Origin of the sequence: Mucilaginibacter pineti (assembly GCF_900101875.1) — a bacterium.
Taxonomy (GTDB): Bacteria; Bacteroidota; Bacteroidia; order Sphingobacteriales; family Sphingobacteriaceae; genus Mucilaginibacter; species Mucilaginibacter pineti.
This window is the reverse complement of sequence record NZ_FNAI01000007.1, coordinates 230,687-288,357: the sequence shown is the minus strand read 5'-3', so window position 1 is coordinate 288,357 and position 57,671 is coordinate 230,687. Positions and strand designations below refer to the sequence as shown.

Genomic DNA, 57,671 nt, shown 5'->3' with positions numbered 1-57,671 from the left:
GTTTTGGCGCACTTGGCTTTAGTAACAAAGACCGGAGCACCGAAACAACCGAGGCAGATTGGACAGACCCGAATGAAAAAGGCCTATCACCTTACGAAAAATCAAAAGTACTGGCAGAACGCGCCGCCTGGGATTTTATTAAGAAAAGCGAGGGTAATTTAGAATTAACGGTAATTAACCCCGTTGCCATTTTCGGCCCGGTTTTAGGCCCAGGCAAATCACCCAGCTTTGGCCTGTTAAAATTGATATTAAGTGGCTCCTGGAAAGCCGTTCCAAATATCCCTTTAAATGTGGTTGATATCCGCGATGTGGCCGATCTGCATATCCGTGCCATGACTAATCCGGATGCCAATGGGCAACGCTTTATCGCATCGGCAGATGGTGAAATATCCATGCCCCAAATTGCTGCATTGCTTAAAAATAAAATGCCCGGTGCGGCAAAAAAAGTTAATACTAAAACGCTGCCCAACTGGGTGCTTTTTATAACTGCGTTATTTAACCCGCAGGCAAAACAGGCTGTTTTATTTTTAAAGATAAACCGCAATGTGAGCAATGCAAAAGCTAAGAGAATATTTGGTTGGATACCGATAGCAAATAATGAAGAAGCTATTTTGGCGTCAATGGAAAGTATGCTTAAATTCGGCATTATAAAATGAGTGCAGCCGAAATAAAACCATGCTTTACTGAGCCTAAAATTTCCCCGGAGCAATTTATTCCAGATCATGTCTTTTTGTATGTAACCAAAGGATCGGTAACCGGTTACGACGGAAATAAAAGTTATACCTTAACAACAGGCGAATACTGCCTTGTGCGGAAAAACCGTTTAGCCAAATACAATAATGATAATGGCGATGCAGAATTTGAAAGGATTATTTTCTGCTACGAAGAAGAGTTTCTGCGACACTTTCAGGAAAAGAATAAACTAAAAATTGTGAAATTCGATTCGGCAGATACATTCGTAAAAATTACCCCGACGGAATTGATCCCCGATTTTATTCGTTCATTAAAGCCCTATACCAATAATTCAGGAAAAATTGACCAGGCTTTTGAAGATGTGAAATATGAAGAATTACTCATCATACTGCTAAAAAATCAACCGGAACTTGCAGGACTTTTTTTTAACTATGGCATGCCCGAAAAAATAAACCTGGAAGAGTTTATGAACCGCAATTTTAAATTCAACGTGCGCATTGATCGGTTTGCCTATTTAACGGGACGAAGTTTATCGGCTTTCAAGCGGGATTTTAAAACGATATTTAACGCCACGCCCAATCACTGGCTGGTTCAAAAGCGTTTGCAGGAGGCACATTTCCTTATAGCAAAAAAGAATAAAAAAGCTTCCGAAATTTATCTTGACCTGGGTTTTGAAGACCTCTCCCACTTTTCATTCGCTTTCAAAAAACTATTCGGAATGAGGCCAACCGAGCTGGCGCAGCAAAAGAAATATGCGAGCCGTTAACCTTTGTCAAGCATATAAAACTGTAACTGCAGAATAGTGTCTACTTTCTGAAAAAGCCTGTAATTTTTTGTTGAAGCGTTTTTTGTTGGCAATGTTCGTCAATTCGTTTCTGGGCATATTTTGCGCCTAATTCTTTTGCTTTATTCCAATCTTCACAAGCTCCTTTATTATCTTTTTTATTAAGCTTTGAATTTCCTCTATTAAAATAGGCCATTTCATTTTGCGAGTCCAATTCTATTACCATCGTATAATCCTGTATGGCTTCCTCATATTCGCCAGCTTCATCTTTATTTGCCGCCCTGTTAATTATTGCATCAACAAAATTTGGGGCCAATTCTATTGCTTTATCATAGTCACGCCGTGCCGCCTTCCAGGTATGTAACTCATCTTTCATGATGGCTCTTGAATACCATGAATTAGGATCTTCAGGATTTATTTTTATTGCCGTAGAGAAATGAATTATTGCCATTCCTAAATTCCTTTTATTATAGGCTTCCATAGCAAGTTCGAAATAATGGTCATCATTATTGATCTCCATGTCCGGAAACTTTTGATTTTTAGGATCGCCCATTGCACCATAACCATCAAGCTTACAATCAAACTCATAACCTTTACAATACAGATCAAGCGCCCAATACATTAAATTATTTTCATCAACCGGAAACTCCGTTGCATCGCCAGTTAATTCCCAATAATCATTTTGCTTTTTTATCGTATTCAGTTTATAACCATAATTGGCATTTAGGAAATTCCCTAATCTTGTAAGTTTATCTTGTTCATCTGAAATAAAAACAAAATCATAAGTGGCCAATGCATAGTCATCTATATCGCTTTTTTTTCTCTGTTCATAAACTGATGCTGCGGATGCCATCTCCTTACCGAAATTGGCGTTAAATTGAGCTTTAAGGAAAAATGTATTTTTCATTTAAATGACTTAGTTACTAATTATCATAATTACGCATATCTGTTAATAAGTGCAAATCTTCTATTAAATAGTCGTGATTGCCCAGTATGTCTACCTTGTGTCAAAGCCTCTATATTTCAGGCTATTCTTTTTTCTCAATTTCTCCACCTTGCTACATAATAAACGAACTTTGAATAGCAGCATCGTTTTATGCTACCCATCCTAAAAACAATATTTATAATGAATGACATTAAACTGAATGAAGTAATAGAAAGATCAAAAAAGATAAGGGAACTTTATCATCAGTTGGAATTAACACACCACGGCAGCGAATGGACAGTTGAGGAAGACGCTTTGGCATTTTAACGGATGCCGGCTTAGTGGGCCGGTTAACTATGTCGCAGCAAGGCCGCTGGCCAAAGGGAGGCGATACAAAGGATGAACTGGAACACAAATTAGGAGAATGTATCTGGTGGCTAACCATTCTTGCCAACCGCATGGATCTGAATATTAACGACGCCCTGGAAAAGTTTTTAACCAAAACAGAAAAGCTTTTAAGCAAATAAATATTGCCGTCGTTAAAGTTCATGCGTGTTTCGAATACCTATTAAACACAAAGCCTCAAATCTTTCGATTTGAGGCTTTGTCAATTTATAACTGATAATTATTATTTCACACGCTCAACATATTCGCCGGTGCGGGTATCTACTTTTACTTTGTCGCCCTGGTTTATAAAAAGAGGCACTTTTATTTCAACGCCATTTTCTGTTGTGGCATATTTAAGGGCACCAGAAGATGTGTCGCCTTTAACGGCTGGCTCGGCGTAAGTAACCTCCAACTCAACAAAGTTGGGTGCCTGCGCCATAATTGGCTCTTCACTTTCAAAGGAAACTATAACGTCCATCCCTTCTTTCAGGAACCTTGCCGACTGGCCAAATAACGTTTTTGGAATATTAAACTGCTCAAAAGAAACGTTATCCATTATTACCATGAAATCGCCATCTTCATAAAGATATTGGTAATCATTAGTTTCTACGCGGCAAATTTCCACCTGCTCGTCGGTAGCTAAACGGGCCTCTACAATTTTCCCTGTTTTAATATTACGAAACTTATCTAAATAGAACGCTCCGCCTTTACCCGGTGTACGATGTAAAACTTCTGTAACAGTTACAAGCTCACCATTGTAACGTAATATGTTCCCTACTTTAATTTCAGATGCCTTTGCCATGAAAATACTATTGTAAATTTTGATGCCAAAGATATATTAAGTTGTGGAAACCTTCGTCTAAAAAAACATAGCATCGTTATTTTGTGTGTAATTTATTTTTATAAACGCGTCGGTTACAAACAAAAACGCCTTCAACTTTCGTTGAAGGCGTTTTTGTTTGGGTGATACCCTTCTCTTTTAAGCTTGAATAAAAGCCAAAAGATCTTTATTGATGGTAGCCGCTTCTGTAGCCGGCATTCCGTGAGGGAAGCCAGGGTAGGAAATCAATTTGCCATTTTTCAATAACTTAATTGCTTTTGCTCCCGAAATAGGGAATGGTACAATCTGGTCATCTTCGCCATGCAGGACCAGCACGGGAATATCCACGCTTTTAAGATCTTCTGTAAAATCTGTTTCTGAGAAAGCTTTGATACCATCATGATGCGCTTTAACGCTGCCCATCATACCCTGGCGCCACCAATTATCCCTGATCCCCTGCGATATTTTAGCGCCTTCGCGGTTATAGCCATAAAACGGAATGGTAAAATCCTCAAAGTATTGCGCCCGGTTAAATGCGGTACCCTGGCGTATTTCATCAAATATGGCCATTGGAACACCATCCGGATTGTTTTCAGTTTGAACCATTAATGGTGTAACCGCGCTTATGAGCACCACTTTGGCTACGCGGCTTTTTCCAAAATTAGCTGCATAATGAATGGCCTCGCCACCACCTGTAGAGTGACCTATATGTATGGCATCTTTTAAATCAAGCGCCTCGGTTAGTGCTGCTACATCGGCTGCATAGGTATCCATGTCATGTCCGCCAGAAACCTGGCTCGATCTTCCGTGGCCGCGGCGATCATGGGCAATTACCCGGTATCCCTTTTCAAGGAAGAACATCATTTGCGCATCCCAGTCATCGCCTGATAATGGCCAGCCATGGTGAAAAACCAATGGTTGTCCGGTTCCCCAGTCTTTGTAATAAATTTCGGTTCCGTCTTTTGTGGTGATCGTGCTCATTGTTTTTTTAATTTAAAGGTGATAAATTTTGAACAGTGTGTTTGTTTGTTTTGTTGATACAAATCTGTTGTTTATTTCTGCCGCTTAACTTGATGTATATTAAGAAATGAATACCGCTATAAAAAAACTTTCTTCCCCACTTCTGAATAGGTAGAAAGCAAATCCTTTTTGCAAGATAACGATAGGCATGTTAACAGAACTTTATGTTTCGCCTGTTTATATTTCTTAATCCAGGTCATGTTTATCTACCTGATACCGGGTTAAATTTGTTGGAGTTAGCAAAGCAATTCATCAACTTTAAAAAACACCACATGAAAGCCATTATCAATCGCCAGACAACACTTCTGAAAAAAATCAAACTATACTTATATAGTGTGTTTATACTTTTTGCGATGTGCAGCATGCCTGCTGTAGCATTTGCGCAAACTAAAGCGGTTTTACCAGCAGTTGGAACGCACATTATTTTAGGTAATATGGATGGGATTGGCATTGCGGTTACGGTACAAAGCCCATCAGCCGAAAAAACACCCTTACAAATTGCTTGTGTTTTTGAATATACCGAAAATGATATTTTTACACCACCTGCGCTGCCGCTGGAAGCAAACGGCATGGCTCACCTGGACAAAGGTTTAAATGGCATGATCACCGAATTAAGGAAAAGCGGCCAATTTGCGGGTCACGCTTTTGAAACCTTATTAATTGATATACCCAACGGAACAATTGTCCCACAAAAACTTTTACTTATAGGACTTGGCGACAGAAAGAAATTCGATCCTGAAATGATGAAAACCGTAGGTGCCATTGGCATGCGGGAAGCCCTTCGGTTAGGTGTAACCAGCTATGCCCACGCCAGCGATCTGAAAGACGGAGGCGTTGATTCACCCACGGCGCTGATTGCAGAAAATGTGCTTAAAGGTGCAATGGGAGCATACCACACCCAAATATATCTGAAAGGTAAAGGAATGTCTGCTTTTAAGCCGATGAAAAAAATAACCCTGTTGGCAGGTCCGCCATTTTACCAAATCACCGGCGACGCACTGAAAAAAGTGATCGATCCTAATGTTCATTAAGGCGTTTATAAAGATCCGGCGGAGTCATCGGGAACCTTATCTTTCTTAACAGGAAATCAAAGTTTAATTTTTACAAGAAATGGTTGACTTGTTTAATTAAACGACTGCCGGAATTCCAGCGGGGAAAGATTGGTTTTTGTTTTGAATAATTTACTGAACGATTGCGGGTGCTCGAACCCTAACTCGTACGCTATTTCACTTATTGACAGACCGGTGGTTGATAATTTTTCCTTTGCTTTATCAATGAGCTTTTGATGGATGTGCTGCTGCGTATTAAGGCCGGTAAGTGACTTTAGCAATCCGCTTAAATAACCGGGCGATACATTTAATTCCTGCGCGAGATAGGTAACGGTAGGCAACCCGTGTTTTGTAATTTCCTCGCCGTTAAAATAAGCAGTAAGCAGATCCTCCAACCGCGACAGTATCTGGTGATTACTTATTTTACGGGTGATGAACTGGCGGTCATAAAATCTTTCGGCATGCTTAAACAATAGCTCCAACTGGGCTATCATCACATCCTGGGTAAATTTATCAATCCGGGATTGGTATTCCTGCTCAACGCTATGCATCATGTCGATAATCGTTGCCTCCTCCTTTTCTGAAAGGAACAAGGCTTCGTTTACCGAATAATCAAAAAATTCGTAGTGCTTTATATTTTTAGCCAAAGAGGTATTCCAAAGAAAATCGGGGTGGATGAGCAACATCCATCCCGATCTTTTTAATACAGTGCCCGATTTAACCTCAATGCTAAAAACCTGGCCGGGCGAAATAAAGAACATAATGCCTTCATCAAAATCATAAGCCTGCTGCCCGTATTTGATCTTGGCACCAAAATCCCTTTTCAATGAAACGGAATAAAAATCAAAGATCAAATTTGTTGGCTCCTCGCCAAACATATGCGTAATGGTTTCCATATTTATCACACTGATCAACGGGTGCTCCGGTTTGGGGAGGCCCATAACGCGGTGATACTCGGTAATGGTTTTAATACGGTGAAGCTGTGCGTTTGGCATATTACAAGTTCATCATTTTTGATTAAATATCGCGGCAAATTCTTTTGCAAATTCTTCCAGCTTAACTTTTCCCAATTTGGGCTTGTGCAGGTCATAATCTTCATGCAATAAACCGGTATGGCAGGCGCCATACATTTCAACCAGGTTGGCGGCAACCGATGCTGATAAACCGTTTGCTTCCATACCGCTTTGCATTTGCTCGTTGCTGATGGTTACCCATTTTAAATCGGGTTTACCTATAGCCTGGCCTAAAACGCGGGCAATTTCATTGCAGGTACGTTCGTCGCTTGCTACGTATCTTACTTTCAGGCCTGTGGTTTTAGCTTCTATCTCTTCTACTGCGGCGGCGGCAATATCTATGGGCGATACCAATATCGTCAGGTCGTCATCACCATAATTTGCGGCAATGTAACCCAGTTTTTTTATCATACCTACGTAAGCGTATACATTATAGTAAATGTAAGTAGCGCGCAGATGTGTAAGCGATTCCAATTGCAACGCCTCCAAAGCATTTTCCATATGGTGGTGACCAACAATCAGCCCTGTACCTTTTTCCAAGTGGGCACCGTAACTGCTTACATAAACCACCCGTTTTACACCCGAAGCACTGATAGCTTGCACGAGAATTTCGCTTATTTTTTGATGCCGTGCAATTGGATCTGGCACACCAATATTGGGTGGTACCATGGCATGTATAACATCGGCACCGGTAAAGGTGGCCGTTAAAAAATCAACGTCCTCTACCGAGCCTATAGCTGCGCTTGCGCCCAGGGCTTCAATCTCTTTCTGCTTTTCGGGATTACTGCTGATAACCGTAACCGAATGTCCTTTTTGCACTAACGCCTGCGTTAATGGCTTGCCAATGTGTCCTAATGAACCTGTTACTATGATTTTCATTTTGATGTTTTTTAATAACACAAAATTCCGCAACAAAACAGGAGCACACTTAACCTAATCCACTATTGTTGTAGCCAAAATGAATACACCGGCATCCATTTTTAGCCATTGCTATTGTTTAACCAAATCAATTTTAACCGGCCCTAATAAGCCCGATTGTTCCAAACCGCCCCTTGGGTCGGGACCAAGCACTACGGTTGTTTTCCGTTGATCTGCCGGCAACAGTGCATCACCCAGTAAACGGTTGGCCCAGGTATTTACCACCCTTATTTCGAGTTTATTTGAGCCCGGTTTAAGGGCTTTGGTAATATCAACCTGGTATGGTGGTGTCCAGCATCCGCCCAGCTCAATCCCGTTAAGCGTTACTTTGGCAATATCCTTTACCAGGCCCAGGTCAATCACATAGTTTACGCCTTTATCTACTTTCTTTACCGGGAAGCTATTACGATACAAAGCCGCACCCGAATAATATTTTATACTATCATTTGCATTGAGCGACCAATCTGTAAGCGTATTAAATACTACTGGTTTCGCTGGTCCGCGCCTTTTGTTGTCAAAAGTTACTGTCCATGGTGTGGTGATGGCAATGCTTTTCTCAACCGCCGGGTAGTTGGCTTTTGTGGTATCGCCCTTTGTACCGTTGTTCCTGAAAACAATAAATGTGCTTCCGTTAGCGGCAAGCTTAATGGGCAGCGTGGTTGTGGTATCGGTTTGTGTAAATGATGGCAACGTACGAGTGATACCCGTTACCGCATCCCACAACTCGGGTTGCTTTCCAGCTACGCGGAAGGTAGCCGTAATATTAACCGCTTCGTTTTTTTGGTTGGAAATAAAATATACCGATCCCTCTTTTAACTGCCTGTGGATAAAAAGGGGTGCATCGCCGGTGGCTATTTTAAAATCGGGCATTACCCTAACCAGGTTCAGCGCCTGCTGCATATCCATGCCGTTTAATACTAAACCTTTGCCGTAATGATTTACCTTATTGGTAACCCCATCTGCATTACCCCATAATTCATCGGCAACAGATTTCACCTGTTTATCTGCCTGCGGATACCCCTGCAAGCTTGGCGAAAACTCGGGTTTCGGCCCTAATATCACCGCGCCGTTTTGCACCAGTTCCTTTATTTTCAGCAGCAACTCCGGCCGCATGGTTTTTTGCTTAGGTAAAACAAGGATACTGTAGCTGATACCGTTTGGTAAAACAAGTTTACCGTTTTTTACGGTCAGTGTACCTTTAATTATATCTGCGTTGATATAATCGAAGGAGTAACCTTTAGGTAGTTCAGGGTCGGTAATACCCATTATTTTAGGGGCATCTTCCCCAATAAAATATGCGGCATCGGCAACATATTGCCCTTGTTGCAGCATCAGGTTACAGCGTTTAAGATACTTTACAAAAATATCCATATCAAAAAACCAGGTATTCCCACGGTTAAATTCGGTGCCAAACCATGCACTTACGCCCGGCTTAGGCTCATCATCTGGCTGGTGGATGAAAACGTGCAGCAGGGTATTATTTATCCCGTCCGTAAAAAAACGGTCGCCACGGGCCTTTAAGTTTGCCGGGGTTGCACGCCAGGCAACACCCGCCGAAGTGAACGACTCGGCAGATACCTTAACCTTACCATAAATATGTGCCGCCGAAGAGGCAGCCTTGTTCTCTAATGTACCCAATCTACCGTCGAACCAAAACTCACCGGCTACCTCGTCAGATTGGCCCCCGTATTGTAAAAACTCCGCCGGGAACCCAAAATAACCGTAGGGCTCCAGCCATGTGGTAAGCCCGTGTTTATGGCTTACCTCGCGCAGTCCGCCCACATAATTAAACGCAGCATCATCAGCAATTAAGCGGCGCAGATCCCACAGAAAACGATCTGACGACTGTGCGCTGCCAACCACCTTGCCTTGTAAAACCGGGATAAATGGCGTAGGATCATAGTTATATTTCTCTTTAAATTCCGGGATCAGCAGGTCGGTCCAGTTTTGGCTGCCTGTTTCATAACTGTCTGCCACTACCACGGTAAATGTTTTACGATCTTCTGCAGGGATGCGCTTCAATACCTGCCCCAGGTAGTTTTCAAAATGCTCAGCGATGTGCGCCTTGCTCATTTTGTCGGTTTCAAAACCGGTGGCTTCGGGTGTTGCGGGAGCGTTATGCACGTTGGTTGGCGTCATACCGGTACGTTCAATGATCCAGTTCCCTGCGGGGATCTTCCAGTTCAGCGTACCATCGGCAGCCATGTATTTAGAAACATCTACCACTTTTGCAGGGTCAATCACATAGCTGGATGCTTCATTGGGTTGTGCATCCCATAGGTAGGCGTTCCAGATCAGGTCTTCGGTTTGCCACGCTTTGGCCAGTGTTTTTTCCATAATGTTTTCAACCATGGCGGTAGATGATAGCTTCAGTTCGCTTATCCCCGAATTGGACGATACGTTTGTAAGCAAGATCCTGAAGCTTGCCGATGTGGTAGCAGGGATAGCAATAACTGATTTGGCCCAGGACAAAAAACCAAAATTACCCGCCGGGCTCCGGCGGTCAATTACAAAGTGCTTAACTGTTACGTAAGCATTATTAATTTTTGCCTGTATATCCCCCTCCATATACACCGCCTGATGCAGGGTTGATACCGTTACACTGCGCACCGTATACGGCTTTTGCGTATTTATATCCAGCGAAAATTTTTGACCTTGTTTAAGGTGAATGCCCGTCGCCAGGTTATTATCCATTAAATTGCTCAATGAATCTATAACCGGTTCTGAAGAAAAGCTGGGTTTTAGCAGGCTGATATCGGCATCATAATCGGCAGGCACGGGGTATGCCAGCACTTTTACATCCTGAAAATTGGCCTGCGGCTTTGCCAGCTGTTTATTATATAATAATGGCCCCTTTACCATTACCTGCGACGAGGTAAGGTAACGCATAGTTTGCTCCGGCTTAACCCAAGGCCCACCCGACTGGCTCCACCCCGGACCATTAAACATTCCTATTTTGATATTTAAACGGGTAGCTGTTTTAAGCGCGGTATGCAAAATATCCCACCATTCATCCGAAAGGAATTTCACCTTACCATAGGGCACATCATTTAAACCGATATCGCCTATGAACGCCCGGTTGATGCCCACCTTTTTCATGGCTTCCAGGTCTTTTATAACCCCTTCTTTTGAAACATTACCCGATAACCAATACCAGTAAACACTGGTTTGTATGGTGTCGGCACCTGTTATAAAACCGGTTTCAAGCGCCTTGAGATCTGTCGGGATCTGCGTGCGGTCGGCAGTGCTGTTTTGGGCTTTTACACCGTTTATTACAAAACAAAATAAAAGCAGGTATAAACAGGTGTTTCTTAACAGCGACATAGTGATTTAGTTGATAGGCACCGGCATAAACCTGGTGAGTTTATGTTGATGCGCAGGTTATGTAATTGGTTTTATGCCGCAATATAAAGCCACACCACATTACCGGCAACCTTTACCGTCCTGCTTTTAATCGGCAGCCTCGTCTTTACTTGTTTTGTAGAATAATTGAATGTAATTTTAAGGGCATTACAATGCGTAATTAATTTATTCCCTATGAAATACTTTCTCCTTGTTATCTCATTTTTATGTGTTCAATCTGCTTTTGGGCAATCAAAACTGCCGGTTATTAAGGCTACCGCCCAAAAAGCTTCTATTAATGATGGAGGTAACTTTGAGAAAAACAGCTGGACGCTTGAACCCCAAACCAAATTGGATGTTTTTACTGCCGATAGGACCAGGGAAACCAAATGGGTTACTTTTTATACCGATATAGATTCGATAAGGGTTAAAGTGAAACCGGGAACAAAATTCAACTTTGTGGTATTGCTAAACGGTAAGGACTCCTGCTACACGCAAATTGCCAGCGCTATCCCTCCCGAAAGCAAATTAAAAAGCAGCAGCGTTAAGGCAGATACCATTCCCTTTACCCTTACCGCATATAACGCCATTAAAATAGTAGCTGTAATTAATAATACCGACACGCTAAACCTTCACTTTGATGTCAGCTCCTTCGATTTTCATTTAACGCGGGATGCAGTATTAAAGAAGACAAAACTATTGGCCAATCAACCCGATGCTTTGGCCGGTAAAGTAAAACCGAATTTTAGGAATTTGAGCAAGGTATTTAAGCTGCAAATTGGTAACCTGATATTTGATAACCCCGAAATTTTAACCAGTAACATAACAGCGCATGAAATGGACGGCCGCATTGGCTTTAACGTATTTGAAGGCAAACAGGTTGAAATTAATTACGACAGCAATCTTTTAATTATTCACTCAAAAATGCCAGGCAAATTAAATGGCTATGTTAAATCAAAAATGGAATTTACCCATTCTTTTGCCTTTGTTAAGGGCAGTTTTGAAATAGCCAACAAAATATACACCGGCAATTTTTCAATGGATACCGGATCTGAGCAGGCCCTTATTTTAGATAGCGGCTGGGTAGCAAAACAAGCCTTTCCTACCAATCTAAAACTGATCAAATCATTAATAATTCATGACCCAACGGGCGCAAAATATGAAATCAGAAGTGTGCTATCACCACTTTTCAAGATCAATGGTTTCGACCTTCCCAATGTCCCTACACTTCTTTTAAGCGGCAAAAACCCAATGGGTTTTGAAATGAATTACCTGGGCAATGATCTTTTAAAGCGGTTTAATATGATCCTCGATTTTAAAAACGATTACCTATACCTGAAACCAAATAAGCTAACCAACGTAAAATACCGGGAGAACTCTTAAAGGCCGGAATTTTGTATTTATTTATTGCCGTCAATTTCCTGATCAGCCAGTGCCTTGCTCCATATTTGCAGGCCGCGTATTTTGCCATGGAAACCGCCAACTTTATTTAGCGGAAAAACCAGGGTTTCTACCTTACGGGTTTTTGTTTTTTCCTTATCCGTAAACTGGATCCAATTGTCGTACAGTTTCTTTTGCAGTTTGCCATTTACATACAGGCTTGTTCCCTTGCTGGTACCAGAAATTACAATATGCGTCCATATATTTTCTGGAATGGTGTAGTCAAAATCCAGATCATAACCATCCCTGGAGAAACCTAATTTACCGGTACTCGCCTGTTTTAGTTTCACAACTGCGTTGGATGATTTGAAGATGGCTGCATCTGCCGCGTTATCTGCTGCAGCATTTATCCAAAAAGAAACAGTATAATCATAACCTATCTCCTTATAAGGCAAGGTTGCAAAACTACCCTTCCCAGAAAATGACAAGGATGCACCCTCACCCGTAGTATAATGAGCGTTATGCAATTGTACACGCTTATCCGCTTTATTAAGGTTAAACGATATCGTCGCATTTGTATCCCTGCTGATCTTACCCCGGATGTTTACCGATGGCCCCTCGCCTGTTTGCTTACTTGCAGTATTGAAATCCTCAAATGATGTGATGGACTGCCTGCCGGCCCACATTTTTTGTGATAACACCTGCATAGCAGGGAATACGCGATCATGTACATCTTTTTCGCTTATGCCGTTGCCAACCACATCATTCCATTCGGCAAAGGAACCGCCGATAATGGTTGGGTCACCGGGCTGAAAGTTTACATCGCCAATAATAGATGGCGTCCAGTTGTCATATAGATTTTTGAGGTCGAGGTAATCGTAATAATAACCGGCAGCAGGTACAATGTACAGCCAGCCATCGGGCGTGCTTATTTGGTTGTAGCCCAGTTTTTTCATTTCGATGGGATTTGCATAGCCATTGTACCAGGTATTCAGGGTTACATTTTTAACTGCTACCGGAGTTTTACCCGCCGCGTGGGTTAACGCGCCCCAAGCCCTTACATTTTTGCCAAAACCCTGCACATATTTAATAAAATGATCGGTAAAAGCGCGGAAAGCTTCCGCCTCCGGTTTGGCATATTCATCGGTGCCTATGTGTACCTCGTTGCCTGTAAATACAGGGTGCTTGCCACCCAGATACTCTTTAAATACATTTTCAATTACTTTATAAGTTAACGGATTGTGCAGATCGAGGTGATCCATACCGTATTGCTTGCTACCAATTTCCGGGACCACCTTTGTAAACGCCAGCGCATGAGCAGGCACATCAATCTCGGGGATAACACGTACGGCATAATCCGTTGCCAATTGCTGCAGCGCAATAAATTCTTGTTTGGTATACGAGCCATCTTTAGCGGTAAGACCCGGATAGGTGGAACTTTGCAACCTAAAGGCCGAATAGGTACTATCCCATTTATTACCGAAGTATTTCCTGAATCCGTTATCATTCAGGTGGATTTGAAAATCATTCATCTTATAGTACGACATGAATTTCACATAATCCCTCAAAAACGCCAGACTAAAAAACTTACGGCCATCATCCAGCACAAATCCGCGTACTTTAAATTCGGGATAATCACGGGCTATGCCTTTGGGGATGGTGGTTTTGTTCTCCAGCAATTGCAGCAAGGTACGCGTACCCCAAAACAATCCCTGGTATTTAATGGCACTGATGCTGATATAGTCATCGGCCTTAAAATAGTAACCCTCTTCGCCAATACTTTTATCTGCCTCGTTTAGCGTTAAAAAAACATCTCCTTTTTTAGGCCTGCCGACTGCTACAGCTAAATCAAAGCCTGTTTGTTCTTTTATCTCCCGTTTTAAAATGGCTGCTATTTTTTGCAGGGCCACTTTGTTGGCTTTGCCGATAACGATGCGGGCACCCGGCTTCAATATATAATTACCTGTATTGCCATGCCATTCGCGCAATGCGGGGATAACAAAGGGCTGCGCATTATCGCCTTTATCCGCAAACTTTCCCGGGATAAGTACTTGTTTTGAAACATCGTACTTAACCGTATCTACCACGTTACTAACCAGCTGAAAATACAGGTTTACTTTTTGCGCCACCAGGGGATTTACAATATGCCCGCTGCTATCAACAACGGGTAAATGGTCGCTGCCATTAAACAGCAAATGGTAACCATCGGGGCTTGCCGGGAAAACGATCTGTTTATCGCCTGGCTGCACCGCCTTAATATCGGGCACCGACTGTACAATGGCGTTATTGCCCTGCGCAAAGGCGAAATTAGAGCATGCTGCTATCGCGATGGTAAGCGATACTATTCTTCGCCCTTGCGATAAAGAAACGCGGCGAATATGACGGGTAATAAAACTGGTTAGGTCCATACAGTAAATATATTACCCAAGGCTATTACTTACAGCCTTGAACATTACACAAACGTTTGCTTATGCTCAATATAGCTATAAAACACAAAACCCTCCCTTGCCAATAAAGCAGGGAGGGTTTTACACACATTTAAAGCAGGACCTTTATTTTTTCAATTTGGTTTCCAGCATTTTTATAAAATAACCGCCTACAACGCTGCGGGCCGTAAAGTTCATACGGCGGGCATTGGTTGTACGGTGCCAGTCGGTTAACGGCGACCTGTCTGGCGTTTCAACGGCAAACTTGTACATTGGGTCGGTAAGGGCTTTGAAATCCTTCTGATTATCGGCCAGAGTTGCGGTCCACATTACCCAGTCAGATTTTGTGTACGTTTCCCTGCTATCCAAAGGAAGCCCGTATTCGTTTTGTTTGGTAAGGTAAAAGTTGATCTCCTTTTTGTAAACTTCCTTAGGGAACAGGTTTAAATCGAGCACTTTGTCCCAAACCATATTATATTTTTGGCTCCAGGTGTTTTTGTTGTTGAAGGTAAGCGCATAATGATCGCCTGCATCGGCAATTTTCATCCAGCGTTTTGCCATATCCTTTGAGGTAGACAGGTACTTTTTAGCAACGGCTTTTTCGCCCAGCATATCGGCCAGCATTCCGTAGCTGCCCAGGGCCTCAATGGCTTTTACAGATAAGTTTGAATTCCTGGCTAAGTGCCCCGCAAAATCGTCAGACGATAATTGATTGGCAGGGTCGAAACCATCCTTCGCCAAATACTCTACCCAGGTTGTAAGGGTTTGCCAGTGTGCTTTTGCATAGCTGGCATTGCCTTCGGCTTTGGCTATCGCGGCAGCTAAAATGATCATATTGCCCGATTCCTCTACCGGCATATCTTCACCGTAGGTTTGTCCGTTGGCAATAGGGTAAGTTCCCAAATCATGGGCCGAGTAAGGTTTGGTCCATTTACCGCTTTCGCTGTAGTAAAAAATACTGTTCATCATCCCCTTTAACAGATCGGGGTTATAAATAAGGAACAGCGGTGCCGATGGATAGATCAGATCGACCGTATTGATAGATCCATTACTAAAGTTTTCTTTAGACATGAACAGCATTTTGCCCTCAGGACTTTTCAACAGCTTGTGGGCCGAGATAGCCTGGCGATAAGCAATTATGCAAAGTTTAGCATAGTTGTCGCCGCCGCTTTTAACACCATCGTCATATAATTTTTTGTCGAAAGCCTCGCATTTCTGCATCACGTCGGCGTATTGCTGTGAGGCAAGGGACAATTGATTTTCAATAGTTTCGGTGCCATTAGTGTTCCACCATGGGCGCAGGTTATCATGAAAGTACTGAACCGAAAACAGATCATCGTACCCTATCATCACATATTGCTCAACTACGTTTTTACCTACCGTACCAACCGGAATAACGGTATTCAGCATCAGCTTTCTGCCGTATAGCTCAGTTTGCCCGGCGGCATTACCATCAACCAGTGATTTAAGCGCGTTTAATTCGGTGCTCACATTTTGGATAGCCTTTGTTTGTTGCGGAACGGCCACATACATATAACCCCAGTCTATCCTTACGTTATCGCCAGATCTTTTCAGAATGGGCTGCTCCATGGTTCCGGCCTTTACAATTTCAAGACCGTTACGTGTGTAGGCAACTCCTTTTACCGGCTGGTAAGTATTATGCACCGCAATATTGGTTGAAGCGCCAAAGTATAGTTTTACCTGATGATCTGCCCCGTCATTGGAGTTGATCTTAGCCGAAATATAAGATACCGGCCTTGCTAAAAGATCAAGGTTATCCAGCAGCAAAGGCGACGTAAATGTTAGCTTAAGATCCGTTGCGCCGCAGGTAAACTCATATATGGTTTGGGTGGCGTTAAATTGAAGGCTTTTTTGTTTTGCCGCCTGTATGTTGGCAATGTCTTTATTATCGGGTTCTTCTACCAAACCAACATCAAGCCATTGGCCGCCGGTTACGTTAACGATGTGTACGGCCAGCGTATTTTCGCCCTGTTGTAAAAGCGACTTGCTGATGGGTACATAGATAAAATTATCCGTCCAGCCCACTTTGCTGTAGGCCAATTTGCCGTTAAGGTAAACCTCAACGTTTTCATCGTGGTTTATCTTCAGGTATAAATTATTTGAGCTCAGCTTTTCTATGTTAAAAGCTCTGCGGGCCCAAAGCTCTTTGCTTTTCCAGGTTGTTTTGGTATCGCCTTTATCAAAGCCAAATGGGGCTTCGCCTGTTTTCCAGGTGTTGTCATTAAACCTGGCAGCTTCCCAGCCATCGGCCGGTTTGTCTTGCGTGTATTTGGCGGTGTAGTTGCTTTCGTCTGATGCGGGCAAAACAGTGTTGTACACCTTTTCTGTTTTTCCTAAAAAGCTGTACAGCTTGCCATCTACGCTGATGATGCCGTTTAATGATTGGCTGGCACCCGTCCAATGTTTGGTTGTGGAGGCGTTAAGCGTATCATTATCAGACCAGATACTAAAATACGGATCATGTGTAACAAGCGGGTATGCAGGCGCTTGCCGGTTTTGCGCGCTTACAACAGATGTGTAAAGCAGCGCAGCAATAAGGAGTATTCTTCTCATAAAGAATTGGTAATTGATTTTGTTTACACCGTAAAACTATAATTTTATTTGTCACCATGACAATTCTTTATGCTAATTCAATGGAATGAAATGCCAATATCCTAAATAAAAAGAATCCCAAACACTATGCGCTATTAGTGTTCAGGATTCTCCTTTTAGTATACTTTAGCCAACGAATAATTAAACCAATACAGTTCCGCCATCAATCATAATATTTTGGCCGGTGCCAAATTGCTGTTTCATGAGGTACACAAATGCAAGCGCTACATCCTCGGCCTGGCCTATGCGTTTAAGCAGCAGGGCATCTTCCATAGTTTTATAAAAATTATTCCTGTCGATATCATTCATGCTATCCCAAAGGCCGGTTTGGATAACGCCCGGTACTACGCTGTTCACCCTGATGGGCGCAAGTTCAACGGCCATAGCCCTAACTAAACCTTCAATAGCACCACATATACTGCTGGCCAAAGCCCAGCCGCTGCCGGGGCGCGTACCCGCCGTACCGCTGGTTAATGAAATGGAGCCCCCGGCACTAATTAATGGCGACGCGTATTTAATGGCAGTAAGCGCACCCCAGTAACGCAGGTTGAAAAATTTAAGTGCCTGCTCAATATCGGTTTCGGCAATAATGTTGAGTGTGAGATTTTCGCCGGCGGTGTATACGAGGTGATCAAATGTGCCCAGTGTGCTAAAAAAGTTTTTGATATTATCCTCGCTGCTTAAATTTATGGCGTAACCTTCGCTGTTAGCCGGCAATTCGGTGAGTGCATTATCAATTTTTTGTTGATTACCCGATACAATAACTACCTGCGCACCCTCGGCGGCGGCGGCCTGTGCGGTGGCCAAACCAATTCCGGCGCTTGCACCCAATAGTACAACGCGTTTATTTTTTAATGAATAAGATGCCTTTACTTTATTTTCCATGATGTTTGTTTTTATTATACCACAAAGGTCATGGGTTTAAGGCCCCATCCACTTAACAAATGGTAAAAACGAAAATGAGGGTGTGGATTATTTGATCATTCGGCATAAATAAATTTTACTTTTATTCTGTAAGGTTAGCACCGCACCACCGACTAATTCCGTATATCCTTTAAAAAACACTACCATGGTTAAATTAGCATTACTGGCAACCTTAGAGGCCAAACCGGGAAAAGAGCAGGAATTAGCAGATTTCCTTAAAAGCGCATTGCCTTTGGCCCTGGCCGAAGAACAGACAATCAGCTGGTACGCGCTGCAGTTCGGCCCATCGTCGTTTGGTATTTTTGATACGTTTGAGGCAGAGAGCGGTCGTGCCGCGCACCTGAGCGGACCAATAGCCAATGCCCTTATGGCAAAGGCACCGGAATTATTATCGGCAGATCCGGTGATAAAAATGGTAGACCTTATAGCCGTAAAATAAATTTTATTAAACATAACTTTCATCCTGTGCTGCATCCATATAGCATGGGATGGTTTTGTATTGCCTTTTTCGTAGAAGCTGTCTAAATTTGATTTAAACTATTTGAGTATGCTATAAAATTCATTGCCGTTGACTTTAGTCAACGGAATAATGAGTAGAAAACGAGGGCTTTAGCCCAAATGTCGCTTGGATAATTGGGCTAAAGCCCGTAATAATGCCTTTTATTACCGTTGACTAAAGTCAACGGCAATGAATAACTTTCGTTTTTAGACCCGTTTCTTAGTAATCAAAACAATGGAAACAGGCCAAGTATTCAGGAAGAATTAAATACTATCGGCTATTAGTTTGCCCAGCGTTTTAATACCCTCCTCTATCACGCTATCATAAGTAATACCAAAACTGATGCGGATAAAATTGCTGAACCGGGCATCGGTACTAAAAATTTGCCCGGGTGCTATGCTGATGTTTTGTGCCATAGCCGACTGGTAAAGCTCAAAAGCATTAATTTTTTCATGAAGCTGTATCCATAAAGCATAACCACCCTGGGGCTGACTTATTTTAGTACCCGGCGGAAAGTAGGTGGCAATTGCCTGGCTATACCGCAGACATTGGGTAAATAGCGCTTTACGCAGTTTGCGCATATGCAGGTCGTACCGGCCGGTTTCAAAAAAATGGGCTATTGCCGCTTGCGTTGGCGTGGCCGAACTGATGGTATGCATCATTTTAATATTGATAACCTGCGCCTTAAAGCGCCCCGGAATGCACCACCCCACCCTATACCCCGGCGCCAGCGATTTGGAAACCGATGCGCATAGCATCACCCAACCTTCGGTATCAAAACTCTGGCAGGTGCGTGGCCGGCTTTTTCCAAAATAAATTTCGCCGTAAATATCATCTTCTATCAGGGGGATCTGTTTACCGGCAAGCAGGGTAACCAGCTGCTGTTTTCGTGCGTCGGGCATGCAGCTGCCAACCGGATTGCTAAAGTTTGATACAAAAAGGCAGGCTTTAATGTCAACCTTGGTAATGGCTTGTTCAAGGTATTCAATATCTACGCCGGTAACAGGGTCAACCGGTATTTCAAGTACGTTGAGGCCCATGCTTTGCATTATTTCAAAAATGGCAAAATAAGTAGGGCTTTCAATAGCCACCGTATCGCCAGAATTGGTAACGGCTCTCAAACAAAACACCAGTGCTTCCATGCAGCCCTGCGTAGTTACCACATCCTCTTCGGTAATGCGCCCGCCCCAGTTAAACGCCAGTTTGGCTACCTGCTTGCGCAGTTCGGTATTCCCCTGTAATTTTTCGTAATTAACATTGCCGGTAGGGCTTTTGCGCATGGCTTCCAGCATTGATTTATTAAGCTTGGCCACCGGTATTAAATTTATAGATGGCGACGAGCGCGACAAGCGTAAAACATCTTCCTCGGCCATGTTGTGGTAAACCATAGCTATCATTTCGGCAACGCTGGCCTGCGCAATTTTTTCAGGCGGATGCTTATGCTCAGGTTGTTTTGTAAAACGGGCCGGTAAAAATTTAACGTAATAGCCAGATTTGGGCCGGGCCTCTATGAGCCCCATATTCTCCAGTTCCACGTAGGCCTTATAAGCTGTACTTATGCTGATGCCCTGTTCATGACTTAGCGCACGTACGGAGGGCAGCTTGTCGCCGGGTTTTAAAAGGTTTTGTTGTATCTGCTGCGCTATGCGCGATGCAATTTGGGCATACAAAAAATCAGCTTCGGCGGTGTGCATTACGTTTTCCATGCAAAAATCTGTTATGGTCAAAAATAACAATTGTGCATCTGTTTTGCCATATAAATATGCTTTTACTTTGCTTTTAATAAAACGCACAGAGAAATGGAACTGCAATTAATTGATTACCAGCCCGAGTATCAGCCCTATTTTGAAAATTTAAACAAGGCCTGGCTCGAAGAATATTTTACCGTAGAACCCTTTGATAAATGGATGCTGGAGCACCCGGAAGAAGCTATCCTGAAAAATGGCGGCAAGATTTTATTTGTCACATCAAACCAAAACATTATTGGCACTGTAGGCCTGCGTTATATGGAAGATGGTGTTTATGAAATGACGAAGATGGCCGTTGATAAAACTTATCATGGCGGTGGTGCCGGTCAGTTTTTATGCCAGTCGGCCATTGACAAGGCCCGCGAAATGGGGATGCAGAAGCTGGTTCTTTTTTCAAACCGGGTACTTAAAAATGCCATACACATTTATCATAAACTGGGCTTTACCGAAATTCCGGTTGAAACCGGCACTTACAAACGTGCAGATATTATGATGGAAATAGTTTTTTAATTAAACCACTTAACACCAACCATGACACCCACCCCATTTACCGAACAGGAAATACAACAACTACGTGCCGAAACCCGCGGAACAAGCCAGGTTACCCATTTTAATAATGCCGGCGCATCGCTGCCCACTAACGTGGTGGTTGAAACCATGGTAAATTACCTGCAGGAAGAAGCCACCTTTGGCGGATACGAAACCGAGCTTAAATATAAAACCGAGTTGGACAATACCTATGACCTGATTGCCCGCTTAATTAACGCCGATACTGACGAGGTAGCCATTGTTGAAAACGCAAGCGCAGGCTGGGGACTGGCATTTAACGGCATAACATTTAACAAAGGTGACGTAATTATTACCTGCGAAATGGAGTACGTTTCCAACCTCATAGGTTTTTTAAACGTGCAGAAAACCTACGGTGTGGAGCTAAAGGTGATTCCCAATGATGAGCATGGTAATTTCCCTTTACAGGCTTTGGAAGCAGCTATTTCACCACAAACTAAACTCATTGCGGTTACGCAAACGGCTTCGTCAGCGGGTGGCATGATCCCGGTGGTGGCCATTGGCAAAATAGCGCGCAAACACAATATATTATACCTGGTTGATGCCTGCCAGTCCATTGGGCAAATACCTGTTGACGTACGTGAAATTGATTGCGATATGCTGGCCGTTACCGGTCGCAAATACCTGCGTGCACCAAGGGGCACGGGCTTTTTATATGTAAGAAAAGCTGTTCAGGATAAATTAAAACTGTTGCTGTTAGATGGCTTTTGCACGCAATGGATCACCGAAAGCGATTTTAAAATGCGCGATGATGCCCGCCGGTTTGAGCTGCATGAAAAAAACCGTGCACTAACCCTTGGCTTATCCAAAGCAGTAGAATATGCACTAAACTTAGGGGTCGACAGGATCTGGCAGCGCATCCAGTTACTATCGGCATCCATGCGCAGGAAATTAGCGGCCATTGATGGTATAACCGTACACGATACCGGCAGCCAGCAATGTGGCATTGTCACCTTTTCGGTAGCAGGGATAGAAAGTACACATGTAAAAACCGAACTGGCCACGCAGCACATCAATGTATCGGTAGGTTTGGCAAAATCAACCCTTATTTATATGAACAAGCACAGCCTCAACACAATCGTACGAGCATCGGTACATTATTATAATACCGATGAAGAGATTGAAATTTTGTGTAAGGCACTAACAACTATTGCTGCTGAATAACGGCAGCAATAGTATTTTCTCTTACTTCAAAAACTCCTTCTGCATTTCCACCTTGCGCAATTCGCCGGTGGCCGATTTTACGGTTACGGTGGCTTTTTCTTTGCCTTGCAGTATGGCCTTTTTATTTATGAGATAGCAAAGGTCAACGCTTGTGAACGGGGTGCCGTCGATATCAATAATCTGCTCACCAAGCTTTACCAGTTTTTGGCCCTTTTCCCACACCACACCAACGGTAAGCTGATTACCGGCGAACCCTGGTTGAAAAGGCCATTGCTTTTCATTCAGGTCAAGCGACTGCGTGGTGGCATCAAAATAAAATTTACTATTTATGAAATCCAAGGTCACTATCCCGTAATCCAGCAGTTTTGCGCCAATGCCGGGGATATTATTTTTTGAGGTAGCCACTATCACATTTTTAAACTTCACATCGCCCACATTAAAAACCGGGAAGGTTAACATGTATTTTTCATTATTCTTCTCCAACCCCGATGTACCTACCTGGCTGGCGCCGTATCCTTTGGCCAGCAGCTTAAAAACATTTGATTTTTTAAGTCCAGTCATATAATATTCAGGGATTCGCAGAAAGCCGTTATCCCCGGTATCAAAACCCAGTGTCATATCCGAGTTATTGCCCAAAATAACTTTTATTTTAGGATCGCTTTGTATGGTATCTAAAATTAGCGGGATGCTTTGCTTACCGGCAAGTGAAAGTTTGTCCGGCTGGTCTGTTAAAATGATAACGTGTTTTTTACTGTCGATCTGTACAATGGAGGTGCGCAATAAATTACTGCCAATACTGCCCACAACGCCCCAGCATTTATAAAAATCGGGCAGGTAGCCGGGGGCCTGTATATCTTTAAATTCAACATTACCCAATGTAAGGCCTGGTACCCGCAAAATCGAAACCGCGCTGCTTGCCTCATTAACATCGGTAACTTGTCCTGCCTGTACAGGTATGGCATCGGCAATGGTTATAAATTCTTTGCCTATTAAAACAGGAGCGCCGGTATCAAACAAAAACCGGTAAGCCTTGCCCTTTACCGTTACGTTTATGATCATTTTACCATTGATATCCTCGTAGGGAATTTCCTGGTAATAATTTTTTGCCGTGGTACCACCCTTATCATTAGATAAAGGCTGCTGGGCAAAACAATGTACGGAGGCGATAGAAACAAAAAGCAGTAACAAGACGCGTTTCATAGGGTAGATTTTGTGTCAACAAGATACTTTATTAAATATTCATTAAAAATACTCCATGATGATTTAACTGTATTTAACATTTCAGCTATTTAGGGCACGTCAATAAGAATCGTCATGCGGTACTACTATTTTTATATTTTCTTGGATCGAATTAAATAATGCTTTACTTTTGATTCATCAGATGATACGATGAATAATACAATTATTAAAAAATCACTTGCCGATGAGGTTGCTTCCAGGATAATGGAGCAGATCTCTTTAGGCCATTATAAGGCAGATGAAAAGCTGCCGATTGAGCCAGAGTTGATGAAAAGTTTCGGCGTGGGCCGTTCGACCATTAGGGAAGCTATCAAAAGCCTGGCCAACTCGGGCTTGCTGCGTGTACAACAAGGCGTGGGCACATTTGTAGAACAGGCAAGCCAAAACCGCGAGCCTATGGAACAGCGTATGAAGCGGGCCCGTATACAGGATCTTGATGAAGTGAGGCAATTGCTGGAACTCAAAATTGCCGAAAAAGCGGCCGCAAACCGCACAGAGAAGGACATTGTAACTATTAAAAGTTACTTAACTGCCCGGAAACAGGCCGCCCTTGATGGCTTGATAAATGAATGTATAGATGCAGATATTAATTTCCACATAGCTATAGCCGAGGCATCCAAAAATGAGATTCTGGTCGATTTATATAAGGCTACCGCCGTACATTTAAAAAAATGGTTCCTGAGTATTTATCCTGATACGGAAATTTTTATTAAAACCTATTCCCTGCACAAGCAGTTGTTAAAATGTATCATCGAAAAAGACCCTAAAAAAGCCTGGAATACTTCTGTCGAGATCATAGGCCATGGGCACCAATAATTTTTTATCCAAATTCATCAGATGATCTGATATATAATTATAATACGCATGAAAAAAACAATTTCCACAGCTACCCTTATTGCCGATCCCGCGCAATTTGCACAACAAACCGTGTTCTCGATCCTGTTTACCATCAGCTTTTCGCACCTGATAAATGATATGCTGCAGGCAGTTATCCCATCCATCTACCCTATTTTAAAAACCAAATACAATTTATCCTTTTCGCAAATAGGTCTTATCACTTTTACTTATCAGATCACGGCATCGCTGCTGCAACCATTTGTAGGTTTTTATACCGATAAAAAGCCGCGCCCCTATTCATTGGTTGTGGGCATGGGCTTTACATTGTTAGGTTTACTGGCGGCATCATTGGCTAATAGCTTTTACCATTTACTGCTTTCTGTAAGTTTAATAGGTATTGGCTCCTCCATATTTCACCCAGAATCGTCGAGGGTGGCTCATTTGGCATCGGGTGGTAAAAAAGGGCTGGCACAATCCATTTTTCAGTTGGGCGGCAATGCAGGCAGTGCTATTGGTCCACTGTTGGCTGCCTTTATTGTGGTGCCGCACGGGCAATTTTATGTGATATGGTTTTGCCTGGTGGCATTTGTTGGCATGATGGTATTGCTCACCATATCAAAATGGTACCGCGAACGTTTAAACCTGAACGCACGCATCAAAAAATCGGCAAGCGGCGAGCAGGCGCATCATTTCTCTAAACGCAGGGTACTGTTTTCATTGGGGATATTACTGGTGCTTATCTTCTCCAAATATTTTTACCTATCCAGCATAACCAGCTATTATACATTTTTCCTTATCGGTAAATTCCATTTAACGGTACAGCAATCGCAGTTATACCTGTTTGCGTTTTTGGGTGCTGTTGCACTGGGCACCCTCATAGGCGGTCCACTTGGCGATCGCTTTGGCCGCAAATACGTAATCTGGATCTCTATTTTAGGGGTAGCCCCATTTACCCTCCTGCTGCCTTACGCCTCCCTTTTTTGGACAGGTGCTTTATCCGTAATTATAGGCCTTATCCTGTCATCGGCCTTTAGCGCCATACTGGTTTATGCCACCGAACTGGTACCGGGAAAAGTAGGCTTAATTGCCGGCTTATTTTTTGGCCTGGCATTTGGCATGGGCGGCTTAGGATCGGCATTATTAGGTAAACTGGCCGATATGACCAGCATTACCTATGTATTTAAGATCTGCGCGTTTTTACCGTTGATAGGGATACTCACAGGTTTTCTGCCTAATATAGAGGGTACTAAGAAACATGTTTGATGAATGTAGAGACGCAATATTTTGCGTCTCCCACTATGCAGGTCTGGGAAATGCATGGTGGATTTGCATACGGGAGACGCAAAATATTTCGTCTCTACGTTAAACCAAAAAAGGGGTTACCGTTTACGGCAACCCCTTTTTTGGCTTTACAAAATACTATTCAGATTATGGCTTCAATACTATTTTACGCACGTTCACGGGGTTCCAGTCCGCTTCTTCGCCGGTTAGGGATATGGTTGTCAGGCCGGTTTTTGAAAGGGTGATGGTACCCAATTCTACCTTTTTATAATTGCCATAATCGCCGGTGCTGGTAACTTCCTTTTTAATAGTTTCGTTTCCTGAGCTAAGCGCTATTTTGGTAGATGGACCGGCCATAGCCACCCATGTTTCTACCGTATAAGTACCCGGTTTATTAACCATTATTTTCCATGATGCAGATGATGTTGGATCTGTCCAGAAACCAAGGTTTTGGTTGTTGCCACCCTCAGCACTCATAGAGTGACTGCCCTTTTTGGCATGAAGATCGGCAAGTTCGGGGTGTAAAACTATAGAGCCATCAGCTTCCGGGTTCTGCACAAACTCTTTTATCTGCGGCTTACCTTTTATGGTTAATTTAATTACTGTCGAAGTTTCATCAAGTGCCGCCGTTGGTACATTTACAAACAGCTGATCATTTGCTTTGCCGGTGGTTAGGGCTTTACCATTAGCCAAAAACTTTGCCGATAAAATTGTATTATCCAAACCCGGGATCAGCAACTTGCCATCGGTTGGCCAGGTATAAACCTGCAGGTAAAGTGTGGTATTGCCGTTAGCTTCGGCCTTTTCGGTAGCCCTACCCCAGGGCAGGTATTTAAACGGACTTGCCGTGGTACCATAAATAGATTCGCTGTTTACATCCATCCATTTACCAATCTCGGCTAAACGCTCAACAATAGGCGCAGGGAATTTCCCCGTAGGCTCGGGACCAACGTTCAGCAGGTAGTTACCACCTTTTGATGCGGTTTCAATTAAATTACGGATAAGGGATTTGCCCGATTTCCAATCATGGTCGTTAGTTTTAAAACCCCAGGTGTTGTTCATGGTCATGCAGGTTTCCCACAAACCTTTTATACCCGTAGCCGGGATGTATTGCTCGGGTGTAAACAGGTCGCCTTTATCGTCGCCACCCAATCTGTCGTTAGTGATAATGTTGGGCTGTAAGGCAACCACCGGTAAAAATTTGGCAGCACGTTCTTTGGTCATATCGGTAGGTACATCCCACCATAGCTCGGCTACATCGCCATAGTTTGTTAAAATTTCACGCACCTGCGGAATAGCCACCTTATCTATATAATCATCAAAACTGCCATCCTGTGCCTTATCCCAATGTCCATCGGCAGCTGCACCGCCTTTATTATTCCAGTCGTTTGCCTGCGAATAATAAAAGCCAAGCTTCATGCCTTGTTTACGGCAGGCTTCGGCAAGCGGCTTAATAAGGTCTTTGCCGTATGGAGTGGCCTTAACCACATTCCAGTCACTTGCTTTGGAATCGAATAACGCAAAACCATCATGATGTTTAGTGGTAATTACAATATATTTCATACCGGCGGCCTTAGCCATTTTTACCCATTGCTCGGGGTTATATTCGGTAGGGTTAAACTTTTTAGCATAGTCCTTATAGGTAGCAACCGGAATTTTTGCATCATGCATCAACCATTCGCCAAGGCCAGGATATTCTTTACCATCATAAACTCCGGCCGGGATAGTGTAAACGCCCCAATGAATAAACATGCCAAAACGGGCCTTTTCCCACCACGCAGTACGGGAGGTTTCCACAACGGCATGTACCCGTGATTTGGTTGCTACAGAATCCTTTAAACTACCCGCCTGCGCTGTACCCGCACACGCCGTAGTTAATAAGCCTAACATAAATGCCTGGGCTAAATATTTTTTGTTCATGCTTTCTTTTGGTTTATGATGATTTTAACCAAAGATAGCCGAACAGCAAATTAATTACTTAGCAATTTTGTTAAATCATTCAGCGATTTTGGCATTCGGGTAACGCGCTACTGATAATCATTGCTGTTAAACTTACCATCCAGCCAGTTTATTCGGTTGGTTAAATAGTCTTTAACATATTTTACTTCGCCGGGGTAAGTGCCTGCAATATGATATTCCAGGTACACTTTTACCGAGAGGATATCCCAGCGTTCGAAATTCCTTTTTTGCGATACGGCCAATTTTTTTGCCAACTGATCTGTTATACCGGGAAAGGTGGTGATGTAGGGCTTAAGCTCATTCCAACGATTGCGGATCTTTTGCCTGAAACCCGGATCCTGCATTAGACGGTTTATCCACTGTTTGGGATCATGCGCGTTAGTGTACATGAGCAGGTTCACGGCATCGCCTAAGCGGTCGTCGTTATTGGCGGCGATATCAAAATCCCAAACCGGACCTGTATAGATCTTGTCGTCGTTCTTTTTCTTATACATATAGGTACTCCAAAAAGTATCTGAATTACCCATCACCTCGCTTACTATATAGTAGTTCACGTATGAATCTACATCAAAATATTTGCGGTAACCGTTAACCGGGTCGGTAAAATTGCCGGCGAAAAGAGCATCCTCAAATTTTTGAAAATGTTGCTGTATATAATCTTTTTGTTGTTGGTTAATATCACCATCATCGGGATATTTAACAGTAACCGGCATATTGTTATTGGTATAAAAATGCACCGGCTCGCCATCGGCAAAGCCATCTATCTCTACCATATATCCGCCAGAGATATCGGGCAAAGTATTGGCCCCTTTTGCCTGATCCTCTACATTAACCTGGTTTTTACCCTGGTTAATTTGTTCGGTAAGCTGGTAGTTGCCCACGTAGTCGCCATTTAAAATAACATCAACAAAACGCGAACTTGTGGTATATACCAAACCCGAATGTCTGCTCAATTCAAATGCAAGCTCATTGCGAATGAGCGATTTATCGGCATAGTTGGCCAGCAGCACCCAGTTTTTACTTTCAGACATGCCCAGTATCGATGCCTTTTTATCAAGCTTAATTTTATACGGCTTTTTGGCCATAGTCCAGGTTGAGTTACCGCGACCTTTTATTTGCGTAGTACCATTATACAAAACAGTTCCCGCAACATCGCCTATAATTTTAAGCGAGCCGGCAACATAATTATCCTTACTATTAATAGCTATGTTATTGGTGTTGATATACACCACCGGCAAGCCCGAATCTGTAAACTTAACCACATAATTTTTTGTGGAATTATCTTCGGCAGTTACCGTGTAAACAACTGGCTTATAAAAACTGCGTGCGGTAACATTACTCACCTGTGCGGTATCATTCACGGTAATTTTGCTGCCTTTAAACGTAAACGTGGGCGTAAGCGCGCTTAAATCGGTACCGGCTACGGTGCTTATAAACACAGTATCGCCAATCATAACGGCGTCGCCGGTCATTTTTAATGTAGGATTTTTGCCTGCGGGGAAGCTGAAAGCGGTAAGTGTTTTGGTAGCATCCTTAGGTACAGGAGGTACTTCGGGAATAATTTCTGCTTTTTTTTTGCAAGAGGTAAACAGGGCCGCAGTAATTGTTACAGCCAAAGTAAAACGATAAAGTTTAAGCATTAAGGAGGTTATAAATGGTTAGCCCAATATATAAACAAAAAACTGCTTTTACTTAATGATCAGAAATTTCAGGTGCAGCCTACCACCACTTTAAAGGAAGATCGATTTGGTTAACCGAGCTTACTATTAGATCGGGCTTAAAGGCGTAATGACCAAGATGTTCTTTTTGGGCTATACCCGATAACACCAGGATAGTTTTATAGCCCATTTGTACGCCGCCTTGTATATCGGTTTCCATGGTATCGCCAATAACCGTGGTTTCGGCAGTTTCTAATCCTAAATATTTACGGGCCGAACGCATCATCACGGGGCTTGGTTTACCGGTAACAAATGCCCTGCGACCTGTAGCTTCTTCAATCATGGCGGTGGTTGCGGCAATGCCCAGGTTGTTCCAGCCGGGTTTCTTGGGCGATGGGTCGCGGTTGGTGGTGATGAATTTTGCACCGGCCAATATCATATCTACGGCGCGCTGCACCATCTCTAAAGTAAAATTGCGCCCTTCGCCAAGCACTACAAATTCAGGGTCCGAATCTACCAGGGTGATCCCATTCTCGTGCAAGCTGGTTAACAAACCACCCTCGCCTAAAACATAGGCGGTGCCGTTTGAACCCTGGTCGCCCAGGAATTTACCGGTTGCCATAGCACTGGTATATACATGATCTTCTGTAACCTGAATACCCATGCGGTTTAGTTTGCGCACGGTTTCCAGCCGGGTGCGCTGGCTGTTATTGGTCATGAAAGTGAACGGTATATTTTCTTCAAGCAGGCGATTGATAAATTTATCGGCGCCCTCTATTAAAGTTTCGCCGCTGTAAATAACACCGTCCATATCAATCAAAAATCCGTGTTTCATAAGTGTAGTCTGGTTAGGGATAAAGCGGTGTATTTACCGCTTAAAGTTTTCAAAGATATAAAAAACGTAAGCTGATGCAATTATAATAGACTACCGGATTAATCCCTTTCTATCAAACAAACGGCATAAGCCACCACGCCTTCTTCGCGGCCGATGAAGCCAAGTTGTTCATTGGTAGTTGCCTTTATGGAGATATCTTCTTCGCTGATGGAAGCGGCCTGTGCAATGTGGATTTTCATGGCCGGGATATGCGGATTTATTTTTGGTGCCTCAAGGCATACCATCGCATCAATATTGCCAATGGTAAAACCTTTTTCTTTTAGCAGCACTACTACGTGCTGCAATAATACCAGGCTGCTTATGCCTTTCCACCTATCATCGGTATTGGAAAAATGGAAACCAATATCGCGCAGATTGGCAGCGCCGAGCAGGGCATCGCAAATGGCGTGCAGTAATACGTCAGCATCTGAGTGGCCGAATGCGCCCGAATGATGCTCGAGGTTTACACCTCCTAAAACAAATGGATGTTGTGACCTTAACTGGTGTACATCGAACCCAAAACCTACCTTAATTTTACCCATTTACCGTTTATTCACATTTGAAGTACCACCAAAGCTTGCCGATAAACTAAATCGAAGCGTATTAGCTAAAGCACTGTTTTGCTGACTGGCTGCCAGGTACGAGAAGTCGAAATCAAAAATATCATACTTAACACCAAAACCCAGGGTAAGGTAATGCCTGTCGCCTTTGTTGGGATTTTCGTAAAAATAGCCAGCTCTTAATGCAAACTGCTGGTTGTACCAGTACTCAACACCCGGCGAAAAGCTCAGCTCTTTCAGCTCTTCGCTAAAGCCGCCCGGTGCATCACCAAATGATTGAAAGATACCCGCCGGAACCGATACGTTATCATTTTTCCCTTTAATAATATTGCCATCTGCATCACGCAGCGGCGGAGTTGGTACCAGGAGTTTGTTTACATCAAAAGTAAGGGTAAACTGGTTATTTTCATCGGGGTTCCAGGTGTTGGCAACGCCCAGCTTGAGGTTGGCAGGTAAAAAATACTTAGTGCCGTTATCGCTGTAGCTTATTTTTGTGCCGATGTTTGATATATGCCCGCCAAAAGTAAACAGGCTGTTATCGCCATAAGGGGCTTTATAATACATGGATACATCGGCAGCTAAAGCATTACCCGGTTTACTTACCTGGCCAGATCCCGTGGCAAACGATACACTTGAAATACTGGAGTGAATGTAACGCATAGTTAAGCCCAGGGAAAAGTTATCGCCAAATTTACGTGCAAACGAAGCATCTAATGAAAACTCATTGGGGGTGTAGGTTCCCTGGTCGTTAATGTTATCATCCGTTAACTGAATAGAGCCATAGTTAAAATAACGCAGCGATGCGCCAATGGTATTACGATCATCTATTTTGTGCGCATAACTTAAGTACGACAGGCTGATATCTGGCACCAGATGCCTCAACCATGGGCTGTATGAAAGCGAAACCGCATCGTTACTTTCCAAAAAAGCAAGTGCTGATGGATTCCAGAAGTTTGCATTTACGCTGGGCGAAAGCGCCACACCGGCCTCGCCCATAGCGCCAGAGCGCGAATCAGGTGCGATGTTTAAAAATGGCACCTGAATTGGTATAGCGTTGGTTGTACTACCGTTAGGGGTTGTACCCGTAGGGGTTTGCGCGGCACTTACCAATGGCAATAAAAGCAAAGCGGTATAGGCAATACTTCGGAATGTAAAAAACTTCATTGGGGTAATTTAGCTTTATAATTTTAATTGATAAATATACGCTTATAATTTGCTTTGGATTTTCAAGGAACAATTTTATCAATGTCAAATCAAAAAATGCAAATCGGTGCAACTAAATTCATCAAAATTTCGTTCAAATGATTAATAATTGTTTGTTTTATTTTGAAGAATGGCTTATGAGCATTAGCATTATATCCATTTTTTTCTAAATTTACGTCTTAATATAACTGTAAAAATATGAAAATACTTTTTACTAAATCTGCTTTAATACTGTTGGCTGTAGCCGCCGTAGCAAGCAGCTGCAGTAAGCCCCAGCAATCGCAAAAAACCGGGATCACTTATAATAACAAAAATAATGGCGGTTATGAGCGTTTCAGGCAAACACATCCTTCGCCGGGCCCAGGTTTGGTTCCTATCGAAGGCGGTACTTTTGTAATGGGCGGCAGCGCAGACCAGGATGTTACTTTTGACTATAATAACGTACGCCGCAGGGTAACCGTACCATCTTTTTATATGGATGAAACAGAAGTATCTAACCAGGATTGGCTTGATTACCTGCACTGGATAAGCATTACCTTTCCGGATGACCGCGAACTATATTACAATGCCCTGCCAGATACTTTGGTTTGGCGTAAACCATTATCCTATAACGACCCTTACGTTGATAACTACCTGCGTCACCCTGCTTTTCAGGATTACCCGGTAGTTGGTGTAACCTGGGATCAGGCACAGGAGTACTGCTCATGGCGTACCGACCGTACCAACGAAAATATTTTACGTGAAACCGGCAGAATGGTTGCCTGGAAAGATGTAGGCGGCGGTGGCAAAAAAGGAGCACCTGTTGCAGCAACTACTTCTCAACCCTTTAACACTGATATTTATTTGAACGGCCAGATGAAAGGTGCCGGCGTTGATGGTAAAAAAATGATGCCAAACCTTAGTCCTAATGCCCAGGCCGGTACCGGCAAAGGTGGTAAGGCAGTAAGGCCTGTACGTATGGAAGATGGTATTTTGAAACAAGGATACCGTTTACCATCTGAAGCCGAGTGGGAATATGCTGCACTGGCATTGGCAGGTAATACGCAGTTTGAGAATATCGACGACGGTAAAATGTACCCCTGGAATGGCTTAGGCGTACGATCTGCAAAAAGTAAAACCCGTGGCTTAATATTAGCCAACTTTAAACGCGGTAGCGGAGATAACGCCGGTGTGGGTGGCTACCTGAATGATAAGGCAGATATTACCGCCCCGGTACGTGCCTATGCACCAAATGATTTTGGTTTGTATAACATGGCAGGTAACGTTAATGAATGGGTACAGGATACATATCGCCAAACTTCATTTGAAGAGGTTGAAGATTTTAACCCTTTCCGCGGTAACGAGTATACCAACAAGCGCATTGACGATGCTTCAAAAGGGCAATATGCGAAGGATAAATATGGCAAACCGATTAAAGATCCGGCCAAATCAAATAAAAAGTTAAAGTACAGCGAGCTTTTGGCGCTTCAGGGTCAGGTACCTGCAGATCCAAACGCACCTGCTAACGCAACTGCCAACGGTGTACCGGGTACAACCACACCAGCAGGCACAGTTCCGGCAGGCCCATTGTCGCCAAAAAACTCTGGTAAAGCTTACTCTCCCGATTTCAGGGGTGAAAAAGATAGTGTTAATACCGCACTTTACGGCACCACAACATTGGTTAATGACCATTCTAAGGTTTACAAAGGCGGTTCATGGAACGATATGGCTTACTGGTTAAACCCAGCAACCCGCCGCTTTATGGATCAGGATGAATCAAGCGCCGAAGTTGGTTTCCGCTGCGCGATGACCCTTGTTGGCGCACCAGAAATTTACCCTGTAGGCAAGCCACACTACTCTATTAAAAAAGCAAAAGCATATAAAGCTAAATAATAGCTATTTTATTCAATAACAAAACAGGCCGTTCAAATGCTGAACGGCCTGTTTTGTTTATAGCTTTTTGCGATTAATATTATTGATAGGCCTCCCGGCAGATTAAGTTTTTATAAAAAAGCGGTCATTGTTATAGAACAAGCTTTGGTTAAAACCTTGACGAGAAATTGAAACTATTTCTTTAGCGGTGGTTAAAAAACATCTAAGGGCAACGGTGCACCGATAGCGTACCGTATAAGATTTCTCCTCGTGCCTCGTTCGAAATGACACTATTTTTCTTCCCAAGACCTATAATAAGGCAGAAACCGACTTTGCACTCCACATGGCCATCCTCAATAACCTGTGTACATACCTGGAAGAATAAAAACAGGCTTTGCTAACTAATGGTTGGCGGTTTAAAGTACAAACCTCCTAAACAAACTTTCATCTGTCTCCCTTAAAAAATAAAGGGGCTGCCCCGGAATATCCCGGGCAGCCCCTTTATTTTATGAACACACGGCGTTTGCCTATTGATAACCTTCGTTTTGGGTTAGGTTGGGGTTTGTATCACGCTCGCGTTTGGGTATCGGATATACCAGTTTTGGCGAATCCCAGTCAATAGTACCTGCAGGGTCGCCATTGCTATCATAAGCTGGGATTGACTCTTTATACCGCTTTAAATCAAACAACCTAAAGCCTTCAAATGCCAGCTCAACCCTGCGTTCGTGCTTAACAGCCTCAAACAGGTCTACTGCTGATGTTGCTGTTGTATTTTCCAATTTGGCGCGTTTACGTACAATGTTTATATCCGCTGCCGCACCCACAAGATCAGCAGCTCCTTTTTTGATTCTCGCTTCGGCCCTTATCAGGTAAATTTCGGCAAGGCGTATTAAAACAACGTTACCGTATTGGTTATTAAATTTTGAAGTTAATATATCACCCAGACCATCTTCATCATAAAACTCATTTAAACGGTCATCACCTGTTTCATACCTATCAAAATGCTGCTGATTGATATAGGTTTCACTTCTGCCACCAAAATCGGCGCTGGCAAAAATTTCATTAAGTGCATTAAATCCCGACTGGCTTGACATTTGGATTGCGAAAATATCTTCCGTAGTATTAAAAACGTGCGTAGCCTGACCGGGATATTGAAACTCATCGGCAAATAAATTCACCAAAGAGTAAATTATATTACCGTTATTTTTCGCATCTATAACTTTGGTAGCCTCTGTTTCTGCAAGGGTATAGTTTTCTTGCGTAAGATAAATCCTTGCCAGTATTGCCGATGCGGCCGAAGAACTTGCATAGGTGGATTTTGCTACCTCCAGATTAGCCTCTGCTGCCGTAAGGTCTGAAATAGCCTGTGCATATACCTGGGCAACAGTGCTACGGCTTGGCTTTTGTATGCCGGGTATTGTGGTTGTTGGTGTTAATACAATAGGTACGGCTGGGTTCGTAGTCGGCGAGCCATGATCATCATTCCAGGCACGGCCAAATGAGCGGGCCAGGTCAAAATAAGTCATCCCCCTTAAAAATTTAGCCTCGGCCTCAACCCTTACTCTTTTACCTTTAGCGGTATCTACTAAATCAAGATGCGCCAAAACAGTATTACACACCCCAATTGTATTAAAGCCTGCATTCCAAAGATCACTAATAAAGGCATTGGTTATGGTTGGCGCCTGGCTAGACAATTCCGTGTATTCAGAATAAGTACCATAAAAGGAAAAATCACCATCATTGGCCAAAAACTCGGTGGTAGCCTGTAGCCGACCACCATAAATGCCACGCAGTCCGGCAGCAGTATAAGCACCTATAAGTACACCCTCTACATCTTTTGAGTTTTTTATGGCCAAATCAGCCTCTACGTCACTCTCGGGCTTAATGTCCAGCTGTTTTTTACAGCTGGTATTGAATAGCACTATTAATGTACTTAATGCTATTATTGTATATTTAATTTTTTTCATTTTCCTTCAGCTTAAATTAAAATCCTACGTTAACACCAAAAGTTATTGTTTTAGCCTGCGGAGCGGCATAAAAATCATAGCCCTGAGTTATATTACCCGAAAAGGCATCGGAATTTAATTCAGGATCCCAACCTTTGTATTTTGTCCAGGTGGCCAGGTTGGTTGCCTGCACATAAACCCTTACACTTTGCAGCTTGGCCTTGGCTAACATTGCTTTTGGAAAGTTATATCCAAGCACAATGTTTTTTAACCGCACGTATGATCCGTTATCAATATATCTTGAACTTGGGGATATACCTGTGCTGGCACCTAAACGCGCCTGCGGAACCATGGTTATCTGGCCCTTTGTTGTCCAGGCGTTTAGCTGATCAATAGTTTGGTTATCATAACCGTTATCGCCGCTGGTTGACATGTACTGGCCTGCACCATTATATATTTGGTTGCCATTAACCTGTTGCAGTAAAAAGCTAAAATCAATTCCTTTATAGCTTAAGGTATTGTTTAAGCCCGCAATAAACTTAGGATTTGGGTTACCAATTACAACTGGGTTTGCCAAATTGTAATCTGTTGTGGTAGTTCTGTCGCCAGGGGTTTTATTAACATAATAAAGGGCGTCGCCATTGTTAGGATCGGCACCTGCAAATTCAGGTGCAAAGAAAATACCCAATGGCTGACCTTCAACCGCACGGTTAACCGCATCGCCGCTTCCGGTGATTACCTGTCCTTTCAGATCGGTAATTTTGTTACGGTTAATAGAGAAGTTAACGCTGGTTGACCATTTAACATCTCCTACCAGGTTCTTTGAATCTATTTGCAATTCAATACCCTTATTTTGCAGTTTACCCAAATTTTGAGTTATGGTTGTAAAACCCGAGGTACCGGGTACCTGCACGTTCAACAACAAATCGCGGGTTTTTTTCTGGTATACATCAAACTCGCCAGATAAACGGCCGTTGAAAAACCCAATTTCCAACCCTAAATCGGCCTGTGCTGTAGTTTCCCATTTCAAATCGGGGTTAGGAAGCTGGGTTTGCCTTGAGCCGGCTATACCTGCGTATCCAAACGCGCTGAATAACCCGCGTGAAGGAAAGTTACCAATTTCGGAGTTACCTGTTAAGCCGTAGCTGGCCCTTAGTTTTAACTCGGAGATCAGCTGTTGTTTTTTCATAAATCCCTCTTCGGAAATCACCCATCCAACAGAACCCGCCGGGAAAAAACCGTAACGGTGATTTACCCCAAACCGCGACGAACCATCAACACGGCCGCTTAACGATAACAGGTACTTTTCATTATATTTATAATTTACCCTGCTAAAATAAGATAGCAGCGAATAGGCCGTCGATGTGCTGGACCCTAAAAGAATATCGGCAGAACTGTTTAATTTTTTGTAGGCATCACTTGGAAATTGACTGCCTGTAAGCGAGTTAAGATCATTCTGTTGCCTTTGATAGGTAATACCACCAACTGCATCTATATTACTTTTACCAATGTCTTTTGTGAACTGTAAAAAGTTATTAGTGTTAAAATTTACCGAAGTTACCGATGAGTTTACCCCTAAACCATTAGGAGTAGATGCAATACGAAGGGTAAGGCTGCCATTATATGTATCCTCGCCCGTATTTAATATATCAACACCAACTTCTGACCGGAAGCTTAAAGAGGGCAGGATCTTTACCTGCGCGAAAAGGTTCCCGAGGTTTCTGAAATCTGTTGACTTATAATAACTGCTTATGGAGTTTAGTATAGGGTTAAAATAAGTTGGATAATTATTATTAGGATTACCTGTCGTTGGATCCAATGCCCCGCTCACTAATCCTGTACGCGGATCGATCGGGGGAGTAATTGGCGCAAGGGCGGTGATTTGCTCCGGAGTTGAAAACTGATCGTCATTATCTAAACGGTTATTGCGCGTACGCGATAAACTTAGATTTGCACCCACGGTTAACCAGTTAGTGGCCTGGTTTTCAATATTTGTTCTGAAGCTATATTGATTAAGTGAATTGCCGAGCAAATACCCTGTTTGGTTATTGTAGGTGCCCGATATGTAGAACTTGGTTTTTTCGGTACCGCCAGAAAACACGAGGTTATAGTTTTGTACCGGGGCATGCTGAATGATCTGTTTTTGCCAGTCGGTATTTATTTTATAGGTTTTATAATCATCATTACCTGCTGAATATCTTTGGAGCCTGGCTTCAATTTTGGTGGAAGAAACACCAGCATTTTTGGCTGCCTCTCTAAAGAAAGTAACATATTGTTTAGCGTCTAAAAACTTACGCTCGCCTGTTGGGCTACTGAAACCGTAGTACTGGTTATAGGTGATAACCGTGGCGCCCGCCTTACCTTTTTTAGTAGTTACCAATACAACACCGTTTGATGCCCTTGAACCATATATAGCGGCTGCCGATGCATCTTTAAGTATTTCTATGGATGCTATATCGTTCTGGTTTAAATCAACTAATGGATTGGTTGATGCGCCGTTAGTTGAAAAATCATCAACTGTTATAGGCAAACCATCAACCACATACAATGGCTGACTACCGGCCGATACCGATGAAGCACCACGTACACGTACCTGGATGCCCTGCCCTAACTTACCATTTTGCGCCTGGATGTAAACACCCGGCGTACGGCCCTGTATGGCCGACTCTAAACTTGGTACAGGAATATTCTCAATATCTGAACCTTTAATTTTTGACACCGAACCGGTTAACGAACGTTTACTTTGCGTACCATAACCTACTACCACTACTTCTGATAGCTGCTTAGAATCGGCACCTAACTGGATGTTTAGCGTGGCACCGTTTATTGCCGCTTCGGCTTCTTTATAACCAAGAAATTTAAAGATCAACACCTTCGCGGTTGAAGGAACCGAAAGCTTGTACGCGCCATCTACCCCGGTTTGAGTTCCGGTACCGGATACTCCCTTTACGGTTACACTTACCCCCGGCAAGGGCGAACCATCTTTTTGATCTGTTACCTTGCCTGTTATAACACTGTTTTGTGCAAAAACAATTGAAATACAAGAAAATACCAGCAAAACTGTTAGTAAATTTTTCTTCATAAAGTTAAAAGTTAGTTAAAAGAAGTAAGTTATTAAATAATGAGGCAAAAAGCAACGTAAATCGTAAAAAATTATTGCATTTGTTACAATATTTTAATGAAATCAGTTTAAAACTCAATTAAAATCTGACCTTTTTCCACTTTATCCCCGGGTTTTATCTTAATTTTTTTGATAGTAACATCGGCAGGCGATTTAATTATATTTTCCATCTTCATGGCTTCTAATACAAAAAGGTTATCGCCCTTTTTTATTTCATCGCCCTCGGCAGCAAATATTTTAAGTACCATGCCCGGCATTGGGGCTTTTATTTCGCTTATCCGGGTACTGTTCAAACTACTAAGACCCAGTTTATCCAACAGCAAATCAAACTGATCTTTAGCTGTAATGGTATAGGTGTTGTTATTAACCTTTATTTCGGCAGTTTTTTCGGCGTTGTTAAAACCCACTACTTCCACATTATAGGATGCATTGTTTTGGATGATGTGGTACAGGCCTCCGTTTATGTGTTTAACATCGGCAATGATATTGGCGCCATTTATCAGCAGTTCACCGTCTGGTCTGTCCGTTTCAAAATCATACTTGCCGTTTACTTTTAACTGGTACATGTGTTGCAGGTTTGGTGAACTAATGCTGGTGATTTATTGTACGGGTTTTGTGTAGTTTAAGTTACATGTTTTATTTGTAAGTTAAACTAATCCCATTAACAAATTAAAACTACTGGGTAAAAATATACTGAATGAGGTTTGCACCCATTTTAAGCGCCTTTATGCGGCTTTCCTGGGTATCGCCGGCATAGGTGCCATAATCTTCCCACCCATTGCCTAAATCGCACTCGTAGGTATAAAAACACACCAGCCTTCCCTTGTAAATTAAGCCGAAACCCTGTGCGCGTTTGCCATCATGTTCGTGAATTTTGGGCAGACCATTAGGGAAGCTGTATTTCTGATGATAAATGGGGTGATTAACGGGCAGCTCCACAAAATCAAGCTCGGGAAATACTTTTTTCATTTGCGGGCGAATAAATTTATCAAGCCCGTAATTATCATCAATATGCAAAAAGCCGCCGCCCATGAGGTATTTGCGCAGGTTAAGTGCTTCCTGATCGGTAAATATTACGTTGCCGTGCCCGGTTAAAAAGGTAAAAGGGTAATTAAACAACGAGGCGCTGCCAACCTCAACAATTTCGTCATCGGCCTCAAAATTGGTTTTCAGGTTTTCGTTACAAAATTTAATGAGATTGGGGAGCGCGGTACGGTCGCCATACCAATCGCCGCCGCCGTTATATTTAATCCGGGCAATTTTATAGGCAGGCGCGTGAAAGCCGCTCATGGTCATGAGCACAGTAACGGCGACTATAACGTACCTCAGTTTACTCATATCCGGTTTAAAAAGTTTGCTTCAAAACAGGCTTCAAGCGCTGCGGTTTCTGTACGCAGGCGGCTTTCTCCTAAAGTTATGGGTTTAAAACCACTTTCCAAAGCAAGCTCAATTTCGGCAGGTGTAAAATCACCTTCGGGGCCTATTAATATTAAATATTTTCCGTGGGGTTGTAATTGACCACTAAGGCTTAACTTTTCGCCCGGTTCGCAATGCGCAATAAATTTTTGTCCGTCGAAAGGTTGGGTAAGCAATTGATTAAGCTTAATTGGCTCATTCAACAAGGGGTGATACGCTTTTAACGATTGCTTTATGGCAGCGGTAATAATTTTGTTCAGCCTGTCTACCTTAACCTCCTTACGTTCTGACCGCTGGGTAATGATCAGCGAAATTTCATCGATACCAATTTCGGTGGCTTTTTCTAAAAACCACTCGGTACGTTCAATATTTTTTGTGGGGGCTACGGCTATGTGCAGATAGTGGTTCCGCTTGTTAAATTCAGTAGTTACCGATGTAATATCCAGGATGGTGCGCTTTGGGTGCGCATCTTTGATCTCGGCATTGTAGAAACCGCCACGACCATCAATCAGCTCCACCTTATCGCCGGCTTCAAGCCTGAGTACACGGATGGCGTGCTTACTCTCCTCTTCGCTAAGAAAATACTGGGGATGGGTTGGCGCTATATCGGGTGTGTAAAATAGATGCATTTACTTAGAGGTAAAAGGGTAAAGGCGAAAGGTAAAAGGTAAAACAGCGCGAAGAAGAAAGGGCTTGAGTGCCTTTCACCTTTAACCTTTTGCCTTTCCGCCTTCGGCTTTAATGTAAATCTACAGCATCTTCTTCATTAATCAGTAATTCGAGTTTAACTGATTCGATATTCTGATCTGATTTGCGCAGTACGGTAATGTTGTAACCGTTTGATTCTTTTTGCTCGCCAACATCAGGTATCTTGCCAAATATGTGGCCCAGCCAGCCGCTTACGGTATCAAAGTCGCCGTCTTCAGGCAGATCATGCGGCAGGTGTTCGTTCACGTCATATATTGGTGCAAGGGCGTTAACGATAAACTCGCGGTCGTTCACTTTTTCAACAATAGGTTTTTCCTCATCGTATTCATCCTGAATTTCGCCTACCAGTTCCTCTACAATATCTTCCAGCGTAACCATACCTGCAGTACCGCCAAACTCATCAAGCACAATAGCTATCTGGATGCGTTTTTGCTGTAGCTCGGCCATCAGATCGTTGATCTTTTTGGTTTCGGGGATAAAGTATGGCTTGCGGATAATGTTCTTTAATACGATCTCCTCGTTGCGGGCCAGCAGCGGTAAAATATCCTTTGCGTGTACAATCCCTACTATCTTATCTATCACATCATCAAAAACAGGCATACGCGAGTAACCCTCATCGATGATCATATCCAACAGCTCCTGCCGGGTTGATGCAATATCAATGCCCGATATTTTGGTACGGGGCACCATAATGTTTTTAACTACCCGCTCGTTAAAATCAAACACGTTTTGGATAAGTTCGTGCTCGTTTGAATCCAGCGCGCCAGATTCTTTTCCCTGCTCCAGCAGGTACTGTAATTCTTCGGAACTATGGTGTGCTTCGCCGCCCTCTAAAGTGCTTATGCCTAATAATTTTAAAATAAAATTGGCAAAGCCATTCAGCAGCCATATTAACGGCTTAAAAAAAACAAAGAAAAACCTAAGTGGAAGTGCTACCGCAAGTACCGTACGTGCCGACTTTTGTATGGCTATTGATTTTGGTGCAAGCTCACCAAATACAATGTGCAGTACCGTAATAGATGTAAAGGCTAAAATGTGGCTTGCGGTGATAAACCCGCTTGAAAGCGTTATTCCTACGGCCAAAAAAGCGCGGATAACAATGTTTGTGGCAACCTCCTCGCCAACAACACCGAGTGCAAGTGAGGCAATGGTAATACCCAGCTGCGTGGCAGCCAGGTAACCATCTAAATTATGCAGTATGCCCCGGGCAACTTTGGCTACGCCGCTGCCGCCTTTGGCTTTGATCTCTATTTGAGAACCCCTAACTCTCACCATAGCAAACTCCGCGGCAACAAAGAAGCCGTTGAGCAATACCAGGAAAACGGTTGCAATTAAATAAAAGGTACTTATTTCGTAATGCGCGGGGTCCATTTATGATTATTGCTGATTTGGAAAAGTAGCTTTATACAATTCCTGACTTTCAGTAATTACTTTATGCGCGTAACGCACGCCTAACAAATGCTCAATAGTTACGTTTTTACCTTCAAGTTTTTTGTAATCCTTAAAGAAACGAACAATCTCGGTCATGGCATGAGGAGGTAATTCATTAAGGTCATTAATGTAATTTACCGACATATCATTTTTTGCTACCGCGATGATCTTGTCATCCTGCTCGCCGTTATCAACCATGTGCATTACACCTACTACCTTTGCCTCTATGATAGACATAGGAAATACGTCGATAGAGCAAAGTACCAGGATATCCAACGGATCTTTATCATCGCAATAAGTTTGCGGGATAAAACCATAATTTGCCGGATACATTACCGATGAAAATAAAACACGATCTAACTTTAATAAACCAGAGTCTTTATCAATTTCATATTTAGCTTTTGAGCCTTTAGGTATCTCAATTATCGCGTTAACAATTTCAGGAACATTTTCGCCAGGTGATACCTGGTGCCAGGGGTGTTGCGTACTCATTAGTATAGATATGGTTATTATTTTAATTCTTTTCTTTTGTTTCTAAATATTTCTTCCTTGCATAAGCAACAACAAGCGGAATTGTTGTAACTAATATTAATCCTAATACAATATACTGCAGGTAATCTTTCAATTGCGGAAACCTTTTTCCTAAGAAAAAGCCGCCAAGGGTAAAAACACATACCCATATACAGCTGCCTATCAGGTTAAATAAGGCAAACTTTTTTACGTTAACCTTAACAACGCCTGCAAATATAGGGGCAAATGTTCTAACTATCGGGAAAAATCTGCCTAAAATGAGGGCCATGCCGCCGTACTTTTCATAAAAGTCGCTGGCAAGCACCACATAGCGTTTCTTAAAAAACAGCGAGTCGTTCTTATTAAACAGCACTGGCCCCGTTCGGTAGCCAAACCAATAACCCGTAAAGTTTCCTAATATGCCTGCTGCAATAAGCGATAACACCAACGTGGATATAGTAACATCAACCTTTCCTGCCGCGCATAAAAGACCTGCCATAAACAGCAGATAGTCGCCCGGTAAAAAAAAGCCAAAAAACAAACCGGTTTCCGCAAATACAACAATAAGCAAGAGATAAAATCCACCTCTGCTTATAATAGACTGAGCGTCAGTTAAATTTTGAAGGTATTCCCAAAAACTTTCCATTCACTATATCTGTAAAACTACAAATATTATATCAATTTGCAGTTATCAGTTATTGATTAAATGAAGCTGGCAATAAAATCGGGATAGATACCGATAATGATGGTAGCTAATGCAGACAGTACAAATACCACTTTATAGTAGGCTGGCACCGTAACTTCGGCACGGTCAACCGGGCGAAAGTACATGGCAACAATAACCCTGAAGTAGTAAAAGATACTGATGATAGCATTCACCGCAGCTATAATAACCAGCCAAACCTGGTACTTGGCCAACGCGCCGCTAAACATGAAAAACTTGCCTATAAACCCTGCAGTAAGCGGTATACCAGCCAATGAAAGCATGGCTATGGTAAGTACCAACGCAAGGAAAGGGTTCTTTTTGGCGAGGCCATTAAAGCTCTCGAAGTTGTCGCTGCCGTTTTGCTGTTGTACCAGTATAAGCGCACCAAAGGCGATGATAGAAGCAATTGAATAAGCCGTAGCGTAAATAAATACCGAGTTTGCAGAGCCTGCGCCTAATGCCACTATAGCAAACAGCAGGTAGCCTGCATGTGAGATACTGGAGAAAGCCAGCATCCTTTTAAAGCTTTGCTGATATAAGGCGGTTATGTTGCCAATAAACAAGGTAAGCACTGTAATAACCAGCAGGATAGGCACCCAAAAGTCTGACAATGGCGCAAAGCAGGCCGAAAACAAACGCAGGAACGCTGCGAAGCCGGCTGTTTTTACTACTGTAGACATGAACGCGGTAATAAGCGTTGGCGAACCTTCGTATACATCCGGTGTCCAGAAGTGGAAGGGGGCTGCACCTACTTTAAAGCATAGACCAACAATGATCAGTCCGATACCCGTATAGAACATTGGGTTAATATGCGGATGGGAAACTACCCAGTCGCGGATAACGTCAAGATCAAATGAGGCCGATGAACCATAGATAAGCGTGATACCGAACAGCAGGAAACCTGTGGAGAATGCCCCCATCAGGAAGTATTTTAAAGCGGCTTCGTTTGAGGCAAAATCGCTTTTCTTGATACCTGCCAGGATATATAAACTTACCGACATGATCTCGATACCGATGAACAGCATAACAAGGTTATTGAAGGATACCATCACTATAATACCCGCCAATGAAAACAGGATGATAGCATAATACTCGGCCACATTCCTGCTGATCTTTTCAAAATATCCCCCAGACAGCATCAGGATAAGAATAGTGGCAATAATAGTTACCGCCGAAAAAGCCACCGAAAAGTTGTTGAACAACATCATACCGTGATAAATTGGCTGTGCCACATCAGGTTTTGAATAAGACGCAATTGCGCAACCCAACGCCGCAAATAAGCCAATAACAGTAACCGGCAATAAAGCCTTGGTAGCCTTATATAAGCCCAGGTACAAAAGCACTATTGGTAAAACAGATATGATGATTAAAGTATTCATTCTTCTTTTTAAAAGCTCCGTAAATTGTAAAACCTAAATTCTAAATCGTAAGCGCTATATTTTTATTAATTCTTATTTGCTGTTTATAAAACTCTACTATATGAGTTTCGTATTTAACATCTTCACCAAATTATCAACTGCGGCTTCAGATAAATGCATTACCGGGCCTGGGTATACGCCTAAGCCAATGATAAGTACACAAATGATAATCAATACCAGTTTCTCTGATCCGTGGATGTCTGTAAAGGTGGCGGTTAGTTCGTTTGTTTCGCCTTGCATTACATTTTTGTACATCCGCAGCATATAAACCGCTCCTAATATGATGGTTGTACCTGCAATAACTGCCAGCACCAGGTTGTGGTAATGATTAGCACTGAACTGGAATACGCCGTTCAGCAATAAAAACTCGCCCACAAAACCGTTGGTTAGCGGTAAACCTACTGTACCCAATACTATAATTAAAAACGCTATGGCAAACTGCGGCGCCACTTTGGCAATACCGCCAAGCTGACTGATATCCCGTGTGTTTAATCTCCTGCTAATGATATCCCAGATAAAGAACATACCCACCACGTTAATACCGTGGTTAAGCATTTGTATCAGGGCACCTTGCAGGCCTTGCGCGTTCCAGGCAAATATACCTGCAGCTATAAGACCAACGTGTGCTATAGATGAATAAGCTACCAGGCGCTTACCATCTTTTTGTTTAAATGCTATGATAGATGCGTAAACAATACCTATTACCGCCAGTACGATGATCAATACCTGGTAATGGATAAAACCAATCGGCGCGTTTGGTATTAACCAGCGGATAACACCATAGATACCCATTTTTAGCATAATACCAGATAACATCATGGTACCACCTGTAGGTGCTTCGGTATAAGTATCGGGCTGCCAGGTGTGGAAAGGGAACAAAGGCATTTTAATGGCAAAGGCCACAAAGAAACCCCAGAACACGATCGACTGGTGCGCCGCACTTAACTTCAAGTTATAAAGCTGGTGCAGATCATAAGTTTTATCGGGCGATTGCAAATACAGATAGATAATAGCTATCAGCATAAACAACGAACCTGCAAACGTGTATATGAAAAACTTAAGTGTAATGCGGATCCGGTTTTCGCCACCCCAAAGGGCGCAGATGAAGTAGATAGGGATAAGCGCGGCTTCCCATCCAACGTAAAACAAAAATCCGTCTAATGCGGTAAATACAACCAGCATACCAGCCTGCATAAACAGGATGAGGGCGTAAAACGCACTGGCATTTTTGTATTCGTGCTTATAGGTTGATAATATAATAAGCGGCACAAGCACGGTGGTGAGCAACACCAGTATCATGCTGATACCATCTATACCTGCGGCAAAATAAATCCCAAACCTGGAGATCCACGGAACATCAATAGCAAACTGCGTTGACGCATCGGGTACAAAGCGGCTTAAAAATATGCCGGCTACTACCAGTTCGGCAAGGGAGAAAAATAGCGCGGCGTATTTGGCAACCTCATTTTTTAATAAGGCTACTATAACTGCGGCTACTACCGGTAAAAAAATTAATATACTAACAGTCATGTTATGTTGTAAACGCTTATCGTTTATATTTTAGTTAATCCAAATATGCTGTAAGCTAATACAGCTATGATACCCAATACCATTATAAATATGTAGAAACCTACGTTACCTGTTTGCAATAAACGCAGGCCCTTGCTGGTTTCAATAGTACCTTTACCAACACCGTTCACCAGGCCATCAATACCCAGGCGCTCCACAATGTTGTAAAAAAAGTCTGACAGGAAATCAAGCGGCTTGCGTACCAGGAAATCATACAGCTCATCTACATAAAACTTATTGTATGACAATCCGGTTAAAGCCGGACGTTCCTCGGTATCGGCAACCGGCAGGCTGCCATTCTTCACATATTTAATGTAAGCGTATATTAAAGCTACAAGGGCAACACCTACAGAAATACCCATCAGCAGTTTTTCTGTACTGGCTGTCAGCTCGCCTTTTGGCAATATTGCTTCAGATGCTTTAAATACTGGTGCAAGGTAAGCACCTAATTCATGATGACCGCCCAATACTTCGGGTACACCAATAAAACCACCTACTATTGAAAGTATAGCCAATACCACCAAAGGTATGGTCATGGTAGCCGGCGACTCATGTACATGGTGCTCCTGGTCATGTGTACCGCGGAATTTTCCGTAAAAAGTAAGGTACATCATCCGGAACATATAGAAAGAGGTAAGCATTGCTGTAAACACCCCTACTACGTAAAATGTAGTGCTGTGCGCAAAAGCGTGTGCTAAAATTTCGTCTTTTGAAAAGAAACCCGAGAATGGGGGGATACCCGATATGGCAATGGTGCCTATCATCATTGTCCAAAAGGTGATTTTTATTTTTCCTTTTAAACCGCCCATTTTGCGCATATCCTGTTCGCCGCCCATGGCGTGGATAACAGAACCTGCACCCAGGAACAATAATGCCTTAAAGAAAGCATGTGTTAATACGTGGAAGAAAGCACCTGTGTAAGCACCAACACCCAAACCTAAAAACATATAACCTAACTGCGATACGGTTGAATAAGCCAGTACCTTTTTAATATCTGTTTGGGTAAGTGCAATAAGCGCGGCGAATAAAGCCGTTGCCAAACCTACTATAGCCACTATCTCCATAACATCTGGCGACAGGCTGTAGAATATATTAGAGCGGGCTATCATGTAGATACCTGCCGTTACCATGGTAGCAGCGTGTATCAATGCCGAAACCGGGGTTGGGCCCGCCATTGCATCGGGCAGCCAGGTAAATAATGGTAATTGTGCCGATTTACCAACAGCACCTACAAACAACATAAAGGTAATCAGGTAAAGTGTACCTGTGCCTACTTTCATGGTAGCGGCTTTAGGGAAAACATCGGCAAAGTTTGCACTGCCAAATGCATAAAATATAATGAACACACCTATCAGGAAACCAAGATCGCCTATACGGTTCATGATGAAGGCTTTTTTGGCGGCATCGGCATAGCTTGGATTGCTGTACCAAAAACCGATAAGCAGGTATGAGCATAAACCTACCCCCTCCCAGCCTACAAACATTACAATATAGTTGGAGCCTAATACCAGTAAAAGCATAAAGAACACAAACAGGTTAAGGTAAGCGAAAAACTTGCCGAAACCTTCATCGTCATGCATATAACCTATTGAATACAGGTGGATAAGAAAGCCTACGCCCGTAATGATAAGCAGCATAATTGAACTTAGCTGATCTACCAAAAACGCGAAGGGGATTTTGATAGGGCCTGCATTGATCCAATCGAAATAATTAACGTTGATAGGTACGCCCGTTGCTTTTATTTGGAAGAACACCGCAATGCTTAACCCAAAAGATACCAATACCAGTAAGCTGCCTATTAAGCCTATTAAGTTTTTTGAAAATGAATTGCGGCCAAGTCCGTTAATAATAAAACCGGTTAACGGTAATATGGGAATAAGCCAGATAAATTTATCCATGTTATGTATGCCCCCTCTAAATCTCCCCCCTAAAGGGTGAGACTTTAAAAGTTTTGTTTGTTTATGTTTTATATATAAATCTGCTCTATTGAGCAATCTTGATTACTTTGTTTATACCCTCCCCCTTCAGGAGGCCGGTGGGCATTACCATTTCAGCCTGTTCAGCACGTTAATGTCTATCGAGTTTGTATTACGGTAGATCATTACAATGATGGCCAGCCCTACGGCTACCTCGGCGGCGGCAAGCGCCATAATAAAAAATACGAAAACCTGACCGCTTGCATCGCCCATATAAACGGAAAACGCGGTTAGCAACAGGTTTACCGCATTAAGCATCAGCTCAACCGACATAAATATTACGATAGCATTACGGCGGATCAATACGCCCATTACGCCTATCGAAAAAATAATGGTGCTTAATAATATGTAATGATTAAGCGGCACCGCGTGTATGGTATTTGTTAAACTTTCCATTATGCAGCAGTTTTAGGGTCTTTTGTAGCCAGTAATACCGCGCCAACCATTGCCGATAACAGCAATACCGACGATACTTCAAACGGCAGTAAAAATTCGTTAAACAATACTTTACCCAGGTTTTTCACCAGGCCCAGATCGGGGTTTTTAAGTATCACGGGATCAGATGCGCCAAGTGATTTAAGCGAAGCCGCTAAGGCTACCGCCAGTATACCACCGCCAAATACACCCGCAAACTTTATCATGAACGGTTTAACCGGCTCGCTATCCTTATTAAGGTTAATGAGCATCAGCGTGTACAGGAACAATACCAGGATAGCGCCCATGTACACTATAAAGTTAACTATCGCCAAAAACTGGGCGTTCATTAAAATATAATGTATGGTGAACGTAAAAAAGGTAAGTATAAGATAAAGGATACTATGTACCGGATTTTTGGCCGAGATAACCAATATCGAAAAGAATATGGACAAAAATGCGATGAAGTAAAATGTACTCATGTTTATATTTACAAAATACCTATGCCCTCTTAAAAGAGTTGGGCAAAGGTATAAAACTTCTTTATTGATTTAAGGGCGCCTCTACTAATTTGTCTTTACCGTAAATAAAATCTTTACGCAGGTAATCGGCAGGTACAATATCGCCATCCAGGTAAATGGCTTCTTTAGGGCAGGCTTCTTCGCACAAGCCGCAAAAAATGCAGCGCAGCATGTTTATTTCGTAAACAGCAGCGTACTTTTCTTCGCGATACAAATTTTCCTCACCCGGCTGACGTTCGGCCGCAGTCATGGTGATAGCTTCGGCCGGGCATGAAAGCGCGCATAAACCGCAGGCGGTACAGCGTTCTTTACCATTCTCATCGCGCTTTAGCGAGTGCATACCACGAAAGTTCTCAGAAAATTCACGTTTTTCTTCAGGATAACTGATAGTTACCGGTTTCTTGAAAAAGTGCTTCATGGTAGTGGCCAAACCGCTTGCAATTGCAGGCAGGTAAGCACGCTCTAAAAAGTTGAGCGGCTTTACTTCCAGTACCTTTTTCTTATTGGTTAATGATTCCATTTTAATATCCAAAATGTGTAAGTAATGTGCTACCAACTCCGGTAAGCACAATATTGGCAATAGCCAATGGTATCAATATTTTCCAGCCCAGGTCCATCAGCTGATCGTAGCGGAAACGCGGGATTGTCCAGCGTACCCACATAAAAAAGAAGATGAACAGGATGATCTTTATAAAGAAGATGCCAACGCCGATAAGCGGTCCAAGGGCCGGTCCTGTATGCGCTGCAACCCAATCCATACCCGGATAGTTATAACCGCCCCAGTATAAGGTAGCCATTACCGCCGATGATATGAACATATTAATATACTCTGCAAACAGGTAAAAACCCAGTTTCATTGATGAGTATTCGGTATGATAACCACCTACCAGCTCGGTTTCGCACTCGGGTAAATCAAATGGGGTACGGTTGGTTTCGGCAAAGGCGCATACTATAAACAGGATGAAACCAATTGGCTGGCGTAATACATTCCAGTGCCAGCTATGCTGTTGTTCTGCAATTTCGCGCAGGCTTAAAGTACCGGTAAGCATCAGCAGAGCGATGATGGATAAACCCATCGAAATTTCATAACTGATGTTTTGCGAGGCCGCGCGGATAGCACCTAACAACGAGTATTTGTTGTTTGATGCCCAGCCGCCTATCATTACACCGTAAACGCCTAATGATACCACACCGAAGATGTACAGCACACCAACGTTAATATCGGTAACCTGTAAATCAACAGGGTAACCACCGATAAGCATTGTTTGCCCCCACGGGATAACCGCCGAACCTATACAAGCCGTTAATATAGCCAGTGAAGGGCCAACGATAAACAGGAATGGCGTTGCGTTGGTTGGGATGATCTCTTCTTTCAAAAACATCTTGCCACCATCGGCCAAAGGTTGTAAAATACCCCATGGGCCTGCACGGTTAGGGCCTATCCTATCCTGAAAAAATGCGGCAACCTTACGCTCGGCATAGGTTGAGTACATGGCCATCACCAAACTGATAACGAAAATGATCAGTATCAGTCCAAATTTTATTAATATATCTGCTAATCCCATTATAAGCGTGTGTCTCTTTCAAATTGTTCTTTGTTCGCTTCCATCAATACCGGGTTGGTTTTAACAACCGGCAGCGGCGTAAACTCATAATGATTTGAGCTGATAACCGATTTATGCGATACCTTACGGGGGCCTTCAATTACCCAGTCGGCAGTTTTCTTTTTATCAAAGCGGCAGGTGTTGCAAATAAAGTCTTCCACCTCGCCATAAACATCCTTGCGTGCAGTAACCCGGATAACATCTTCGCCTTTGTACCAAAGCGTTACTTCTCCCTTGCATTTTTCGTGATCGCAATCACGGCGTGCCTCAACCGGTTTGGTGAACCACACACGGTTTTTAAAGCGGAAGGTTTTATCGGTTAACGCCCCTACCGGACAAACATCAATAATGTTACCCGAGAAATCGTTGTCAACCGCTTTGCTGATATAAGTTGAAATTTCTGAATGATCGCCCCTGTTCAGGATACCGTGTAAACGGGTGTTGGTGATCTGATCGGCAGTGAAAACGCAGCGGTAGCACAGGATGCAGCGCGTCATGTGCAGCTGTATTTTATCGCCAATATCTACTTTATCAAACGTGCGGCGGTCAAACTCATAGCGGGTTTTAACAGCGCCATGCTCAAAGCCAAGATCCTGCAGGTGACATTCGCCAGCCTGATCACAAACCGGGCAATCCAACGGGTGATTGATCAGCAGCATTTCTACCACACCCTTACGGGCCTCAATAACTTCGGGCGAGGTGATATTTTTCACTTCCATGCCATCCATTACCGTTGTGCGGCAGCTTGCTACCAGCTTTGGCATAGGGCGCGGATCCTTTTCAGACCCTTTGCTCACCTGTACCAAACAGGTACGGCATTTACCGCCACTGCCCTCAAGCTTGGAGTAATAGCACATAGCAGGCGGCACAATATCACCACCTATTTGCCTTGCGGCATTAAGTATGCTTGTTCCTGGTTCTACTTCAACGGGTATACCGTCTATGGTTACTTTCATCTTTTAAGTCAAAATTAAAAATTCAAAAGTCAAAAATTACTCTTGAACGGACCTAATTATTCACTTTTAAGGTTGATGATAATAGATGCGATGATTTTGGATATTTCATCAGCTTCATTCAGCAACTTATTTAGTTGTTCTTTTTCAGTTTGCAATACCGTGTCTCTCAATAGACATAGCCAGTATTTTGTTTCATTGGCAGATTTAAGAGCTATAATGTAAAACTTCTTAAAATCTTTAGTCGAACTGCCCGACTTTGCCTCTACTATATTTGCTCCAATCGAAGTTCCACTTCTCAGCAGCTGGTCAAAAATTGAAAAGTATATTCTTTCGTATTTAGCTGTTGATATGAATTGCACTAACTCTTTCGAGAATTGATAACATCTGTGTTTGATGTCATAAGGCTTTTCAATCAATGCTTCCTGTTTTTGAATTTTTACTTTTTAATTTTGACTTATTTATGCAACAACCTCGGGCTTAGGCAAGGGATCGGCATAATGTGCCAGTCCGTAGTTCCTTGTTACCGCTTCGGCTCCGTTGCTTACATGCCATTCAAATTCATCCCTGAAGTGACGGATAGCACTGGCTACAGGCCAGGCTGCCGCATCGCCAAGCGGACAAATTGTGTTTCCTTCAATCTTTTTAGATACATCAACCAGCAGGTCCATGTCGCTCATTTTACCATGACCATGCTCCAGGCGGTGTAATACTTTTTCCATCCATCCGGTACCTTCACGGCAAGGCGAACATTGTCCGCAGCTTTCATGGTGGTAAAAACGGGCGAAATTCCAGGTATTACGTACAATACACGCATCCTCGTCATAAGCAATAAAACCGCCAGATCCCATCATGGTACCACTTACAAAACCACCATCGGCCAATGATTCATAGCTCATCAGTCGCGGTTCGTTGTTAAGGGTTTTCAGGATAAGGTTAGCCGGTAAAATTGGCACCGATGAACCACCTGCAACAACCGCTTTTAGGCGTTTGCCGTTGGCTATGCCACCGCAATATTCGTCGCTGTATAAAAATTCTTCAACGGGCAGGCCAAGGTCTATTTCATATACACCCGGTTTTTTAAGGTTACCACCGGCAGAGATAAGCTTGGTGCCTGTACTGCGGCCGATACCTAATTTGGCATATTCGTCGCCACCTTCGTTTATGATGGGCACTACTGCCGCAATTGATTCAACATTGTTTACCACTGTTGGGCAGCCATACAAACCCGCAATAGCCGGGAATGGTGGTTTTATACGCGGATTACCACGTTTGCCTTCCAGCGACTCTAACAACGCAGTTTCTTCACCGCAGATGTAAGCGCCGCCGCCGGGTTGTACGTAAAGTTCCAGGTCGTAACCAGATCCTAATATGTTTTTTCCTAAAAATCCTTTTGCTTTTGCTTCGGCAATGGCCCTTTCCAGTATGCGGATCTGCGGCATCATTTCGCCACGAACGTATATGAATGAGGTATTGGCGCCCAATGCAAAGCTCGATGTGATCATCCCCTCAATTAACAGGTGAGGGATATAGGTCATCAGGTAACGGTCTTTAAAAGTACCGGGTTCAGATTCATCGGCGTTGCAAACCAGGTAACGTGCCACACCCTCTGGCTTGGCCAAAAAGCTCCACTTCATCCCGGTAGGAAAACCCGCGCCGCCGCGGCCACGTAAGCCCGACTTCTTCACTTCCTCAACCACCGCCTCGGGCGACATGGTTTTCAGTGCCTTCTCCACAGATGCATAACCGCCTTTTGAGCGGTAAACATCAAATGTGTTGATGCCGGGTACGTTTATATGTTCTAAAAGTAATTTGCGACCCATTTGTCTTAAATTCTAATATCTAAATTCTAATATCTAATTTTTAAAATTCTAAACTCTAAAGGTTAAAATTCTAATGTTGAAACTCTAAACTCTATTTCCGCCTCCGTCATTACGAGGTGGAGCGAGATCTTTTATCTTTTGTCCTACAGTCTTTCGTTCTTTGTCTTAAAGTCCTTTTGTCCTAAAGTCCAACAAGTCCCAAAAGTCCTTATTCCTTAATTCCTTTTTTCAAATTCCCAATCAGTGTATCAACCGATTCATTGGTAAGGTTTTCGTAAAAAGTATATTCAGGGCCTATTTGCAGTACGGGGCCAAAGCCACATGCTGCAAGGCACTCCACACCGCGCCAGCTAAACAGGCCATCGGCAGTAACTTCACCTTCTTTAACACCCAGTTTGGCCTCTATATGATCCATGATCTTTTCGGCACCTACCAGGCAGCAGCCGCTGGTACGGCATACTTCCAGCACGTATTTACCTTGCGGCCTTAAAAAGTACATGCTATAAAATGATGCCACCTCGTACACTTCGATAGGTAAAATATCAAGGTACTTGGCAACTTTATCCATAGCATCTACACTTAACCAGCCAAAAACGGCCTGGGTTTCGTGCAGTATAGGCAGCAAGCCCGATTTTTGTTTTCCGGCTGGATAGCGGGAAACTATATCGGCAAATTTATTCAGCAGTTCCGGCGTAAACTCAACCGAAACCTGAGCATCTTCAACTCTAAGCATCTAATTCTCCGGCTATAACGTTTAAACTACTCATGTTAATAATTGCATCTGATAATAACATACCGCGGCTCATTGGGGCATACATCTGGTAATTGATGAAGCTTGGCCTGCGGAAATGCAAACGGTATGGGCTGCGCCCGCCATCGTTCACTAAATAAAAGCCCAACTCGCCGTTGGCACCTTCTACAGAATGATAAACCTCGGTATTTGGTGTCGGGATCTCGCCCATCACAATTTTAAAGTGATAAATGAGGGCTTCCATGTTATTATAAACATCTTCTTTTGGAGGCAGATAAAACTCCGGTACATCCGCGTGGAATATATCCGTTGGTTCTTTTTCCAGTTTGGTTAGCGCCTGCTCAATTATGCGCATGCTTTGCCACATTTCTTCGTTACGTACCAAAAAGCGGCTGTAAACATCACCGTTAGGACCTACGGGTACTTCAAACTCAAACTCCTCATATGACGAGTATGGTTCCATTACCCTTACATCATAATCAACACCGGTGGCACGCAAAATGGGCCCCGTCCAGCTGTAGCTTAATGCTTCTTCGGGCGTTACTGCGGCAACATCCTTGGTCCTGTCAACAAAAATACGGTTGCGGTTAAACAGGCTTTCAAACTCTTTAAGGGTTTTAGGGAAATCCTTTAAAAACTTACGCAGCTTTGCAAAGGCAATGGCGTTAAAGTTACGTTCGAAACCGCCTATGCGGCCAATATTGGTAGTAAGGCGGCTTCCGCACACCTCTTCATAAATTTCATAAATAGCCTCACGGAATTCCATCATGTACAGGAAACCCGTGAAAGCACCTGTATCTACACCCAATACACCGTTGCAAATAATGTGGTCAGAGATACGGGCCAGCTCCATTACAATTACGCGCAGGTAATCAACACGTTTTGGGGTGGTGATGCCCAGCAGTTTTTCTACCGTCATATGCCATCCCATATTGTTTATGGGCGACGAGCAGTAGTTCAACCTGTCGGTTAATGGGGTTATCTGGTAAAACGGCCTGTGTTCGGCAATTTTTTCAAACGCGCGGTGAATGTAGCCAATGGTTGATACGCCGCTTACAATTCTTTCGCCATCAAGCTGCAGCACGTTTTGAAACACACCGTGGGTTGCAGGGTGTGTTGGGCCCAGGTTTAGGGTCGATAGCTCGTTTTGCGGATCGTTATCTGTATATACAGGATGATTTTGCATCAGTATAAATTGTTAATTTAGATATGAGATTTGAGACGTGAGATATAAGATTTTGAATTGCTACCTGTAAAGGAAATGGTCTCAAATCTCATGTCTCAAATCTAAAATCTATATATGTTATCTTCCGAAGAAGTAATCTTTTTTGTCAACCCGGTTAGGATCTTCCAGCGGAAACTCCTTACGCATCGGGAAAGCGGTCATATCATCCACATTTAAAATGCGGCGCAAATCGGGGTGGCCGTCAAATATAACCCCGAAAAAGTCATACGTTTCGCGCTCCATCCAGTTGGCACCGTTCCAAAGTACGGTAGCTGTTGGGATGTGCACATCACCATCGGCCAAAAATACTTTTATCCTGATGCGGGTGTTGGTGGTAAGACTGTGCAAATGGTATATAACGCCAATCTCTTTGCCTTCCTGCTCGGGATAGTGTATTGCGGTAATATCTGTTAAAAATATAAACTTCAGGGCTGCGTCGGTCTTTAAAAAAGTAAGCAGACCGATGATCTGGTCGCGGGTGGTTTCAACGGTTAGCAAACCGTAAGGTTCGCCTACTGTGGTTACCTTGTCGCTGAAATTTTCGGCAATTCTTTTTAAAAGCTCTTCGTTGGGTATCTTAGCCATTATTGGATTCCGTATTTAGCTAATAATTCCTGGTACTTAGGTTCGTTTCTTCTGCGAAGCGTTTCTGTTTGTACCAGCTTTTGAATGTTGATAAAGCCATCGATAATAGCTTCTGGGCGGGGCGGGCAACCGGGCACGTAAACATCAACCGGGATAACCTCATCTATACCCTGCAATACAGAGTATGTATCAAATATACCGCCGCTTGATGCGCAGGCACCAACAGCCATAACCCAACGTGGCTCGGCCATTTGCAGGTAAACCTGGCGCAGTACCGGGGCCATTTTTTTGGCGATGGTACCCATAACCATTAACAGATCGGCCTGGCGTGGCGAAAAGCTTAAACGCTCGGCTCCAAAACGCGAAAGATCATAATGAGATGCCATTGTAGCCATAAACTCAATGCCGCAGCATGAGGTGGCAAACGGCAGGGGCCATAATGAGTTTGAGCGTGCTAAACCTATTACTTTATCAAGCGAGGTAGCAAAAAATCCGGCGCCTTCTACTCCAGCAGGGGCATCAACTATTTGAATATCACTCATTGAACTATATTAATAGAAAAATCACTATCCGTAAAGCAGGATAGTGACGGCAAATTTACAATAATAACGATGTAAAAGGTACACTATGCACAGGTTGAGGCTATATTTAGAATCGTTCTAAACTTAGTAAGAGCCCCCTCTAAATCTCCCCCAACAGGGGAGACTTTTGAAAACCCTGTTTTTAAAGTAATTATCAAAGAACCATAGATGTTATAGCCCTCCCTTTTGGGAAGGGCTGGGTGGGGCCGATTAGTCCCAGTCTAATGCGCCTTTTTTAATTACGTATATAAAACCTAATAAAAGTGTGGCCATAAAAATGAACATTTCTATCATGCCATTTGTGCCCATTGCCTTAAAATTAACGGCCCATGGATACATGAAAATTACCTCCACATCAAACAATACAAACAGTATGGCTACCAGGAAGTATTTAATGGAGATAGGTGTACGGGCATTACCCACAACCTCAATACCCGACTCAAAAGGGGTAAGCTTATCTTTAGTTTTACGCTTAGGGCCAATTTTGTGTGTTACAAACATTGTTGTTACCACAAAACCCAGGGCCACTATCATTTGAAATATAATGGGTAAATAATTAACCGGTAAACTTTGTGCTGCTTCCATGCTGCAAATATAGTAATGGATAAACAATAAAAAAGGCCTCTTTTGCAAGAGGCCTTTTTTATTTTATTTAAAATTAAGAATTAAGCTGCCCAGG

51 protein-coding genes (1 of these 51 cut by a window edge) are annotated in these 57,671 nt (G+C 43.0%); 12 read left to right on the top strand and 39 right to left on the bottom strand.

Annotation, left to right across the window (positions count from 1 at the left end; all coding sequences use genetic code 11):
• Nucleotides 1-656 carry the 3' portion of an SDR family oxidoreductase gene (locus tag BLS59_RS16765; protein ID WP_091150678.1) on the top strand. The gene continues 379 nt to the left of window position 1, outside the view, so the window shows 656 of its 1,035 coding nt (coding positions 380-1,035); the start codon falls outside the window, past its left edge; the stop codon is at nucleotides 654-656.
• Nucleotides 653-1,459, top strand: coding sequence for a helix-turn-helix domain-containing protein (locus BLS59_RS16760; protein ID WP_091150676.1), 807 nt, complete (start codon nucleotides 653-655; stop codon nucleotides 1,457-1,459). Before BLS59_RS16765 ends, BLS59_RS16760 begins: the two co-directional genes overlap by 4 nt.
• A 40-nt stretch (nucleotides 1,460-1,499) precedes the next feature.
• Here BLS59_RS16760 and BLS59_RS16755 read toward each other — a convergent pair whose 3' ends face one another.
• Nucleotides 1,500-2,384 (bottom strand): tetratricopeptide repeat protein, encoded by an 885-nt coding sequence (locus tag BLS59_RS16755; protein ID WP_091150674.1) that lies wholly within the window; start codon nucleotides 2,382-2,384, stop codon nucleotides 1,500-1,502.
• A 219-nt stretch (nucleotides 2,385-2,603) separates the two neighbouring features.
• Between BLS59_RS16755 and BLS59_RS32510 the strand changes: the two genes are divergently transcribed.
• Together BLS59_RS32510 and BLS59_RS32270 are read left to right on the top strand one after the other, a co-directional pair.
• On the top strand, nucleotides 2,604-2,729 hold the full coding sequence (locus BLS59_RS32510; RefSeq protein ID WP_262492956.1) for a nucleoside triphosphate pyrophosphohydrolase family protein: 126 nt from the start codon (nucleotides 2,604-2,606) through the stop codon (nucleotides 2,727-2,729).
• A 29-nt stretch (nucleotides 2,730-2,758) separates the two neighbouring features.
• The gene (locus BLS59_RS32270; RefSeq protein ID WP_240315256.1) at nucleotides 2,759-2,929 is read left to right on the top strand and encodes a nucleoside triphosphate pyrophosphohydrolase family protein; all 171 of its coding nucleotides are present in this window, start codon (nucleotides 2,759-2,761) and stop codon (nucleotides 2,927-2,929) included.
• A 101-nt stretch (nucleotides 2,930-3,030) separates the two neighbouring features.
• Here the strand turns inward: BLS59_RS32270 and efp are convergent, their stop codons facing one another.
• Both efp and BLS59_RS16740 read right to left on the bottom strand, forming a co-directional pair.
• Complete coding sequence (gene efp, locus BLS59_RS16745; RefSeq protein WP_091150672.1) at nucleotides 3,031-3,591, bottom strand: elongation factor P; 561 nt, start codon at nucleotides 3,589-3,591, stop codon at nucleotides 3,031-3,033.
• A gap of 177 nt (nucleotides 3,592-3,768) precedes the next feature.
• On the bottom strand, nucleotides 3,769-4,590 hold the full coding sequence (locus BLS59_RS16740; protein WP_091150670.1) for an alpha/beta fold hydrolase: 822 nt from the start codon (nucleotides 4,588-4,590) through the stop codon (nucleotides 3,769-3,771).
• A 311-nt stretch (nucleotides 4,591-4,901) separates the two neighbouring features.
• Between BLS59_RS16740 and BLS59_RS16735 the strand changes: the two genes are divergently transcribed.
• Nucleotides 4,902-5,660, top strand: a complete 759-nt coding sequence (locus BLS59_RS16735; protein ID WP_091150756.1) for a M17 family peptidase N-terminal domain-containing protein — start codon at nucleotides 4,902-4,904, stop codon at nucleotides 5,658-5,660.
• Between the two features lie 92 nt (nucleotides 5,661-5,752).
• Here the strand turns inward: BLS59_RS16735 and BLS59_RS16730 are convergent, their stop codons facing one another.
• From BLS59_RS16730 to BLS59_RS16720, 3 genes are all read right to left on the bottom strand, one after another.
• On the bottom strand, nucleotides 5,753-6,673 hold the full coding sequence (locus BLS59_RS16730) for a helix-turn-helix domain-containing protein (RefSeq protein WP_091150668.1): 921 nt from the start codon (nucleotides 6,671-6,673) through the stop codon (nucleotides 5,753-5,755).
• Between the two features lie 12 nt (nucleotides 6,674-6,685).
• Nucleotides 6,686-7,570, bottom strand: a complete 885-nt coding sequence (locus BLS59_RS16725; RefSeq protein WP_091150666.1) for an NmrA family NAD(P)-binding protein — start codon at nucleotides 7,568-7,570, stop codon at nucleotides 6,686-6,688.
• A gap of 111 nt (nucleotides 7,571-7,681) precedes the next feature.
• Nucleotides 7,682-10,933 (bottom strand): glycosyl hydrolase, encoded by a 3,252-nt coding sequence (locus BLS59_RS16720; protein ID WP_091150664.1) that lies wholly within the window; start codon nucleotides 10,931-10,933, stop codon nucleotides 7,682-7,684.
• Nucleotides 10,934-11,146: 213 nt separating this feature from the next.
• On the opposite strand from BLS59_RS16720, the gene BLS59_RS16715 reads away from it, so the two are divergent.
• Nucleotides 11,147-12,334 (top strand): hypothetical protein, encoded by a 1,188-nt coding sequence (locus BLS59_RS16715; RefSeq protein ID WP_091150662.1) that lies wholly within the window; start codon nucleotides 11,147-11,149, stop codon nucleotides 12,332-12,334.
• A gap of 17 nt (nucleotides 12,335-12,351) precedes the next feature.
• Here the strand turns inward: BLS59_RS16715 and BLS59_RS16710 are convergent, their stop codons facing one another.
• The 3 genes from BLS59_RS16710 to BLS59_RS16700 all read right to left on the bottom strand — a co-directional run bounded on the left by BLS59_RS16710 (nucleotide 12,352) and on the right by BLS59_RS16700 (nucleotide 18,255).
• Complete coding sequence (locus BLS59_RS16710) at nucleotides 12,352-14,739, bottom strand: family 20 glycosylhydrolase (protein WP_091150660.1); 2,388 nt, start codon at nucleotides 14,737-14,739, stop codon at nucleotides 12,352-12,354.
• Between the two features lie 144 nt (nucleotides 14,740-14,883).
• Nucleotides 14,884-17,331 carry a glutaminase family protein gene (locus tag BLS59_RS16705; protein WP_091150658.1) on the bottom strand — a complete coding sequence of 816 codons (2,448 nt, stop codon included), beginning with the start codon at nucleotides 17,329-17,331 and terminating at the stop codon, nucleotides 14,884-14,886.
• A 180-nt stretch (nucleotides 17,332-17,511) separates the two neighbouring features.
• Complete coding sequence (locus tag BLS59_RS16700; protein ID WP_091150656.1) at nucleotides 17,512-18,255, bottom strand: SDR family oxidoreductase; 744 nt, start codon at nucleotides 18,253-18,255, stop codon at nucleotides 17,512-17,514.
• A 184-nt stretch (nucleotides 18,256-18,439) separates the two neighbouring features.
• On the opposite strand from BLS59_RS16700, the gene BLS59_RS16695 reads away from it, so the two are divergent.
• A complete protein-coding gene (locus BLS59_RS16695; RefSeq protein ID WP_091150654.1) occupies nucleotides 18,440-18,733 on the top strand; it encodes a putative quinol monooxygenase in 294 nt (97 codons plus the stop codon).
• Nucleotides 18,734-19,056: 323 nt separating this feature from the next.
• On the opposite strand, the gene BLS59_RS16690 is transcribed toward BLS59_RS16695, so the two are convergent.
• Complete coding sequence (locus BLS59_RS16690) at nucleotides 19,057-20,499, bottom strand: aminotransferase-like domain-containing protein (RefSeq protein WP_162842658.1); 1,443 nt, start codon at nucleotides 20,497-20,499, stop codon at nucleotides 19,057-19,059.
• 93 nt (nucleotides 20,500-20,592) lie between these two features.
• Between BLS59_RS16690 and BLS59_RS16685 the strand changes: the two genes are divergently transcribed.
• Together BLS59_RS16685 and BLS59_RS16680 are read left to right on the top strand one after the other, a co-directional pair.
• Complete coding sequence (locus BLS59_RS16685) at nucleotides 20,593-21,051, top strand: GNAT family N-acetyltransferase (RefSeq protein ID WP_091150652.1); 459 nt, start codon at nucleotides 20,593-20,595, stop codon at nucleotides 21,049-21,051.
• Nucleotides 21,052-21,072: 21 nt separating this feature from the next.
• Nucleotides 21,073-22,272 carry an aminotransferase class V-fold PLP-dependent enzyme gene (locus BLS59_RS16680; RefSeq protein WP_091150649.1) on the top strand — a complete coding sequence of 400 codons (1,200 nt, stop codon included), beginning with the start codon at nucleotides 21,073-21,075 and terminating at the stop codon, nucleotides 22,270-22,272.
• 21 nt (nucleotides 22,273-22,293) lie between these two features.
• On the opposite strand, the gene BLS59_RS16675 is transcribed toward BLS59_RS16680, so the two are convergent.
• A complete protein-coding gene (locus BLS59_RS16675; protein ID WP_091150647.1) occupies nucleotides 22,294-23,472 on the bottom strand; it encodes a pepsin/retropepsin-like aspartic protease family protein in 1,179 nt (392 codons plus the stop codon).
• 189 nt (nucleotides 23,473-23,661) lie between these two features.
• Between BLS59_RS16675 and BLS59_RS16670 the strand changes: the two genes are divergently transcribed.
• Both BLS59_RS16670 and BLS59_RS16665 read left to right on the top strand, forming a co-directional pair.
• Nucleotides 23,662-24,327, top strand: coding sequence for a FadR/GntR family transcriptional regulator (locus tag BLS59_RS16670; RefSeq protein ID WP_091150645.1), 666 nt, complete (start codon nucleotides 23,662-23,664; stop codon nucleotides 24,325-24,327).
• Nucleotides 24,328-24,375: 48 nt separating this feature from the next.
• On the top strand, nucleotides 24,376-25,611 hold the full coding sequence (locus BLS59_RS16665; RefSeq protein WP_091150644.1) for an MFS transporter: 1,236 nt from the start codon (nucleotides 24,376-24,378) through the stop codon (nucleotides 25,609-25,611).
• Nucleotides 25,612-25,776: 165 nt separating this feature from the next.
• Here BLS59_RS16665 and BLS59_RS16660 read toward each other — a convergent pair whose 3' ends face one another.
• The 5 genes from BLS59_RS16660 to porV all read right to left on the bottom strand — a co-directional run bounded on the left by BLS59_RS16660 (nucleotide 25,777) and on the right by porV (nucleotide 31,844).
• Complete coding sequence (locus tag BLS59_RS16660) at nucleotides 25,777-27,549, bottom strand: alpha-L-fucosidase (RefSeq protein WP_240315255.1); 1,773 nt, start codon at nucleotides 27,547-27,549, stop codon at nucleotides 25,777-25,779.
• 107 nt (nucleotides 27,550-27,656) lie between these two features.
• The gene (locus BLS59_RS16655) at nucleotides 27,657-29,228 is read right to left on the bottom strand and encodes a CotH kinase family protein (RefSeq protein WP_091150642.1); all 1,572 of its coding nucleotides are present in this window, start codon (nucleotides 29,226-29,228) and stop codon (nucleotides 27,657-27,659) included.
• A gap of 79 nt (nucleotides 29,229-29,307) precedes the next feature.
• On the bottom strand, nucleotides 29,308-30,081 hold the full coding sequence (locus BLS59_RS16650) for an HAD-IIA family hydrolase (protein ID WP_091150640.1): 774 nt from the start codon (nucleotides 30,079-30,081) through the stop codon (nucleotides 29,308-29,310).
• A gap of 98 nt (nucleotides 30,082-30,179) precedes the next feature.
• Nucleotides 30,180-30,662 carry a 2-C-methyl-D-erythritol 2,4-cyclodiphosphate synthase gene (ispF, locus tag BLS59_RS16645; protein ID WP_091150639.1) on the bottom strand — a complete coding sequence of 161 codons (483 nt, stop codon included), beginning with the start codon at nucleotides 30,660-30,662 and terminating at the stop codon, nucleotides 30,180-30,182.
• The gene (porV, locus tag BLS59_RS16640) at nucleotides 30,663-31,844 is read right to left on the bottom strand and encodes a type IX secretion system outer membrane channel protein PorV (RefSeq protein ID WP_091150637.1); all 1,182 of its coding nucleotides are present in this window, start codon (nucleotides 31,842-31,844) and stop codon (nucleotides 30,663-30,665) included. It lies immediately after the preceding gene.
• Nucleotides 31,845-32,081: 237 nt separating this feature from the next.
• Between porV and BLS59_RS16635 the strand changes: the two genes are divergently transcribed.
• Nucleotides 32,082-33,755: an SUMF1/EgtB/PvdO family nonheme iron enzyme gene (locus tag BLS59_RS16635; RefSeq protein WP_091150635.1), complete on the top strand. Its 1,674-nt coding sequence runs from the start codon at nucleotides 32,082-32,084 to the stop codon at nucleotides 33,753-33,755.
• A gap of 506 nt (nucleotides 33,756-34,261) precedes the next feature.
• On the opposite strand, the gene BLS59_RS16630 is transcribed toward BLS59_RS16635, so the two are convergent.
• The 23 genes from BLS59_RS16630 to BLS59_RS16520 all read right to left on the bottom strand — a co-directional run bounded on the left by BLS59_RS16630 (nucleotide 34,262) and on the right by BLS59_RS16520 (nucleotide 57,577).
• On the bottom strand, nucleotides 34,262-35,701 hold the full coding sequence (locus BLS59_RS16630) for a RagB/SusD family nutrient uptake outer membrane protein (RefSeq protein ID WP_091150633.1): 1,440 nt from the start codon (nucleotides 35,699-35,701) through the stop codon (nucleotides 34,262-34,264).
• A 16-nt stretch (nucleotides 35,702-35,717) separates the two neighbouring features.
• Complete coding sequence (locus BLS59_RS16625) at nucleotides 35,718-38,762, bottom strand: SusC/RagA family TonB-linked outer membrane protein (protein ID WP_091150631.1); 3,045 nt, start codon at nucleotides 38,760-38,762, stop codon at nucleotides 35,718-35,720.
• Nucleotides 38,763-38,869: 107 nt separating this feature from the next.
• A complete protein-coding gene (locus BLS59_RS16620; protein ID WP_091150629.1) occupies nucleotides 38,870-39,367 on the bottom strand; it encodes an acyl-CoA carboxylase biotin carboxyl carrier protein subunit in 498 nt (165 codons plus the stop codon).
• 109 nt (nucleotides 39,368-39,476) lie between these two features.
• Complete coding sequence (locus BLS59_RS16615) at nucleotides 39,477-40,097, bottom strand: DUF4159 domain-containing protein (RefSeq protein WP_240315259.1); 621 nt, start codon at nucleotides 40,095-40,097, stop codon at nucleotides 39,477-39,479.
• Between the two features lie 38 nt (nucleotides 40,098-40,135).
• Entirely contained in the window at nucleotides 40,136-40,846 is a 711-nt protein-coding gene (locus BLS59_RS16610; protein WP_091150625.1) for a 16S rRNA (uracil(1498)-N(3))-methyltransferase, read from the bottom strand.
• 109 nt (nucleotides 40,847-40,955) lie between these two features.
• Nucleotides 40,956-42,296: a hemolysin family protein gene (locus tag BLS59_RS16605; RefSeq protein ID WP_091150623.1), complete on the bottom strand. Its 1,341-nt coding sequence runs from the start codon at nucleotides 42,294-42,296 to the stop codon at nucleotides 40,956-40,958.
• A 6-nt stretch (nucleotides 42,297-42,302) separates the two neighbouring features.
• Nucleotides 42,303-42,848: an inorganic diphosphatase gene (locus tag BLS59_RS16600; RefSeq protein WP_091150621.1), complete on the bottom strand. Its 546-nt coding sequence runs from the start codon at nucleotides 42,846-42,848 to the stop codon at nucleotides 42,303-42,305.
• A gap of 22 nt (nucleotides 42,849-42,870) precedes the next feature.
• Nucleotides 42,871-43,512: a DedA family protein gene (locus BLS59_RS16595; protein ID WP_091150619.1), complete on the bottom strand. Its 642-nt coding sequence runs from the start codon at nucleotides 43,510-43,512 to the stop codon at nucleotides 42,871-42,873.
• Between the two features lie 56 nt (nucleotides 43,513-43,568).
• Nucleotides 43,569-44,951, bottom strand: a complete 1,383-nt coding sequence (locus BLS59_RS16590) for an NADH-quinone oxidoreductase subunit N (RefSeq protein ID WP_091150618.1) — start codon at nucleotides 44,949-44,951, stop codon at nucleotides 43,569-43,571.
• Between the two features lie 96 nt (nucleotides 44,952-45,047).
• Nucleotides 45,048-46,520 (bottom strand): complex I subunit 4 family protein, encoded by a 1,473-nt coding sequence (locus tag BLS59_RS16585; protein WP_091150616.1) that lies wholly within the window; start codon nucleotides 46,518-46,520, stop codon nucleotides 45,048-45,050.
• A 23-nt stretch (nucleotides 46,521-46,543) separates the two neighbouring features.
• Complete coding sequence (gene nuoL / locus BLS59_RS16580; protein WP_091150614.1) at nucleotides 46,544-48,457, bottom strand: NADH-quinone oxidoreductase subunit L; 1,914 nt, start codon at nucleotides 48,455-48,457, stop codon at nucleotides 46,544-46,546.
• 144 nt (nucleotides 48,458-48,601) lie between these two features.
• Nucleotides 48,602-48,931 (bottom strand): NADH-quinone oxidoreductase subunit NuoK, encoded by a 330-nt coding sequence (gene nuoK, locus BLS59_RS16575; RefSeq protein WP_091150612.1) that lies wholly within the window; start codon nucleotides 48,929-48,931, stop codon nucleotides 48,602-48,604.
• Nucleotides 48,931-49,431 carry an NADH-quinone oxidoreductase subunit J family protein gene (locus BLS59_RS16570; protein WP_162842657.1) on the bottom strand — a complete coding sequence of 167 codons (501 nt, stop codon included), beginning with the start codon at nucleotides 49,429-49,431 and terminating at the stop codon, nucleotides 48,931-48,933. Before BLS59_RS16570 ends, nuoK begins: the two co-directional genes overlap by 1 nt.
• A gap of 61 nt (nucleotides 49,432-49,492) precedes the next feature.
• Nucleotides 49,493-49,990, bottom strand: coding sequence for a NuoI/complex I 23 kDa subunit family protein (locus BLS59_RS16565; protein ID WP_091150608.1), 498 nt, complete (start codon nucleotides 49,988-49,990; stop codon nucleotides 49,493-49,495).
• 1 nt (nucleotide 49,991) lies between these two features.
• On the bottom strand, nucleotides 49,992-51,035 hold the full coding sequence (nuoH, locus tag BLS59_RS16560; protein ID WP_091150606.1) for an NADH-quinone oxidoreductase subunit NuoH: 1,044 nt from the start codon (nucleotides 51,033-51,035) through the stop codon (nucleotides 49,992-49,994).
• Nucleotides 51,035-52,030: an NADH-quinone oxidoreductase subunit G gene (locus BLS59_RS16555; protein WP_091150604.1), complete on the bottom strand. Its 996-nt coding sequence runs from the start codon at nucleotides 52,028-52,030 to the stop codon at nucleotides 51,035-51,037. Before BLS59_RS16555 ends, nuoH begins: the two co-directional genes overlap by 1 nt.
• Nucleotides 52,031-52,086: 56 nt before the next feature.
• Complete coding sequence (locus BLS59_RS16550) at nucleotides 52,087-52,446, bottom strand: four helix bundle protein (protein WP_162842656.1); 360 nt, start codon at nucleotides 52,444-52,446, stop codon at nucleotides 52,087-52,089.
• Nucleotides 52,447-52,488: 42 nt separating this feature from the next.
• On the bottom strand, nucleotides 52,489-53,850 hold the full coding sequence (gene nuoF, locus BLS59_RS16545) for an NADH-quinone oxidoreductase subunit NuoF (RefSeq protein WP_091150600.1): 1,362 nt from the start codon (nucleotides 53,848-53,850) through the stop codon (nucleotides 52,489-52,491).
• Nucleotides 53,851-54,058: 208 nt separating this feature from the next.
• Complete coding sequence (locus BLS59_RS16540) at nucleotides 54,059-54,583, bottom strand: NADH-quinone oxidoreductase subunit NuoE family protein (protein WP_091150598.1); 525 nt, start codon at nucleotides 54,581-54,583, stop codon at nucleotides 54,059-54,061.
• Complete coding sequence (locus BLS59_RS16535; RefSeq protein WP_205411291.1) at nucleotides 54,576-55,787, bottom strand: NADH-quinone oxidoreductase subunit D; 1,212 nt, start codon at nucleotides 55,785-55,787, stop codon at nucleotides 54,576-54,578. Before BLS59_RS16535 ends, BLS59_RS16540 begins: the two co-directional genes overlap by 8 nt.
• Nucleotides 55,788-55,904: 117 nt before the next feature.
• A complete protein-coding gene (locus tag BLS59_RS16530; protein ID WP_091150595.1) occupies nucleotides 55,905-56,411 on the bottom strand; it encodes an NADH-quinone oxidoreductase subunit C in 507 nt (168 codons plus the stop codon).
• Nucleotides 56,411-56,953, bottom strand: a complete 543-nt coding sequence (locus BLS59_RS16525) for an NADH-quinone oxidoreductase subunit B (protein WP_091150593.1) — start codon at nucleotides 56,951-56,953, stop codon at nucleotides 56,411-56,413. Before BLS59_RS16525 ends, BLS59_RS16530 begins: the two co-directional genes overlap by 1 nt.
• A 249-nt stretch (nucleotides 56,954-57,202) precedes the next feature.
• A complete protein-coding gene (locus tag BLS59_RS16520) occupies nucleotides 57,203-57,577 on the bottom strand; it encodes an NADH-quinone oxidoreductase subunit A (RefSeq protein WP_091150591.1) in 375 nt (124 codons plus the stop codon).
• Nucleotides 57,578-57,671 lie beyond the last annotated feature (94 nt).

Bases quoted from the DNA above. Each gene is read 5' to 3' on its own strand.
- BLS59_RS16605 (WP_091150623.1), bottom strand. From the start codon at position 42,296: ATGGACCCCGCGCATTACGAAATAAGTACCTTTTATTTAATTGCAACC.
- nuoH (WP_091150606.1), bottom strand. From the start codon at position 51,035: ATGGGATTAGCAGATATATTAATAAAATTTGGACTGATACTGATCATT.
- BLS59_RS16700 (WP_091150656.1), bottom strand. From the start codon at position 18,255: ATGGAAAATAAAGTAAAGGCATCTTATTCATTAAAAAATAAACGCGTT.
- BLS59_RS16670 (WP_091150645.1), top strand. From the start codon at position 23,662: ATGAATAATACAATTATTAAAAAATCACTTGCCGATGAGGTTGCTTCC.
- BLS59_RS32270 (WP_240315256.1), top strand. From the start codon at position 2,759: ATGTCGCAGCAAGGCCGCTGGCCAAAGGGAGGCGATACAAAGGATGAA.
- ispF (WP_091150639.1), bottom strand. From the start codon at position 30,662: ATGGGTAAAATTAAGGTAGGTTTTGGGTTCGATGTACACCAGTTAAGG.
- BLS59_RS16525 (WP_091150593.1), bottom strand. From the start codon at position 56,953: ATGAGTGATATTCAAATAGTTGATGCCCCTGCTGGAGTAGAAGGCGCC.
- BLS59_RS16720 (WP_091150664.1), bottom strand. From the start codon at position 10,933: ATGTCGCTGTTAAGAAACACCTGTTTATACCTGCTTTTATTTTGTTTT.
- BLS59_RS16530 (WP_091150595.1), bottom strand. From the start codon at position 56,411: ATGGCTAAGATACCCAACGAAGAGCTTTTAAAAAGAATTGCCGAAAAT.
- BLS59_RS16620 (WP_091150629.1), bottom strand. From the start codon at position 39,367: ATGTACCAGTTAAAAGTAAACGGCAAGTATGATTTTGAAACGGACAGA.
- porV (WP_091150637.1), bottom strand. From the start codon at position 31,844: ATGAAGTTTTTTACATTCCGAAGTATTGCCTATACCGCTTTGCTTTTA.
- BLS59_RS16760 (WP_091150676.1), top strand. From the start codon at position 653: ATGAGTGCAGCCGAAATAAAACCATGCTTTACTGAGCCTAAAATTTCC.
- BLS59_RS16725 (WP_091150666.1), bottom strand. From the start codon at position 7,570: ATGAAAATCATAGTAACAGGTTCATTAGGACACATTGGCAAGCCATTA.
- BLS59_RS16695 (WP_091150654.1), top strand. From the start codon at position 18,440: ATGGTTAAATTAGCATTACTGGCAACCTTAGAGGCCAAACCGGGAAAA.
- BLS59_RS16675 (WP_091150647.1), bottom strand. From the start codon at position 23,472: ATGAAACGCGTCTTGTTACTGCTTTTTGTTTCTATCGCCTCCGTACAT.
- BLS59_RS16520 (WP_091150591.1), bottom strand. From the start codon at position 57,577: ATGGAAGCAGCACAAAGTTTACCGGTTAATTATTTACCCATTATATTT.
- BLS59_RS16635 (WP_091150635.1), top strand. From the start codon at position 32,082: ATGAAAATACTTTTTACTAAATCTGCTTTAATACTGTTGGCTGTAGCC.
- BLS59_RS16685 (WP_091150652.1), top strand. From the start codon at position 20,593: ATGGAACTGCAATTAATTGATTACCAGCCCGAGTATCAGCCCTATTTT.
- BLS59_RS16555 (WP_091150604.1), bottom strand. From the start codon at position 52,030: ATGAAAGTAACCATAGACGGTATACCCGTTGAAGTAGAACCAGGAACA.
- BLS59_RS16705 (WP_091150658.1), bottom strand. From the start codon at position 17,331: ATGAGAAGAATACTCCTTATTGCTGCGCTGCTTTACACATCTGTTGTA.
- BLS59_RS16650 (WP_091150640.1), bottom strand. From the start codon at position 30,081: ATGAAACACGGATTTTTGATTGATATGGACGGTGTTATTTACAGCGGC.
- BLS59_RS16735 (WP_091150756.1), top strand. From the start codon at position 4,902: ATGAAAGCCATTATCAATCGCCAGACAACACTTCTGAAAAAAATCAAA.
- efp (WP_091150672.1), bottom strand. From the start codon at position 3,591: ATGGCAAAGGCATCTGAAATTAAAGTAGGGAACATATTACGTTACAAT.
- BLS59_RS16710 (WP_091150660.1), bottom strand. From the start codon at position 14,739: ATGGACCTAACCAGTTTTATTACCCGTCATATTCGCCGCGTTTCTTTA.
- BLS59_RS16680 (WP_091150649.1), top strand. From the start codon at position 21,073: ATGACACCCACCCCATTTACCGAACAGGAAATACAACAACTACGTGCC.
- BLS59_RS16590 (WP_091150618.1), bottom strand. From the start codon at position 44,951: ATGAATACTTTAATCATCATATCTGTTTTACCAATAGTGCTTTTGTAC.
- BLS59_RS16615 (WP_240315259.1), bottom strand. From the start codon at position 40,097: ATGACCATGAGCGGCTTTCACGCGCCTGCCTATAAAATTGCCCGGATT.
- BLS59_RS16690 (WP_162842658.1), bottom strand. From the start codon at position 20,499: ATGGAAAACGTAATGCACACCGCCGAAGCTGATTTTTTGTATGCCCAA.
- BLS59_RS16730 (WP_091150668.1), bottom strand. From the start codon at position 6,673: ATGCCAAACGCACAGCTTCACCGTATTAAAACCATTACCGAGTATCAC.
- BLS59_RS16600 (WP_091150621.1), bottom strand. From the start codon at position 42,848: ATGAGTACGCAACACCCCTGGCACCAGGTATCACCTGGCGAAAATGTT.
- BLS59_RS16660 (WP_240315255.1), bottom strand. From the start codon at position 27,549: ATGAACAAAAAATATTTAGCCCAGGCATTTATGTTAGGCTTATTAACT.
- BLS59_RS16665 (WP_091150644.1), top strand. From the start codon at position 24,376: ATGAAAAAAACAATTTCCACAGCTACCCTTATTGCCGATCCCGCGCAA.
- BLS59_RS16655 (WP_091150642.1), bottom strand. From the start codon at position 29,228: ATGCTTAAACTTTATCGTTTTACTTTGGCTGTAACAATTACTGCGGCC.
- BLS59_RS16595 (WP_091150619.1), bottom strand. From the start codon at position 43,512: ATGGAAAGTTTTTGGGAATACCTTCAAAATTTAACTGACGCTCAGTCT.
- BLS59_RS16540 (WP_091150598.1), bottom strand. From the start codon at position 54,583: ATGCTTAGAGTTGAAGATGCTCAGGTTTCGGTTGAGTTTACGCCGGAA.
- BLS59_RS32510 (WP_262492956.1), top strand. From the start codon at position 2,604: ATGAATGACATTAAACTGAATGAAGTAATAGAAAGATCAAAAAAGATA.
- BLS59_RS16625 (WP_091150631.1), bottom strand. From the start codon at position 38,762: ATGAAGAAAAATTTACTAACAGTTTTGCTGGTATTTTCTTGTATTTCA.
- BLS59_RS16610 (WP_091150625.1), bottom strand. From the start codon at position 40,846: ATGCATCTATTTTACACACCCGATATAGCGCCAACCCATCCCCAGTAT.
- BLS59_RS16740 (WP_091150670.1), bottom strand. From the start codon at position 4,590: ATGAGCACGATCACCACAAAAGACGGAACCGAAATTTATTACAAAGAC.
- BLS59_RS16755 (WP_091150674.1), bottom strand. From the start codon at position 2,384: ATGAAAAATACATTTTTCCTTAAAGCTCAATTTAACGCCAATTTCGGT.
- BLS59_RS16570 (WP_162842657.1), bottom strand. From the start codon at position 49,431: ATGAGTACATTTTACTTCATCGCATTTTTGTCCATATTCTTTTCGATA.
- nuoL (WP_091150614.1), bottom strand. From the start codon at position 48,457: ATGGATAAATTTATCTGGCTTATTCCCATATTACCGTTAACCGGTTTT.
- nuoF (WP_091150600.1), bottom strand. From the start codon at position 53,850: ATGGGTCGCAAATTACTTTTAGAACATATAAACGTACCCGGCATCAAC.
- BLS59_RS16585 (WP_091150616.1), bottom strand. From the start codon at position 46,520: ATGACTGTTAGTATATTAATTTTTTTACCGGTAGTAGCCGCAGTTATA.
- BLS59_RS16565 (WP_091150608.1), bottom strand. From the start codon at position 49,990: ATGGAATCATTAACCAATAAGAAAAAGGTACTGGAAGTAAAGCCGCTC.
- BLS59_RS16535 (WP_205411291.1), bottom strand. From the start codon at position 55,787: ATGCAAAATCATCCTGTATATACAGATAACGATCCGCAAAACGAGCTA.
- BLS59_RS16715 (WP_091150662.1), top strand. From the start codon at position 11,147: ATGAAATACTTTCTCCTTGTTATCTCATTTTTATGTGTTCAATCTGCT.
- BLS59_RS16630 (WP_091150633.1), bottom strand. From the start codon at position 35,701: ATGAAAAAAATTAAATATACAATAATAGCATTAAGTACATTAATAGTG.
- nuoK (WP_091150612.1), bottom strand. From the start codon at position 48,931: ATGGAAAGTTTAACAAATACCATACACGCGGTGCCGCTTAATCATTAC.